This is a genomic window from Pseudomonas izuensis (assembly GCF_009861505.1).
GTDB classification, from domain to species: domain Bacteria; phylum Pseudomonadota; class Gammaproteobacteria; order Pseudomonadales; family Pseudomonadaceae; genus Aquipseudomonas; species Aquipseudomonas izuensis.
Genome location: NZ_WTFT01000002.1, coordinates 1 through 55105, shown reverse-complemented (window position 1 = coordinate 55105; position 55105 = coordinate 1). Strand labels below are relative to the sequence as shown.

Below are 55105 nucleotides of genomic sequence, written 5' to 3'. Positions count from 1 at the left end.
GCTGGCCTTTGCCGATCGGGGCGCACAGGTCGATCACACGACCGGTCAAGTCTTCGGTGGAACCGTTGCCGGCTTCCATCTTCATGCGCACGGTCGGGAACAGCGGGGTCAGGTTCTCGAAGAGAATCTTGTTCTTCGCGTTTTCCGGACGGTCGAAGTTGATCGTGTCGACCTTGAGCAGCGCGAAATAGCGCTCGCCTTCCTTTGGAGGGCGGATCTTGCCAACGATGGTGTCACCGGTGCGCAAGTTGAAGCGACGGATCTGGCTCGGCGAGACGTAGATATCGTCCGGGCCGGCGAGATAGGAAGCGTCAGCGGAGCGCAGGAAGCCGAAGCCGTCCTGGAGAATCTCCAGCACGCCATCACCGGAGATTTCCTCGCCGCTTTTCGCGTGCTTCTTGAGCAGGGAGAAAATCACGTCCTGCTTGCGCGAACGGGCCATATTTTCTATGCCCATCTGTTCGGCCAATTCGAGCAGTTCGGTAATCGGCTTTTGCTTGAGTTCAGTCAGATTCATATAGGAATGACGTAATCATTTATGGAGGGGGGAAATTAAGCTTTTGGCTTAATGAGGCCGCGCCGCGGAGAAGGCGACAGGATCGCGTACTTATTCGAAAAGGAGAGCGTCGGCGACGGCTAGCAGGGGGCACTGGAGAAACCAGCGCGGGGCCGAATGTAACACCTGAGTTTCGGAGCGTCTAGCCCTCAATAACGAAAAAGGCCCCGCAATTTGCGGGGCCTTTTTTGACAGGCTACAACGACGCTTAGATGTTGGCGTCGAGGAAAGCCGCCAGTTGCGACTTCGACAGGGCGCCGACCTTGGTCGCTTCAACGTTGCCGTTCTTGAACAGCATCAGGGTCGGGATACCGCGCACGCCATGCTTGGCCGGGGTTTCCTGGTTCTCGTCGATGTTCAGTTTGGCAACGGTCAGCTTGCCTTTGTAGGTCTCGGCAATTTCGTCCAGAACAGGAGCGATCATTTTGCAAGGGCCGCACCACTCAGCCCAGTAATCGACCAGTACAGCGCCTTCAGCCTTGAGTACGTCGGCCTCGAAGCTAGCGTCGCTAACGTGTTTGATAAGATCGCTGCTCATGGAATTCTCCAGGGTTGTAAGCAAAAAAAACGTGGCCCATCATAACGGCCCTTCCTTCGTTCAGGAAGGTGCAGATGATTGAGTCTCGCTATGGTGTTCCATGAGTTTGGGTATAGCTCATGTCGTATTCCTCAGCACCTGTGAAGCCGTCATCGCGGGCAAGCCTTGCTCCCACAGGTCATGGGGTACGCACTATGCGCGTACGACACAAATCCGTGGGAGCAAGGCTTGCCCGCGATAGGGCCAGCACCAGCACCGCAAATCCGCCCCGCGGTAAAAGATCGCAGCCTCCGGCAGCTCCTGCGCGTTGGCGCCAGCCCTTGATCGTGGCACGATGTCAGGGTTATCGACCGAGACCCCCTGACCATGCCGCAATCCCAAGCCAAGAATCTGTCCCTGATCTCCGGAATCGACCTGGGCTCCAACAGCTTTCACATGGTCGTGGCCAAGGCCCAGAACGGCGAAATCCGTATTCTCGAACGTCTCGGGGAAAAGGTTCAGCTGGCTGCCGGCATCGACGAAGAACGCCACCTCAGCGAAGAATCCATGCAGCGCGGGCTCGATTGCCTGAAGCGCTTCGCCCAACTGATCAACGGTATGCCCCCGGGTGCCGTGCGGATCGTTGGCACCAACGCCCTGCGTGAAGCCCGCAACCGTGCCGAATTCATTCGTCGCGCCGAAGAAATTCTCGGCCATCCGGTGGAGGTCATCTCCGGCCGTGAAGAAGCGCGCCTGATCTACCTCGGCGTGTCCCATACCCTCGCCGACACTCCAGGCAAGCGCCTGGTGGCCGACATTGGCGGCGGCAGTACCGAATTCATCATCGGCCAGCGTTTCGAACCGTTGCTGCGCGAAAGCCTGCAAATGGGTTGCGTGAGCTTCACCCAGCGCTATTTCAAGGACGGCAAGATCACCCCGGCCCGCTACGCCCAGGCGTATACGGCGGCCCGACTGGAGATCATGAGCATCGAACACGCGCTGCACCGCCTGACCTGGGATGAAGCCATCGGCTCCTCGGGCACCATCCGCGCCATCGGCCTGGCGCTGAAGGCGGGTGGTCACGGCACTGGCGAAGTGAACGCCGAGGGCCTGGCCTGGCTCAAGCGCAAGCTGATCAAGCTCGGCGATGTCGAGAAAATCGACTTCGAAGGCATCAAGCCTGACCGCCGGGCGATTTTCCCGGCCGGCCTGGCCATTCTCGAAGCCATCTTCGATTCCCTCGAACTGCAACGGATGGACCACTGTGAAGGTGCCCTGCGTGAAGGTGTGCTTTATGACCTGCTGGGCCGCCATCACCACGAAGACGTCCGCGAACGCACCCTCACCTCGTTGATGGAGCGCTATCACGTTGACCTGGAACAGGCGGCGCGGGTCGAGCGCAAGGCCCTGCATGCCTTCGACCAGGTGGCCAAGGACTGGGATCTGGAAGACGGCGTCTGGCGCGAATTGCTCGGCTGGGCCGCCAAGGTCCATGAAGTGGGTCTGGACATCGCCCACTATCAGTACCACAAGCATGGCGCCTACCTGATCGAACACTCGGACCTGGCCGGTTTCTCCCGCGAGGATCAACTGATGCTCGCGCTGCTGGTGCGTGGTCACCGCCGCAACATCCCCAAGGACAAGTTCGCTGAATTCGGCGATGAAGGCATCAAGCTGATTCGCCTGTGCGTGCTGCTGCGCTTCGCGATCCTGTTCCATCACATCCGCGGCACCCAGCAAATGCCTCAGGTGGAACTGAACGCCAATGGCAACAGCCTGGAAGTGGTGTTCCCGGAGCACTGGCTGGACGACAACCAGCTGACCCAGGCTGACTTCGCCATCGAGGCGGAATGGCTCACACGTGTGGATATCGTACTGAACATACGCTGACCCCCAACCCTGTGGGAGCAAGGCTTGCCCGCGATGGCAATCTCTAGCACGCCATCGCCAGCAAGCTGTGCTCCCACAGAGTGCTGCGGCGGAAACAAAAATGGCGATCCGCAGGGATCGCCATTTTTTGTTTCGAGCCTGAGCTAACGAACCGCCAGGATCGGGCTACCCAACCGCTCCAGCAATGTCGCCTGGGCACTGCGCGGGTTCTGGTTGCCGGTCGGTGTGTTGCGGATGTAACGACCGTCCGACTGCAGGCTCCAGCTGTGGGTGTTATCGGTGAGATACAACTCCAGCTCTTTCTTGACCCGCATGATCAGCTTCTTGCCTTCAACCGGGAAGCAAGTTTCGACGCGCTTGTCGAGGTTGCGCTCCATCCAGTCGGCACTGGACAGGAACATCTGTTCTTCGCCACCGTTGAGGAAGTAGAAGACCCGGGTGTGTTCCAGGAAGCGACCGATGATCGAGCGCACGTGAATGTTGTGGGAAACCCCGGCAATCCCCGGCCGCAGGCAGCACATGCCACGCACCACCAGGTCGATGCGCACGCCTGACTGGCTGGCCTTGTACAACGCACGGATGATCTTCGGATCGGTCAGCGAGTTGAACTTGGCGATGATGTGCGCCGGTTTGCCGTCGAGGGCGAACTGGGTTTCGCGGGCAATCATGTCGAGCATGCCCTTCTTCAGGGTGAACGGCGCATGCAACAGCTTCTTCATGCGCAGCGTCTTGCCCATGCCGATCAACTGGCTGAACAGCTTGCCGACGTCTTCGCACAAGGCGTCGTCGGACGTCAGCAGGCTGTAGTCGGTGTACAAGCGGGCGTTGCCGGCGTGGTAGTTGCCCGTGCCCAGGTGCGCGTAACGCACGATCTCGCCGGCCTCGCGACGCAGGATCAGCATCATCTTGGCGTGGGTCTTGAAGCCGACCACGCCGTAGATCACTACTGCGCCGGCCGCTTGCAGACGGCTGGCCAGTTGCAGGTTGGACTCCTCGTCGAACCGCGCACGCAATTCGATCACCGCAGTGACCTCCTTGCCGTTACGCGCCGCATCCACCAGCGCATCGACGATTTCCGAGTTGGCCCCGGAGCGATACAACGTCTGGCGCACCGCCAGAACGTGCGGGTCCTTGGCGGCCTGGCGCAGCAGGTCAACCACCGGAGTGAACGACTCGAACGGGTGCAGCAGCAGAATGTCCTGCTTGCTGATCACGCTGAAGATGTTCTCGCTGTTCTGCAGCAGTTTCGGGATCTGCGGCGTGAACGGCGTGTATTGCAGCTCGCGCTGGCTGTCGAGGCCGGTGATGCTGAACAGACGCGTCAGGTTCACCGGACCGTTGACCTGATACAGCTCGGTCTCGCTCAGGTTGAATTGCTTGAGCAGGTAATCGGACAGGTGTTTCGGGCAAGTGTCGGCCACTTCCAGGCGCACCGCGTCACCGTAGCGACGGGAGAACAACTCGCCGCGCAGGGCGCGGGCCAGGTCTTCGACGTCTTCGGAATCCAACGCCAGGTCGGCGTTTCGGGTCAGACGGAACTGATAGCAGCCTTTTACCTTCATGCCCTGGAACAGGTCATCGGCGTGGGCGTGGATCATCGACGACAGGAACACATAATTGTCGCCAGCGCCGCCGACTTCTTCCGGCACCTTGATGATCCGCGGCAGCAGGCGCGGTGCCGGGATGATCGCCAGACCGGAATCGCGACCGAAGGCGTCGATGCCCTCGAGTTCGACGATGAAGTTCAGGCTCTTGTTCACCAGCAGCGGGAACGGGTGCGTCGGATCGAGGCCGATCGGGGTAATGATCGGAGCGATCTCGTCGCGGAAATAACGGCGTACCCAGGTCTTGAGCTTGGCCGTCCAGTGGCGACGGCGGATAAAGCGGACCTGATGCTTTTCCAGTTCCGGCAACAGGATATCGTTGAGGATCGCGTACTGGCGGTCGACGTGTCCATGCACCAGTTCGCTGATGCGGGCCAGTGCCTGGTGCGGTTGCAAGCCATCGGCGCCAGCCTGTTCACGGGCAAAGGTGATTTGTTTCTTGAGACCGGCGACGCGAATCTCGAAGAACTCGTCCAGGTTGCTGGAGAAGATCAGCAGAAACTTCAGCCGCTCCAGCAAGGGATAGGACTCGTCCAGCGCCTGTTCCAGCACGCGGATGTTGAACTGCAGTTGCGAAAGCTCGCGATGGATGTACAGGCTGCTGTCATCCAGGCCGGGGATGGCAATCGCCGGAGCCGCCAGCGCGGGCTCGGTCACCGTCGCGGGTGGAGCGGGCTCCAGCTCCGGTGGGGTCTCGGCAATTTGCTCCACCACAGGTTGAGCGTCTTTTACGGCAACTTCAGTGAGTACTTCGGTATTCATCGAATGTTCCTGGGAGGGCTATTTCTGCTCTCGTAACAATTGAGCGGCACGAACGGCAAAGTACGTCAGGATGCCATCGGCGCCTGCACGTTTGAAAGCGGTCAGCGACTCGAGGATAACCCCTTCGCTCAACCAGCCATTCTGGATCGCTGCCATGTGCATGGCGTATTCGCCGCTGACTTGATAGACAAAAGTCGGCACTTTGAATTCTTCTTTGACCCGGCAGAGGATGTCCAGATAGGGCATGCCTGGCTTGACCATGACCATATCTGCACCTTCTGACAAGTCAGCCGCCACTTCGTGCAGGGCTTCGTTGCTGTTGGCCGGGTCCATCTGATAGGAGGCCTTGTTGGCCTTGCCCAGGTTCAGCGCCGAACCGACCGCATCGCGGAACGGCCCGTAGTAGGCACTGGCGTACTTCGCCGAGTAGGCCATGATCCGCACGTTGACGTGACCGGCCAGCTCGAGGGCTTCACGGATCGCCTGGATGCGCCCGTCCATCATGTCCGACGGCGCCACGACCTGAGCACCGGCTTCGGCATGGGAAAGGGCTTGCTTGACCAGTGCGTCGACGGTGATGTCGTTCTGCACATAGCCTTCTTCGTCGAGAATGCCGTCCTGGCCGTGGGTGGTGAACGGGTCCAGCGCGACGTCGGTGATCACACCCAGCTCCGGGAACTGCGCACGCAGGGCACGGGTGGCACGCTGGGCGATACCCTCAGGGTTCCAGGCTTCGGCGGCGTCCAGCGACTTGAGGTCCGGCGGCGTCACCGGGAACAGCGCCAGCGCTGGAATGCCCAGCTCGACCCATTTAGCCGCTTCTTCCAGCAACAGATCGATGGTCAGGCGTTCGACGCCAGGCATCGAGGCGACCGCTTCGCGACGGTTTTCACCGTCAAGCACGAACACCGGCAGGATCAGGTCATCGACGGTCAGGACGTTTTCACGGACCAGTCGGCGAGAAAAATCGTCACGACGGTTGCGGCGCAGGCGGGTTGCAGGGAACAAACGGTTGGCGGGGGTAAAGCTCACGACAGACTCCTGAGCCCGCGCAGACGGGCGAGCGTGACAGTTATAAGCGGCCATTATGACGAACAGATGACAGTTATGTGCAACCAGTGACGCGTAGCCGCATTCCATTGTCGTTGTAGGAAATGTTCACGTCGAGACACATTTGGACACTTTCCTGAATGTGTACGAAGGGTTAGGCTGCGCGTTCATTTCGCCAGCACCCAGACAATGCTCCAACAATTTCTGCATGACTTCGGCTACTTTGCCCTGTTTCTCGGCACATTCTTCGAAGGCGAAACCATTCTGGTACTCGCAGGCTTCCTCGCGTTCCGTGGATACATGGACATCAACATGGTGGTGGTCGTGGCCTTCTTCGGCAGCTATGCCGGCGATCAGCTGTGGTACTTCCTGGGACGCAAGCACGGTCGCAAGCTGCTGGCGCGCAAGCCCCGCTGGCAACTGATGGGTGACCGGGCGCTGGAACATATTCGCAAGCACCCGGACATCTGGGTCCTGAGTTTCCGCTTCGTCTACGGCCTGCGTACGGTGATGCCGGTGGCGATCGGCCTGTCAGGCTATCCACCAGGCCGTTACCTGCTGCTCAACGGGATTGGCGCGGCAATATGGGCCGCCGCGCTGGCGGCAGCGGCCTATCATTTCGGCGCGGTGCTGGAAGGCATGCTCGGCAGCATCAAGAAGTACGAGCTGTGGGTCCTCGGCGCCCTGCTCGTCCTGGGCCTGGGGTTGTGGCTGCGCCGCCGCTTCAAGAATGCGCGCCTGGCCAAGCAGGTCTACGCCGACGAGCAAGCCTTGAAGGCCGAACAGGCCAATACCGGCGAACCTAAGACGCCAGCCGAGTGAAACGGTTTCTACAGCAGTAGAGACCGATTGCGCTGAGCAGGCTGTAACTGAGCAGGCCGACCCAGCCCACCGCGCTGGCCGGCCAGAGCCCCACCACCGGCGCCAGCCACACCAGTGGCACGTTCGACGCCAGCCGCAGCAGCTCCAGCTTCAACGCCCACGGGCGATTCTCCAGGGCCACGCCCAGCACGAACAACCCCAGAGCCACTGCCCCCCAGCCCAGCACCAGAGCGGGGGTCGACAGACTCGGCTCCAGATTCATCAAGTAGCTGCCCAACGCGATGTAGACGCAGAACTGCAACACCACGTACCACACCTGACGCCCATCCAGTGGCACTTCGAATTTGCGAAACTGACTCAGGTCCGGTTTGCTCATCGGATACTTCGCCGCCACATCTGCCGGCCGCCACCCCGTGCGCATGAACCAGATCCGACACTTGTCCCAGGTGCTTTCGGCACGCCGGGCATCTGCCCATAGCTGCGCGTAAAACTGCACGTTCGCCCATATCGGATTCCAGCTCGCCAGCGGCGTGGTCACGCCGAAAATCACGGGTTCGTTGTCGTCCTCCTCCTGGAAGGAGCCGAATAGACGGTCCCAAATAATGAACACCCCGCCGTAGTTGCGATCCATGTAGAGAGCGTTCTGCGCATGGTGGGCCCGATGATTGGATGGCGTCACAAAGAACCACTCGAACCATCCGAGCTTGGGAATGTGCCGGGTGTGGACCCAGAACTGGTACAGCAGGTTCAGCGAGGCGACACTGATGAAGACCAGCAGCGGCACGCCGGCCAGGGCCATGGGCAGATAGAAGATCCAGCTCAACAGGAACCCGGTGCTGGTCTGGCGCAGGGCGGTGGAGAGGTTGTAGTCCTCGCTCTGGTGATGCACCGAATGCGCGGCCCAGAGAATGTTGCGCTCGTGGCCCATGCGGTGCAGCCAGTAGTAGCAGAAGTCGTAAAAGACGAAGGCGAACACCCAGACCCACACGCTGTCGGCCGAGAGCTCGAACCACGCCAGATGCTTGAGGGCCAATGCATAGGTGACAAACCCCACACCCTTGGTCAGCAGGCCGGTGGTGGTCGACAGCACGCCGGTGCTGATGCTGTTGATCGCGTCCGCCACCCGATAATTGTTGACCCCGCGCCAACGGTCGGCCAGCAGTTCGACGGCAATCAGCACAAAGAAAAACGGCACCGCATACAAAATGAAGTCCATGACGCGCCCTGGTCGGAATCTGTAGGACAGATCCTATGTTTAGCCGCGAATTAACCCTATGGCAACGAGTGACAAATTAGTGGACATTTAACGCCATGAATCTGGAGAAAAGCCCATGAGCAAAAAAGTTGCAGTGATCCTTTCCGGTTGTGGTGTGTACGACGGCGCCGAGATCTATGAAAGCGTGATTACGCTGCTGCGCCTGGACCAACGTGGCGCGCAGGTGCAGTGTTTCGCACCGAATATTGCGCAATTGCATGTGATCAACCACCTGACCGGCGAAGAAATGCCCGAGTCGCGCAATGTGCTGGTGGAATCGGCGCGGATCGCCCGCGGCGAGATCAAGGATATCCGCGAAGCAGACGCCGAAGATTTCGATGCGCTGATCATTCCCGGCGGTTTCGGATCGGCCAAGAACCTCTCCAACTTCGCCATCGAAGGCACTGGCTGCACCGTGCAACCGGAAGTCCTGGCCCTGACCGAGGCGTTTGCCGAGGCCGGCAAACCGGTCGGCCTGATCTGCATCTCGCCGGCCCTGGCGGCGAAGATTTATGGCCCCGGCGTGACCTGCACCATCGGCAACGACGCCGACACCGCAGCCGCCCTGAACAAGATGGGCGCCACCCACCAGGATTGTGCGGTGAGCGACATTGTCGAAGACAAGGCGCGCAAACTGGTGAGCACCCCGGCGTACATGCTGGCGCAAAGCATCAGCGAAGCGGCTTCGGGTATCAACAAACTGGTCGACCGCGTACTCGAACTGACCCACGAAAACGACGCCTGACACGGATAACCGTAGGAGCTGGCTTGCCAGCGAAGAGATCAGATCATTCAACACATGTGTCGAATCCAAGATCGCTTTCGCTGGCAAGCCAGCTCCTACAGGGTTCAGGGTTTGCGGGTCAGCCGGGTCAAAATCCGATCCAGCGCATTGGCAAACGCCTGCTTCTCGCGCTCGCCAAACGGTGCGGGGCCGCCGCTCATCTGCCCCTGCTCACGCAAATCGGTGAACAGGTTACGCACCGCCAGCCGATCGCCCATGTTCTGCGCGTCGAACTCCTTGCCCCGCGGGTCCAGCGCCGCTACGCCTTTTTTCACCAGGCGGTCCGCCAGGGGCACATCGCTGCAGATCACCAGTTCACCGGGCACTGCGTGTTCCACCAGGTAATCGTCGGCCGCGTCCGGGCCACTCGGCACCACGATCAGTTTCACCAGGGCCAGGCCCGGCTTGATCTGCGGCTGCCCGGCCACCAGCACCACTTCAAACCGGCGCTTGAGGGCGAACTTCACCACCAGATCCTTGGCCGCTCGGGGGCAGGCGTCGGCATCGATCCAGACACGCATGTACTTTTCCTCTTTTAAAAGCATCGCGGGCAAGCCTTGCTCCCACAAGGTTAACGCTAAACCTGTGGGAGCAAGGCTTGCCCGCGAATGTGAGCGAAGCGAATGCTGTTAAGCCGTAACCCGCTGCTTCTCGGCCATGCGACTACGGCTGTACAGCACAATAATCGCTATCAACGCCACAACCTGCGCACTCAGCGAATACGCATCGGCATGAATCCCCAGCCACTCGAAATCGAAGAAGGGCACCGGCCGCGTACCGAAGATTCCGGCCTCCTGCAATGCCTTCACGCCATGTCCGGCGAACACCACCGACAATGCGCACAACAGCCCGGCGTTGATGCTGAAGAACAACGCCAACGGCAATTTCGCCGATCCGCGCAGGATCACCCAGGCAAGGCCCACCAACAGCACCAGCGCCGTCGCACCGCCAGCCAGCACCGCATCGTGGCCTGCGGGGCCAGCCTGCAACCACAGGGTCTCGTAGAACAGGATCACTTCGAACAATTCACGATACACCGAGAAGAACGCCAGGATCGCAAAACCGAAACGCCCGCCACCGCCCACCAGGCTGCTCTTGATGTAATCCTGCCAGGCCGCCGCATGACGGCGGTCGTGCATCCACACACCAAGCCACAGCACCATGACGCTGGCGAACAACGCCGTCGCCCCTTCCAGCAACTCACGCTGCGAACCGCTGATATCGATCACATACGCCGCCAGCGCCCAGGTCCCGAGCCCGGCCAGCAACGCCAGCCCCCAACCGACGTTGACACTGCGCACCGCCGACTGCTGGCCGGTGTTACGCAAGAAGGCGAGGATCGCCGCCAGCACCAGAATCGCCTCCAGCCCTTCACGCAGCAGAATCAACAGGCCGGAAATGTAGCTCAGCGACCAGCTCAAACCGTCGCTGCCCAGCAAACCGGCAGAGGCCCTTAACTTGGCCTTGGCCGCCCCCAGACGCTGCTCGACCTGCTCCATCGGCAAGCCATCCTGCAACGACTGACGGTAGGCCATCAGCGACTTTTCGGTGTCTTTGCGCACATTGGCATCGACGTTATCGAGGGAGCTTTCGACCAGTTCGAAGCCTTCCAGGTACGCCGCCACCGACAAGTCATAGGCCTGTTCGCGGTCACCCGCACGGTAGGCTGCGAGGCTCTTGTCCAGGGTGGCGGCGGTGTAGTCGAGCAACTGCGCCGGGCCACGCTTGACCTGCGGTGGTTGCGCCCGTTGCGCACGGAAGGTCGCCGCCGCTTGCGGACCATCGGCTGCCTGCACTTCGGCCGGTGTCTGCCGGGCCAGATCGGCAATGTTGTAGACCTTGTCGCCGCTGGAGGTCGCCGGGGCCGCGCTGAAGCTGGCGATATAGGTGGCCAGGTCCCAACGCTGACGATCATCCAACTGATCGGCGAAGGCTGGCATGTCGGTCCCTTCAACCCCTAGACCCAGGGTGCTGTAGATCGCATAGAGGCTCAGGTGATCCAGACGCGCGCTATCACGCAGATTGGTCGGGGGCGGCGTCAGGCCGACACCCGCCGGGCCATCACCTGCCCCGGCATCACCGTGGCATACCGAACAGTGCTGCGCGTACAGCGGCGCACCACGGGTTGGGTCCGGGGTGATGATCGGGGCCTGGCTGACTTCATAGGCCACAGCCAGCTGCGCGCCGAGTTGCCGCGCCTGACGGGCGACATCCGCGCCATCCTGACGCGCAGTGATCGCATGACGCAGTGCGCTGATGCCCTGCTCCAATCCGGCCTTTTCCTGCTTGGCCGGCATGGCAGTCACCAGGCCTTGCAAGGCCTGGACGAATTCCAATTGCTCGCGATATTCGGCCTCATTGACGACCTTGCCTGCCTGCACCGCTTCCGGGTAGTCCGCACCAATGTAATCGAGTAAATGCAGGGCTTGCGGTGCGCCTTCCACCGTGTCGGCCAGCAGATTGAAACTGCATAAGGCGAACACCGGCGCTATCAGCCAGGCCAGGAATCGGGACGGGGCAATCATGAATCAATCTCAATTGGAAACAGGAAGTAACATATTGTTCCCTCCCAATTACTTTCACTCAAGCTTTGTCTGCACTGTCCAAGGGCTTGCCACCACCCGGCCAATAAAAAAGGCGACCTGAGAAGGTCGCCTTTTTTGTGCCTGACGGTTTTACGCCGCCGCTTTTCGCAGCGTCGCCATGAACGCCGCCGCGCCGATGAACAGTCCGGCAAACGTGCGGTTCATGCGTTTTTGCTGTTTGGGTGTGCGCAACAGACGCAGCACCTTGGACGCCAGCCCGGTATACCCGGCCATGACGATCAGATCGACGCAAACCATAGTCACACCGATGATCAGGTACTGGATCACCAGTGGCGCGTGCGGGTCAATGAATTGAGGCAATACCGCGAGCATGAACACCAGCGCCTTCGGGTTGCTGATATTCACCAGGAAACCACGGAACACCAGGACCATCGGTTTGCCGATCGGGCGGATGGCCGCGTCATCAGCCATGTCGCTGGGCAGCGCACGCCATTGCTTGATCGCGAGGTAGACCAGGTAAGCCACACCGAACCATTTGATCGCATAGAAAGCTGTGGCCGACGCCGTGAGAATCGCCCCTACACCGGCGCCGACAATGGCGATTTGCACCGCCAGGCCCAATTGCAGGCCCAAGGCGTTCCAGTAGCCACGCCAGAAACCGTATTGCAGACCGCTGGACATCGACGCAATGGCGCCGGCACCGGGAGACAGACTGATCACCCAGCAGGCGGCAAAAAACGCCAGCCATGTTTGAAGCTCCATTGCACACCTCGACTCAGACTCGTGACAGACGTCTAAGCTAATGCGGCTTTGGGCGGATGACTATCGATTTTTTGCAGGATGTTGCGGTTGCCGACCAGCGTTTGCAGCTTCCGAGCCCTATCGCGAGCATGCTCGCTCCTACATTGGATCGCGTTTCTCCTGGAACAGCTCGGTCAACTGTAGGAGCGAGCCCGCTCGCGATAGCGGCCTGTCAGGCGATAGATGCCTTACTTCTCAAAACCGCTCGAAGGGAAGACATCACCACCGCGCCAACGCCGCACCGAACGCTGGAAGAACAGGCTATTGGGCACTTGCACCATCGCACTGCCAGTACCCAGTTCCTCAGCCTCGATCAACGTGGTGTACAGCAGATTGATCGCCACGACCCGGCCTTTGACGCCAGGCTTGTCGGTGGTGTCCACCAATTCGACCACATCGCCAAGGCGGAACGGGCCAACGGTAAAGATCAGGATCGCGCAGAGCAGATTGGAGAGCACGCTCCACATGGCGAAAAACGCCACCGCAGCGACCGCGACAAAGCCGGACAACGCCGTCCAGAGCACCGTGGCCGACACCCCAAGACGCTCCAGTACGAAAATCAACGCGCTGCCCATGATCAGCCAGCGCAGACCGCCGCGCAGCGGCATCAGCAATTGCGGCGGAAACGGGTAGCGCTCGCCCAGTCGGGTCAGACCTTTGGCAACAAAGCGCTGGGCGATGTAACCGGCCAGCAGGATCAGCAGAATTTGCACGCCGAGCCAGATCGGCTCGACCCACATCGCCGGCAGCGGGAGCCTCAAGGCGTCCATCAGGACAGCGCCTCCAGCTCCGCCTGCATGCTCTCCAACAGTTCCAGGGCTTCCATCCAGGCTTCTTCCAGCTCCGCTTCACGCACCTTCAACTTGGCCTGTTCGGCCAGCAGATCACGCAACTCGTTCTTGCGCATTGGCTCGTAGATATCGCTGTCGCCAAGGCTGGCGTCGATCTTCGCCAGTTTCTCGTGGAGCTTGCCCAGCTCGGCTTCGAGCTTGTCGGCCTCGCGCTTGTGCGGTGCCAATTGCTGACGCAAGGCAGCGGCAGCCTGACGCTGAGCTTTCTTGTCGGTCTTGTCCGGGTTGACCGGAGTTGTGCTGACCGGGGCATTGCGCTGACGGTAGTCCACCAGCCAACGGGTGTAGTCTTCCAGATCGCCGTCGAACTCTTCGACTTTGCCGTCCGCCACCAGATAGAAGTTATCGGTGGTGCTTTTGAGCAGGTGACGGTCGTGGGAGACCACCAGTACCGCACCGCTGAATTCCTGCAGGGCCATGGTCAGCGCCAGGCGCATTTCCAGGTCCAGGTGGTTGGTCGGTTCGTCGAGCAGCAACAGGTTCGGCCGGTCCCAGGCGATCAATGCCAGCGCCAGGCGTGCCTTCTCGCCACCGGAGAAATTCAGCACCGGCTCATCGATCCGCGCACCGCGGAAGTCGAAACCGCCGAGGAAGTCTCGCAGGGTCTGCTCACGTTCGGTTGGAGCCAGGCGCTGCAAGTGCAGCAATGGGCTGGCCTTGGAATCCAGGGAGTCGAGCTGATGCTGGGCGAAGTAGCCGACGACGGTGTTCTCGCCACGGGTCAACCGGCCGGCCAGCGGTTCGAGTTCACCCGCGAGGTTCTTGATCAGGGTCGACTTGCCCGCGCCGTTAGGGCCAAGCAATCCGATCCGCGCGCCGGGGGTCAGTTGCAGCTTGACCTTCTCCAGCACAGTTTTCTCGCCGTAGCCCAGGCGGGCATCGGACAGGTCGATCAACGGGCTGGAAATTTTCTGCGATTCGCGGAAAACAAAGTCGAACGGCGAATCGACGTGGGCGGCGGTCAGCTCTTCCATCCGCTCCAGTGCCTTGATCCGGCTCTGGGCCTGACGGGCCTTGGTGGCCTGGGCCTTGAAGCGGGCGATGTAGCTTTCCATGTGCGCGCGTTGCGCCTGCTGCTTCTCGTAGGCCTGCTGTTGCTGGGCCAGGCGTTCGGCACGGGCACGCTCGAAGGCGCTGTAGCCACCACGGTACAGGGTGATCTTGCGCTGATCGACGTGGGCCACGTGATCGACCACGGCATCGAGGAAGTCGCGGTCGTGAGAGATCAGCATCAGGGTGCCGGGATAATTCTTGAGCCACTCTTCGAGCCAGATGATGGCGTCGAGGTCCAGGTGGTTGGTCGGTTCGTCGAGCAGCAACAGGTCCGAAGGGCACATCAGGGCCTGGGCCAGGTTCAGGCGCATCCGCCAGCCACCGGAGAAATCTCCGACCTGACGATCCATCTGATCGTTGGTGAACCCGAGGCCCGCCAGCAACTTGCGAGCCCGCGCGTCGGCGGTGTAACCGTCGGCACTGTCGAGTTCCGCGTGCAGGCGGGCCTGTGCGGCACCGTCATGGGCCGCTTCGGCGGCCGCCAGGTCGCGTTGCACCTGGCGCAGGCGCAGGTCGCCATCGAGCACGTAGTCGACCGCCAGGCGATCGAGCGTGTCGACCTCCTGCCGCATGTGGGCGATACGCCAGTCGGCCGGCAGGAAGCAATCGCCCGAGTCCGGGTGCAATTCACCCCGAAGCAAGGCGAACAGGCTCGATTTGCCGGCGCCGTTGGCACCGATGAGGCCGGCTTTCTGGCCGGCGTGCAGGGTCAGCTCGGCGTCTTCTAGCAGACGTTGCGGGCCACGCTGTAAAGTCAGGTTCTGAAGTCGAATCATAATGGCGGCGGAGTCTACCAGCTTCGCTCGCAACTGGCGCGAGTAGCACTATGTCCTCTGACCTGTGGAGCTTTTCCGTAGAAACCTATTGCCGTCGCGGCGTAGAACCCCTGTGCCTGCACTTGCAGTCGAAGGGGGCGAACGTGTGCCTGCTGCTGTGCGGGCTGTGGCTCGGAGTACGTGGTGTGTCCTTCGACGAACAACGGTTGAAGCGGCTTCTTGATGTAGCCGGACCTTGGGACGCTGAGGTCGTGCGACCGGTGCGCGCCCTGCGAGAACGATGGAAAGTCGCCGCTGGCGAGGATGCCGGCCTGAACAATTTGCGCGAGGAAATGAAGAAACTGGAAATGGAAGCCGAGCGACTTCTGTTATTGCAATTGGAGCGAGTGGCGCAGGATTGGCCAGAAGATGAGGCAACCGACCTATCGGCCTGGCTCGAAGGTGTAGCAGCCGACGCCGCCCACCTGAACCGCGACGCGCTGCTTGAGCTGCGCGTCGCGGCAACCGGCACTTAGGAAGCGCTGGTTGGGGTGGTGGTGGTGCTCGACGGTGCTACTGGCGTTGGCGCAGTGGTGGCTGTCGAGGTGGTTGCCGTTGGCGCAGGAGCAGCCGAAACAGATGGCGCTGGCGCTGGCGTCGCTGGCTTGGCAGCAGATGCCGGGGTCGGCTTGGCAGCAACGGCCGGTTTTTTCACGGCGGGTTTCGCTGCAGGCTTGGCAGCCGGTTTTGCAGCGACTGGTTTTGCAGCCGGTTTGGCAGCAGCAGGTTTGGCTGCCGGTTTCGCTGCGGCAGGTTTTGCGGCAGTGGCTGGCTTGGCGGCGGCAGGTTTTGCAGCAGCCGTTTTCGCAGCCGGTCTGGCCGCTGGTTTTGCAGCTGGCTTGGCAGCGGTTTTAGCCGCGACAGGTTTTGCCGCTGGCTTGGCCGCAGGTTTTGCAGCGGCAGTCCTGGCAGCAGGTTTTGCGGCTGGCTTGGCGGCAGGTTTGGCTGCCGGTTTTGCTGCTGCGGTTTTCGCCACGGCGGGTTTCGCAGCAGCAGTTCTTGCGGCCGGTTTTGCGGCAGCTGTTTTAGCAGCAGCTGGCTTGGCAGCGGCCACTCTGGCAGCCGGTTTGGCAGCGCTGGCAGCAACCGGTTTTTTCGCCGCTGGTTTTGCTGCGGCTTTCACCGGTGCTTTGGCAACCGGTTTGGCGGCAGGCTTGGCCGGTGCTTTTGCAGCAACCGGTTTGGCAGCGGCTTTCTTCGCAGGGGCCGCAGCTGGCTTGGCCGCACGCAGGGACAGTGCCTTGCCGACAGCCTCTTGTACACGACCAACGCCCTGGGCCAGTTTCAGGCTTTCTTGAGCGTCGCGCTTGAGTTGCAGAATGTAGCTGCGAGTGTCCGATTGACGCGCCTTGAGGGCATCAAGCAGGTCCTCGAGTTCCTTCGCTCCATCCTTGGCCTTGGCTTGTGCTTTGGCCTTGCCGGCCGCCGCAGCGTCCTGCAATTTGGTGCGGGTTTTGTGCAATTTTTCCTGCGCTTTTCCGCGCTGCTTTTCCAGTTTGGCGAGCAGTTTTTCAGCATCAGCCAAGGCTTCGGAACAAGCGGTTTCCAGATGCTCGAGCAAGCTGCCCGAGAGTTGTTGGAGTAAGTGCAACGGGGTATTTACAGGCTTCTTGGTGGCCGACATGGTTTACCTCCTGGCTGACGTGGGTGCGGCTCATACTAGACCTCTGCTGCTACCGCCGCTAGGGCATCTTGACAGTATCCAAAGCGTTGCGTTGCAACGGATCGAAAATGTTCTGCGCTTGAACAAAAGCAGTTCACCGTTGAACGCATTCTCACTGGCATAATCGCTCGCATCTCAGGTTGGAGAGTGCACATGTCGCGCTACTTTTTTTTATCGCTCTGCGTGATTTTTTCCGCGGCTCACGCTGCTGAAAAAACCCAGGAAAATGATGCTCACGATCTCGCTTACAGCCTGGGTGCGAGCCTCGGTGAACGCTTGCGCCAAGAGGTTCCCGACTTGCAGCTCAAAGCGCTGGTCGAAGGTTTGCAGCAAGCCTATCAAGGCAAACCTTTGGCGCTGAAAGACGAGCAGATCGAACAGATTCTGACTGAGCACGAAGCCCGGGTTGCCATGCAAACACCTGCACCGCAAAGCGAACTGGCGCTGGAAAACGAGCAGCGTTTTCTCGCCGGGGAAAAAGCCAAACCCGGCGTTCGCGAACTGGCCGATGGAATTCTGCTGACGGAGTTGGTACCGGGTAATGGCGCCAAGGCCGGACCGAACGGAAAAGTGCAGGTGCTTTACGTCGGACGCCTTCCCGACGGTACGGTGTTCGACCAGAACAACCAGCCACAATGGTTCAGTCTCGACAGTGTGATCAGCGGCTGGCGCAGTGCGCTGCAGAACATGCCGGTCGGTGCCAAATGGCGCCTGGTGATTCCATCGGCACAGGCCTACGGTGCCGACGGTGCCGGCGACCTGATCGCGCCGTTCACGCCGCTGGTATTCGAAGTCGAATTGCGCGGCGCCACCAGCTGACAGCGGAAATGAAAAACGGTGCGCCTTGGCGCACCGTTTCGGGGTCTTGCGAGAAGCGGGTTCAGGCCTGGACCGAGTCTTCTTCCTTGTGAGCGGTGTGCAGCACTTCGATCAGGCAATCTTCCAGCTCGAAGCGTTCGTGCAACAGGCCACCGAGCTCCTTGAACTTCTCTGCGACGCATTTGCCGGCATCGCACAGGTCATTGAACGCGAGCAGTTTTTCGGTGATGACGTCGATGCGCGGGTAGATGGTCTCGGCGAGCTCCAGGCCACGCTTGTCGTTGAAGGCCTTGGCCTCCCCCGTCAGCTGCTCATAGATCTCGAAGTGCCCGGCAGACACGTAGTCGACCAGCACACCGCAGAATTCCTGCAAAGGTTTGCGGTTTTCACCCAGCGCCTCGGGCTTGGCGCCGAGTGCGTCGTAGGCCCCGATCAGTTCTCGACGCTCCTGCAACCAGCGATCGATCAGCAGATGTACTCCACCCCAACGTTCCTGAGCATTCTGACAACTTTCGAGCATGGCGGTCTCTCTTCCCTTGTGGGTCATGCTGCCCTACACCCGTCGCCCTGAAAATCAGGAATCGGCCAGGCAGAGCGTCATCGAGCAACATAATTCCAATGACACGTGCGGGCAGATTATGCCCGCGCGACTGTGGCTTCAAGGTACGCAGACGATAAAGTTCATACAAGTGTTTAATCACCCGCCAGTGCCCGGCGCGACGACTCGCCGCTGAGCGGTCGCCGCATGGCGGTCCAGACAAGGCGCAACAGCTGATAAATCCCCAGCATCGTCATCGCGATGAAGAACAACAAACTCCATTCCGGAATGCTCAGGTCGAACAGTGTCCAGGCGATCTGACCACAGTCGAGGGTGCCTTTAAACATCTGCTGCACAACACCGATCCAAGACGTGCTGGCGACCAGGTCGGGCAGATTAGGGGCGCAGGTCGACAGCTGATACGCAGGATCACTTTGCAGCAGCACCTGCCGCCACGCCATGACCGCTCCCGCCAGACTACAGAACAGACCGAGCAACCAATACACGAAAGAACCCAGGCGACCAGGCCCCTGCACTGCGGCCGTCAGGCAGACAACCGTCAGCAACGCCAGGCAAGCCCGTTGCAACAGGCACAAACCGCATGGCTTGAGGCCAACGGCATACTCAAGATAGTAGGACACACCCAGGACCAGGGCGCCCGCAACGAAAACCGTGAAAAACAAGGAGCGTGTGCAGGCCGAATACATGGATTTTCCGTAACAGTAAGGACCGACAGTTACGGTAGAGGAAAGCGCGCCAGCGTTTCAAGGCAGGCCGGCAGGGACACTTCAACAGAGGTGTAGGGAATTCCCGACAGCGGTAAGAGGATTTGGTGTAGTCCTTTGTAGGACTCTGCTGAAGACGCAATCAGAAGTAAAAATCCGACATCAAAATGCGTGTGCTGCGGCATGGGGGCCGCTTCGCAGCCCCAGCGGGAGCAAGCTCCCTCGCCAATGGTCATCGTTCAGCCATTGAAGCCCGGCTCAGTCAAGCGCGAATGGGCACCGGCAATGGCGCCGCCAGCAAGCGCTCATCAAGCAAACCCAGACCTTCCTGAAACAGTTGATTGCTGCGCCCGGTGTCGCCCATTTGCGCCAACAGCCGCGCCAGCTCGGCACAGGCTTCGGGATTGCGCTGAACGCGCAGGCTGCTTTCCAGATAGTCCCGGGCCTTGCCCCACAAGCTGCTTTGTAGGCACAGGCGCCCCAACGTCAGCAACAGGCTTGGGTCGGCGGGATGGTCCTTGAGCCAGCCTTCGGCGTGTTGCAATTGACGAGCCGGATCACTGCCGCGAACCAGCCCGTAGAGACGCGCCAGGTGACTGTCATAATTGCGCTTGAGCGCTGTGCGCAAGACTTCCTCGGCTTCGACCTGCGCACCCAGCTGCCGCAGCTGCTCGGCGTAGGCAAGCACCAGTTGCGGTTCTTGACGCTGAGCCGCAGACAGTTGCTGCCAGGCACGATTGAGCGATTGCAAACCAACGGTCCCGCCCTCTTCCTGATGCGCCGCCAGCGACAGGTTCTCGCCCCAGGCACGGCGCTCCAGCTCGACCAGTTCCGCCGGCGGGAGCACCTTGTCCTTGCGCAACTCCGGCAACAGGCGAATCAGCGCCGACCAGTCGCCCCGTTGCTGATGCAGGCGCTGCAATTGGCGCAGGGTCTGTGCGTTATGAGGGTGGCGTTCGTGCATCGCTTGCAGGGTCGTCAGGGCGCCTTCGGTATCGCCACGATCGGTCTGCAATTGTGCGTGGTTCAGGGCAATCGCCAGCTCGGCCTGTGGCTGACGCTCCAACGCCCGCTCCAGCAGACTGTCGCTCTCTTCGTAATGCCCTTGCTCGTTCGCGGCGCGGGCAGCGCCGAGGTAGTAGAGCAGCGGCTGGCGCTCGGCTTCCGCAGCCCGATGCAAGTGGCGCTGCGCACTGGCCCAGCGACCCTCGGCCAGATCCAGCTGGCCGTGCTCGATCGCCACCTGTATCCGGCGACTGCGATTGCGCCGCGACCAGGGATTGACCACGCCGCCGGAAGCCGTCACCAGCTCGATCAACGCCTTGATGCCCCAGAACACCAGCCACAGCACGGCAACCAGCGCCAGCGTCGCCCACAGACTCGACTCGAAGCGGAAACTTTTATAAGCGATCAGCACGTAACCGGAATGCTCGGCAATCGCCAACCCAAGCGCAGCCGCAGCGGCTATGGCCAGGAACACGATCACATACAGGCGCTTCATGGCGTGGCCTCCTGCGCGGTGCTCGCGCCAGGCTTGGCCAGTGGCTTGATCGAGTCTTCGGCGTTGACATTGCGCCGCTCCAGATAACCCTGGACCGCACTGAGCGTCCCGGTCAGGTCCGGGGTAACCACAGTCACTGGCTGCGTGCTCAGTTCGGCCACCTGATCAAGCATCACTTTGCTCTGCGGGTTGTCCGGGTTGAAATTACCTTTGAGTACGTCACGCGCCTCGTCCAGTGCCTGGCTGTAAACCACAGCCTGACCATTGAGCGCGGCCCATTGTGCCTGCTCCAGTGCCAGGCTCAGGGCCAGACGCACCTGGCTCAGGCTCTGCCCGGCAAGCAATGGGCGGACATTTTTATCGGCATTGAAATCGATACGGATGTAACGCGAGATCTGATCCCACCATTGCGCCCAGCGACTGGCACCGTCGCCGTCGGCGGTCAGGCCGAGCAGCGATTCGCCACGTTCCTTGTATTCGGGTGCCAGCTCGGTGAGGCCAGTGACCTGTTCGCGCAGCGCCCCCAGGCGCAGGAACAGCCCGGTGCGATCCGGCTGCTCGGTGCTGCGCAACGCCACAAGGGTCTTGGCCACCTGTTCGCGCGCAGCGAAGGCGCCCGGATCATTTTGTTCGCGCAGAATTTCGTCGGCACCCTGCACCAGGGCCTGGGCGCTGCTGATGTCCTGCAAGGCAGACAGGCGCAGGCTGGCCAGACGCAGCAAGTGTTCGGCCTCGGCCAGGCGCCAGTCCTTGCGGCTGGCACCTAGGACGGTTTCCAGTCGCTGATTCAGCCGCTGCTGATCGCCTTGCAGCTGAATCACCAGACGACTGCGCTCTTCCAGCACATCGGCGCCGGGCAATTGCTCCAGTCGCGCGCTCAGGCGCTGCTCATTGAGCCTCAGGCTTTGCGCCTCGTCGCTCAACGCCTGCACCTGACTCAAGTGCTGCTGGTTGGTCGCTTGCAGGTGGCGCACCTGCCAGACGCCCCAACCGCCCACCGCCACACCGACAGCGCCCACCAGCAGCGCGACGATCGCCAGCCCATTGCCTCGGCGCTGCGCTGCAACAGGCGGCGGCATTTGATCAACAGGTGCATCGAGCGGTGCATCGAGCACAGGTCGCGCGTTATCTTTAGGCAAGGCTGTTTCGCTCACGTATCCATCCTTTGCATTAGAGAACGGGTTCGGGATGCTCCCGCAACGCCGTCAGCAAGGCCGCGGCACTGGCGCCACGACAATCCACAACAGTCAGGGCACCGGCAGCACGTGCCAGCTCGGCGACCCTGGGGCTAGGTACAAACAACGGCAACCGCGCCAATTGCGGCCAGGCATCGCCAGCCAATTGATGCAGGTGCTCAAAACCCTGTCCACTGCTGACCACCAGTGCATTCAGGCGTTCCGATTCGATTCGTCCGGGCAGTGCTGCCGGCGGGTATTGCGGCAGCTCGCGGCGGTACAACTCCAGGTACTCGACACTAGCACCTCGCTCACGCAAGCGCTCAGCCAGCAACTCGCGACCACCCTCCCCGCGCAGGATCAGCACACGCGGCTCGGGTCGGGCGATAGCCTCGCGCAAATTCGCCAGCTCAAGCAAGGCTTCGCTGTCATCGCCGTCCTCCGGAAAGCTCACGTCCAGGTCGTGATCCTCAAGAATCTGCGCTGTCGCCGCGCCAACGCTGAACCACTTCACACGCGGTGTTTGCGCGCAAAACCGGTCGAGCAGTTCGACGCCGATCCGCGCGGCGGGCTTGCTGACCACGATCACTGCGCAGTAATGATCCAGGTCGCGGATCACGTCGCGCATTGTGTCAGAGGCAGGGATTGGCATGATGTCCAAAAGCGGCAAGCTGCTGCTGAAAATCCCCTGCCCGGCCAGGAAGCCGCTCAGCGCCGCCGACTCATCCGCCGGACGCGTCAGCAGCAGGCGCCAGCCCGTCACTCGTGACCTGCCTCGCCATAGACCGCTTTGAGAATGTCGGCGGCGCCCTGGCTCAACAAGTCTTCGGCCACTCGCACCCCCAGGGCTTCGGCATCACCACGCGGAGCACGCGCCTGCGCGCTGAGCAGCAGACCGCCATTGGGATCACCCACCAGACCGCGCAGCCAGATCTGTTCGCCTTCAAGCACGGCGTAGCAGGCGATCGGCACCTGGCAGCCGCCATTCAGATGTTTGTTGAGGGCACGTTCGGCGATCACGCGGGTAGCGGTGTCCTGGTGATGCAGCGGTGCCAGCAGCGCGTGAATTTCGCTGTCGGCACTGCGGCACTCGATGCCCACTGCGCCTTGACCACCCGCCGGCAGACTGTCGTCGACACTGATGGCCGAGGTAATGCGATCTTCAAAACCCAGGCGAATCAAACCGGCGGAGGCAAGGATAATGGCGTCGTATTCGCCGGCATCGAGCTTGGCCAGGCGAGTGTTGACGTTACCGCGCAAGAAGCGGATTTCCAGGTCCGGACGACGGGTCAGCAACTGGGCCTGACGGCGCAGGCTCGACGTGCCGACGATGCTGCCTGGCGGCAATTCTTCAAGGCTGGCGTAGGTATTGGAGACAAATGCATCGCGCGGGTCTTCGCGCTCGCAGATACAGAACAGGCCGAGGCCTTCAGGGAAGTCCATCGGCACGTCTTTCATGGAGTGCACGGCGATGTCTGCTTCGTTTTCCAGCAGCGCGGTTTCCAACTCCTTGACGAACAGGCCTTTGCCGCCGATTTTCGACAGCGGTGAGTCGAGCAGCTTGTCGCCGCGACTGACCATCGGAACCAGCGTCACGAGAAGGCCCGGATGGGCCTCTTCCAGACGGGCTTTGACGTATTCGGCCTGCCACAGGGCGAGAGCACTTTTGCGGGTGGCGATGCGGATCTGGCGAGAGGACATGGATCAATCCGTACTGAATAGATACGGCGGATAATAACAGCTCAGCCAAATCCACTTTGACTTGTATCAGAAACTACTGTGCCTCCCTGGCCCCGGATGTCCGGCAATCGGGTGTGAAATTCGCCTGCGACCGGCGAATCAAAGCTGTTGCATCATTTTCCGCACGCCGGCCACATGGCGCCGACTGACGATCAACGCATCGCCGTTCAGGCCTTTGAGGAACAGCTGAAAATGTCCCAGAGGCGTTCGCTGCAAGCGCTCGATGCGCTCACGAGCAACCAGTGCGTTGCGGTGGATGCGCACGAAACGGTCACCGAATTCGTCTTCAAGGGCTTTGAGCGGTTCGTCGAGCAGCACCTCGCCGGTTTCGTGGCGCAAGGTCACGTATTTGTGATCGGCGATGAAGTAAACCACCTGATCCAGCGGAATCAGCTCGATTCCCTTACGGGTGCGTGCGCTGATATGGCTGCGGGGGCCACTGCCACTTTCGGCGGCCGGACGGGTCAGGGCCGAGAGTTGGACACGATTGGGACGTTCGGCTTTTTTTAACGCGTCATGTAAATGTTCAGTTCTCACCGGTTTCACCAGATAGCCTACGGCGCTGGCCTGTAAGGCTTCCACGGCAAATTCATCGGGCCCCGTGCAAAACACCACGGCGGGCGGGGTTTCGCGCTCGCACAATCGCGCGGCCACTTGCAGGCCATCGAGGCCTGGCATGCGGATATCGAGCAGAACGATATCCGGCTTGTGGCTGTCGATCAGTGCCAGCGCCTCTTCGCCGTTCGTGGCGCTGGGCTCCAGGACACTGTATCCCTCGAGTTCGCCAACCATTCGGCTCAGGCGCTCGCGGGCAAGGGGGTCGTCATCAACGATCAGGACATTCATATTGCGCTGGATTCCTGCGTGAGTCTCGCACAAGGATAGCGTAGACAGGTGAAGTGACGTCCGTCACCGCGATCCACGCTAAGACTAGCCCGAGCGTCAAAAAGTGCCGCTCGTCCGGCGGTAAAAATTTTATCCGACGGGCAATTGGCGGCCCAGGCCCGCATTGGCGACACATCGCCACAGGGTTTGCTGATACGCAATATGAACACCCCTCTTCTTATAGTCAGCATCTGCACCGAGAAGTGCGCTAGTCCTACTGTCCAACTGTAGACGGTTGCCGAGCCGATATTGCTCAAATGAAAAATATCGTTGCGCAAGCAGTGAAAACTGTAGGAGCGAGCCTGCTCGCGATGGACGCTAACGAAAACGAGGGCTTCCTGGATACACGCGTCGCCCTCAGGTTCATCGCGAGCAGGCTCGCGCCTACAGGTCCGATGAAAACCAGTCGACCAGTGTCAGCGACAGGATTGGCAACCCTGTTATTATCCGCGGCAGTTTTCAACGCCATCTTTCTTCAGCCGATACGAGCGAATTCATGAGCACTGACAAGACCAATCAGTCCTGGGGCGGCCGCTTCAGTGAACCCGTCGACGCCTTCGTCGCCCGCTTCACCGCCTCCGTCACCTTCGACCAGCGCCTGTATCGCCACGACATCATGGGCTCGATCGCCCACGCCACCATGCTGGCCAAGGTCGGCGTGCTGACGGATGCCGAGCGCGACAGCATCATCGATGGCCTGAAGACCATCCAGGGTGAAATCGAGGCCGGTCAGTTCGACTGGCGCGTGGACCTCGAAGACGTGCACATGAACATCGAGGCACGCCTGACCGACCGCATCGGCGTGACCGGTAAAAAGCTGCACACCGGCCGCAGTCGTAACGATCAGGTCGCCACCGATATCCGCCTGTGGCTGCGTGACGAAATCGACCTGATCCTGAGCGAAATCACCCGCCTGCAAAAAGGCTTGCTGGAACAGGCCGAGCGCGAAGCGGGCAGCATCATGCCCGGCTTCACCCACCTGCAAACCGCGCAACCGGTGACCTTCGGGCACCACATGCTGGCCTGGTTCGAAATGCTCAGCCGCGACTACGAGCGCCTGGTCGACTGCCGCAAACGCACCAACCGCATGCCACTGGGCAGCGCCGCACTGGCCGGCACCACCTACCCGATCGACCGCGAATACACCGCGCAACTGTTGGGCTTCGACGCGGTCGGTGGCAACTCCCTGGACAACGTGTCCGATCGCGACTTCGCCATCGAGTTCTGCTCGGCTGCCAGCATCGCGATGATGCACCTGTCGCGCTTCTCTGAAGAGCTGGTGCTGTGGACCAGCGCGCAGTTCCAGTTCATCGATCTGCCGGACCGTTTCTGCACCGGCAGCTCGATCATGCCGCAAAAGAAAAACCCGGACGTGCCGGAGCTGGTGCGTGGCAAGACCGGTCGGGTTTTCGGCGCGCTGATGGGCCTGCTGACCCTGATGAAAGGCCAGCCTCTGGCCTATAACAAGGACAACCAGGAAGACAAGGAACCGCTGTTCGACGCCGCCGACACCCTGCGCGACTCGTTGCGAGCCTTTGCCGACATGATCCCGGCGATCAAGCCCAAGCACGCCATGATGCGCGAAGCAGCCCTGCGCGGCTTCTCCACTGCCACCGACCTGGCCGACTACCTGGTACGTCGTGGCCTGCCATTCCGGGATTGCCACGAAATCGTGGGTCATGCCGTGAAGTACGGCGTGGAAAGCGGCAAGGACCTGGCGGAAATGAGCCTGGAAGAACTGCGCAAGTTCAGCGACCAGATCGATCAGGACGTGTTCGCCGTGCTGACACTGGAAGGTTCGGTCAATGCCCGTAACCACATCGGCGGAACTGCGCCGGCACAGGTGAAGGCTGCCGTGGTGCGTGGTCAGGCGCTGCTCGCCAGTCGCTAAAAGCATCGCGGGCAAGCCTTGCTCCCACAGGTCGCGTCGATTTCGAAATCAATGCTGACCTGTGGGAGCAAGGCTTGCCCGCGATGGCATTCGCAAGAACGCTACAAAACTATTTCTTGGAAGCTATCATCGCCATAAACGCAGGCATCGCCGCTTCCTTGTCCGCCGCAATCCGCTGCACGTTCGGATTGTCCCCCAGACGCTCCAGCAGCGCCTTGGCTTCTGGCAGTTCAGCCAGCAAATCAATATCAAACAGCTTTTTCGCCACCCCACAGGCCAGCGGCACGCTGTACAGGAAGTACACATCCGCCACGCTCAGGCTGTCGCCCGCCACGTAAGGGCTGAATTTGCCGTGTCGACCCAGGGATGCAACGCCCAGCAGCAATTCGGCCTTGGTCTTTTCCTTGATCGCATCCGGCAACGTCATGCCGAAAAACGCTTCGGGATAGCAGGCGCGCGAAGGCAGTTCGATATACAGCTCGATCTCCTTGGCCAGTGCCAGCACCTGCGCCCGCTCAAAAGGATCGCTCGGCAACAGCGGTGTGCCTTTCTGGCTTTGCTCGATGTATTCGAGGATCACAGCGGTTTCATTGATGAAACCCTGTTCGACACCCAGCACCGGCACCTTGCCACGCGGGCTGATAGCCAGTGCCTCGGGGGTCTGGCCACCGTAAAACGGTACTTCTTCGAAGGACAATCCCTTTTCCAGCAGCGCCAGCTTGACCATGTTGTAGTAGTTGCTGACGGAAAATCCATAAAGCTTGAGCATCACATAGCCTCCAGGCCGTGCAGGGGTTGGCAGTGCCTGTTATAGAACGTCGAGGGCATTCTCGCCAGCAGCATCACAGCCCTGAATGCGGGTAAACTGGCCACCTTTCCTAGAGGAGCCTGCCATGAGCGAGCCAACCCCCGACACCCGCCAAGACGACATCGACGAAGAAGAATTCGCCGAGAACACGCTGATCGAAGCCATCGAAAACCAGATTGAAAGCGATAATCCGCCGGCAGCCAAGGCGACGTTCAACAAGCTGACACTGGTGGGTTACGAGCGGGAGGAAATCCTCAACCTGATGGCCCACGTTTTAGCGGTAGAAATCGACGCTATCCTCGAAGAAGACCGCGCGTTCAATACCGAATGGTACGAAGCGGCGCTGCGTGCATTGCCTGAATTGCCACCCGAAAAGAAATAACCCCTCCCTTCCCCCTGTAGGAGCGAGCCTGCTCGCGAAGAACCTGAGAGCACTGCGGGCTGTCAGGCCTCCAGCGTCATCGTTGACGACCATCGCGAGCGAGCTCGCTCCTACAGAGAGAAAAAAGGCTGCTGCGAGCACTGGACATGCCGCACCGGCGGGTTCACCTTAGGGGCGCTGTCGTCCAATTCCTAGAAAGTCTGGAGTCCTTATGTCGCTTACCCCTGAGTTGGTTGCCGAACTGGAAATCCTCGCACTCTTCAACCTGGACAGTTCCCAGGAAGGTTTGAAAATTCATCAGACCGCTGCCCCAAAAGCCATTGCCGCTGCCCAACGCCTTTACGAAAAAGAACTGATCGACCAGCCCGATGGTGGTTATCTGACCAGCCTGGGACGTGACGCCGCGCAAAGTGTGCAGACCGTGCTCACCATTCTGAAAGCTGAAGAAACAGCCTGAATTCCACCATATCGCCCACGGAAACCCCTGCCACGGGATTTCCGCGGGCACTCAGTGCCGCCTGAGTCGCCATGCGATACAAATCTGACGTCAAAAAAACAAAATCGGCTTAAATGTCCCGGGATCGAGGCGCTAAACTTCCCTCACCCGAGAGCCCCACGTCCGAGCCCTGCGAGCCGGTTTGAGCTGACATGACCCGCACCCATGAAATCCGCCCCGACCTGGACGAGGGAATCGACCGAAAGGTTCTGAGCCAACTGCGCGCACGCTTCCTGAAGCTCAATGAGGGCCGCATGAGGCGGGCCATGGAAGGTTTGTCGACCCGCCAGCAAGGGGTGCTCAACCTCCTGCCGCTGTTTTTCCACGTTAATCACCCGCTGTTGCCCGGCTACGTTTCCGGCAGTACACCGGCCGGGCTGTCGAATTTCGAACCCGAGGCCAACGTTCTTGCCGAAGCCCAACGCCTGACCCGCTCGTTCTCCTATAAACCACGCCACGGCAGCAACCCGCCACGCCCGATTCACGGCCTGTTCCTGATGGGCAGCCTCGGCACCCTGGCCCAGGCCGAGCAGAGCGACATGGACGTGTGGGTTTGCCACAGTTCGGACCTGGGCGAGAACGAACTCGCCGAACTGCGCAAGAAATGTCAGTTGCTTGAAGCCTGGGCTGCCAGCCAGGGCGCCGAGGCGCACTTCTTCCTGATCGACCCGGCCCGTTTTGCGCGGGGTGAACGCGACAATCAACTCAGCTCCGAAAATTGCGGCACCACCCAGCACTTTCTGTTGCTGGACGAGTTCTATCGCACGGCGATCTGGCTGGCCGGACGCACGCCGATCTGGTGGCTGGTGCCGGTCTATGAAGAAGCGAGTTACGACCGCTACATCCACACACTGCTGTCAAAGCGGTTCATCCGCGCCGACGAAACCCTCGACCTGGGGCATCTGGCGTTCATTCCGCCTGGCGAATTCATCGGCGCCGGGCTGTGGCAATTGTTCAAGGGCATCGAGTCACCATACAAATCGGTGCTCAAGTTGCTGCTGACCGAGGTTTACGCCAGCGAACATCCCAGGGTCCAGTGCCTGAGCCTGCGCTTCAAACAGGCGGTGTTCGCCAATCGGCTCGACCTCGATGAACTGGACCCCTACGTCGTGGTTTACCGGCGCATCGAGGAATACCTCATCACCCGTAATGAGCCAGATCGACTGGAACTGGTGCGGCGCGCGCTGTACCTGAAGGTCAATCGCAAGCTCACCGGTAACACCGGGCGCACCCAAAGCTGGCAACGCTCGCTGCTCGAGCGCCTGGCCCACGAATGGCATTGGGACCAGCGCCAGTTGGCCCTGCTCGACAGCCGCAGCCAGTGGAAGGTCCGCCAGGTCGGCTCCGAGCGCCGCGCCCTGGTCAACGAGCTCAATTACAGTTACCGCTTTCTGACCCAGTTTGCCCAGCACGAACAGACCGTCAGCCTGATCAACAAACGCGACCTCAGCGTGCTGGGCCGACGCCTGTATGCGGCCTTCGAGCGCAAGGCGGACAAGGTCGAGTTCATCAACCCGGGCATCGCCCCGGACCTGGCCGAAGACACCCTGACGCTGGTGCACATGGAGAACAGAAAGGAAGCGGGGCAATCTCAATGGGGTCTGTACAACGGCAGCCTGACCGCCCTTGAGTGGGAGCATTTCGCCCCGATCAAACGCAGCCGCCAGTTGCTCGAATTGCTCACCTGGTGCCACCGCAACGGCGTGATCGACAGCAGCACCCGACTGGCCTTGCATCCTGGCACCAGCGACCTGAGCGAATTCGAACTGTTCAACCTGCTCGGCAGCCTGCAACAGAGCATTCCCCTGCCCCTGCCCACGGTCGCCGAAGAACGCTTGCTGCGGGCCAGCGTGCCCAGCGAAGTGCTGATTCTGGTGAACGTCGGCGTCGACCCGCTCAAGCATCACCGCGACCTGAACATTCTGATGACCACCGAGCGCACCGACTCCCTGAGTTACGCAGGCGTACGGGAAAATCTGGTGCTGACCCTGGATCAGGTCACGCTCAATAGCTGGAACGAAGTGCTGGTCAGTCGCTTCGACGGCCCCCATGCCTTGCTCGACTGCCTGCGCGATTACCTCAACAACCTGCCGGACGGCACGTGGCAACCCCGATTGCGTGTGCGTTGCTTCTGCCACAACCGCGCCCAGTTCATCGCCCAGCGCGTTGAAGACATCCTCGAGATCGCGCAGACCCTGCTGCTGAGCAAACTCAACCACCGCTACCTGATTCAGGTCCAGCAGCATTATCACGTGCTGGAGCTGGTGCCCGGCCAGGTCAGGCACATCGCCCTCTCCACACTGCCAGCGCTTTACGATTACCTGGGCGAAGAACTGACCCGGTACAGCCCACTGCACCTGGACCCGATGGCACTGGAGGACAACGACCTCGCGCTGCTTCTGCCAATGGGCCAGCCAGGTTGCATTCAGGTGTTCTACCGAATCAACGAAGACCAGGCCGACCTGTACGTACTGGATGAATTCAATGCCTTGTGGCAACAGCGTTTGCCGTGGCATGACGAGCAAAGCCTGTTGGTGCCGCTGCAACGATTCCTGCAATCGATCCAGTACCGGCGCGACGCCTTGCAGCCGATGGACCCGGCTCAACCCCGGAGCCTGGACACTTTTTATTACCAACTCTTGCCTTCAGGTTCAGGCCGGGGACGCCGGGTCGAAGCCCGCCCGGCACCGCAAACCCCGGTCAATAAACCCTTCTATGATGTACAGGCGATCGTCGGCAAAGCTGCACCGGGCAAGGTGCAGGTCACGTTGTACTGCAATCAGCGGGAATTTTCAGAACTCGAGCATGGCGACCAACTGTTCAGCGTGGTCGCCCGGGAAATCGTCGAGCAGCGCCGCGAGACCAAACGCTACCGCTGCTACATCACCGATCTGGACCTGTCGGGCCTGCTCGGTGATGGTCAGGGTTCAAGCAATCTGTACCTGCGTTACAAGGCCGACCTGGAGCACGCATTGAACAAGGCGCTCGGGCAGGTGTGAGGCGGGGTCAAACGTTGAAATCGCCACCATTGGCCGGCTGCGACTCGACTTCCAGCAATGTCAGTTTCAGGGTCTTGCCGCCCGGTGCCGGCCAGTCGATGTGCTGGCCAACCTTCAAGCCGAGCAATGCACTGCCCACCGGCGCCAGGATGGAAATCTTGCCTTCGTCGGCATTGGCATCCTTCGGGTAAACCAGGGTCAGGTGATAGTCCTTGCCGCTGATCTCTTCACGGCAGTGAACGCGGGAATTCATGGTCACGACATCGGCGGGCACTTCATCGTGGCCGACCACCGTATCAGCGCGATCCAGCTCGGTTTGTAGCGCGATAACACCTGGCAGGGTTTCATCCAGGCTGTCGATCAGACGCTCCAGACGTTGAACGTCCAGACGGGTAAGGGTGATGGAAGGTGCGGTCATGATCAGGGCAGACTCCTTTCTTCTGCACGAAAAAAGCAAAACCCCGCCAGAAACAGGCGGGGTTTTCACAAGCCTCGATGGGTTGAGGCGTATCTGGACACTATCACAGCTCAAAAAATATACAAGCCGCCACCGGGCGGCGTGCAATCCCTGTAGGAGCCGGCTTGCCGGCGATGGGATCTTAACGGTGCAGTGAACTTCAGGCCGCCTTCGCTGGCAAGCCAGCTCCTACAGGTGCTGGCGCTGCAAAGCCTGCGCACAAATCACCCGGCGGCGCTCATCGTCGGCCGAGCGCCATTCGCGAATGTCTTCGACATGGCGGAAACATCCGAGACAGACCTTCTGCTCATCCAGCCGACAAACGCCGCTGCACGGAGAAGGCACCGCCGGACTGACATTGCTGTACAGCGGCTTGGGCGGACGAACGGGCGCAGGCTGGGTCACGATCTCACAGGCCTTCGAAATCGAATTCGACACCGGCCTGCTGCTTGACGATGCGCTCAAGCATTTCGCCCAGCTGCTCTTCGCTCTTGTCGCACATCCAGCGCTCGCTCTCTTCGTCGTAATCGAAGTGGAAACCACCGGACACCGCGGCCAGCCACAACTGCCGCAACGGTTCCTGACGACTGAAGATCAACTGAGTGCCGTTTTCGAACTTGACGGTCAGCACACCGGCCGAGCTTTCCAGATCGATATCCAGGTCGCTGTCGTCAAAGATGTCCTCCAGGGTTTGCTGGGTGGCATCGACCAGATCGTGGAAACGGGCTTCGGACAAACTCATTACGGCAACCTCAAAAAGTGTCTGATCAGGCTCAAGCGCCGCAAGATACGGGCGAGCTCCGGTGATTGCAAAGAATAACGCCCGGCTACCCCAATCTGTGGGAGCGAGCCTGCTCGCGATGAGGTCGTCACATTCAACATTATGGTCGACTGACACACCGCTATCGCGAGCAGGCTCACTCCCACAGGGATTGCCTGGCAACGACGACTATCTCGCAAGGCCCGCCGGACGGGCGGTCCGTTGCATAGGCAAGCTGCCGGGTGGCCGGTATACTCCGGCGCAATTAATGCATTTTCAAGGATTTCGCCATGAAGCGCCTGATCTCTTCCCTTGCCGCGCTCCTCGCGGTTGCCTGTCTTGTGTCGGCCTGTGGTCAAAAAGGCCCGTTGTACCTGCCCGACGAAGACCAGGATCCTGCAGAACAGGCGCAGTCCTCGCAAAAGCAGCCTGCTTCCAAGGCACACAAGCACGACGTCTACCAATAAGGGAACCTCATGGACGCTTTTAACTACCGTGACGGTGAACTGTTCGCGGAAGGTGTTGCCCTGTCTGCCATCGCCGATCGCTTTGGTACACCGACCTACGTTTACTCCCGTGCCCACATCGAAGCCCAGTACCTGGCGTACGCCGATGCGCTGGCCGGCATGCCGCACCTGGTCTGCTTCGCGGTCAAGGCCAACTCCAACCTGGGTGTGCTGAATGTCCTGGCGCGCCTGGGCGCCGGTTTCGACATCGTGTCCCGTGGCGAGCTGGAACGCGTATTGGCCGCTGGTGGCAGCGCCGACAAGATCGTGTTCTCCGGCGTCGGCAAGACCCGTGACGACATGCGTCGCGCCCTGGAAGTCGGTGTGCACTGCTTCAACGTCGAGTCCACTGACGAGCTGGAACGCCTGCAAGTGGTTGCCGCCGAGCTGGGTGTTCGCGCGCCGATCTCGCTGCGCGTGAACCCGGACGTCGATGCCGGCACTCACCCGTACATTTCCACCGGTCTCAAAGAGAACAAGTTCGGCATCGCCATCGCCGACGCCGAAGACGTGTATGTGCGTGCCGCGCAGCTGCCGAACCTGGAAGTGGTCGGCGTCGATTGCCATATCGGTTCGCAACTGACCACCCTGCCACCCTTCATCGATGCACTCGACCGCCTGCTGGGCCTGGTCGATCGCCTCGGCGATTGCGGCATCTACCTGCGTCACATCGACCTCGGTGGCGGTTTGGGCGTGCGTTATCGCGATGAAGAACCGCCATTGGCCGGCGACTACATCAAGGCCGTGCGCGAGCGTCTCGACGGTCGCGACCTGGCACTGGTATTCGAACCGGGCCGCTTCATCGTGGCCAACGCCGGCGTGCTGCTGACTCAAGTCGAGTACCTCAAGCACACCGAACACAAAGATTTCGCCATCGTCGACGCGGCCATGAACGACCTGATCCGCCCGGCGCTGTATCAAGCCTGGATGGACGTCACCGCCGTACGCCCGCGCAGCACCGCTGCCCGCGCCTACGACATCGTCGGCCCGATCTGCGAGACCGGCGACTTCCTGGCCAAGGAGCGTGAACTGGCCCTGGAAGAAGGCGACCTGCTGGCCGTGCATTCGGCCGGTGCCTACGGGTTTGTCATGAGCTCCAACTACAACACCCGCGGCCGTGCCGCCGAAGTGTTGGTGGACGGTGATCAGGCATTTGAAGTGCGTCGCCGTGAAACGGTAGCCGAGTTGTATGCTGGCGAAAGCCTGCTGCCGGAGTAATACCATGCTGCTGCGTTTTACCAAGATGCACGGCCTGGGCAATGATTTCATGGTTCTCGACCTGGTCAGCCAGCACGCGCACATTCTGCCCAAGCACGCCAAATTGTGGGGTGATCGGCATACCGGCATCGGTTTCGATCAGTTGCTGATCGTCGAGGCGCCGAGCAATCCGGACGTGGATTTCCGTTATCGGATCTTCAATTCCGACGGTTCCGAAGTGGAACAGTGCGGTAACGGTGCGCGTTGTTTCGCCCGTTTCGTGCTCGATAAACGCCTGACCGCAAAACGGCAGATCCGCGTCGAAACCAAAAGCGGCATCATCGAACTGGATGTGCGCAACGACGGGCAGATCGGCGTGAACATGGGCGCACCGCGCCTGGTGCCGGCCGATATTCCGTTCCAGGCAGCGGAGCAGGCCCTGAGTTATCAGGTCGACGTCGACGGTACTTCGGTCGAATTGGCTGCCGTGTCCATGGGCAACCCCCATGCCGTGCTACGAGTCAGCGACATCAACAATGCACCGGTGCATGAACTGGGGCCGAAAATCGAACATCACTCGCGCTTCCCGGCGCGGGTCAACGTCGGTTTTCTCCAGGTCATCGACCGGGGCCGCGCACAGTTGCGCGTCTGGGAGCGCGGAGCCGGGGAAACCCAGGCCTGTGGTACCGGCGCCTGTGCCGCCGCAGTGGCCGCGATCAGCCAGGGGTGGATGGATTCGCCACTATTGATCGACCTGCCTGGCGGGCGCCTGTCCATTGAATGGGCAGGCCCAGGCCAACCGGTCATGATGACCGGCCCGGCAGTACGCGTATACGAAGGACAAGTGCGTCTTTGAGTGAGCCGAAGCCATGACCGATAAGCCTCAGGTACCCGCCCGACAGCCCGACGAATCAGCGTCCGAAAGCCTGGAGGCGGCGGCGATTGCCGCGTACCTGGAGGCTCATCCGGATTTCTTCGTCGAGCACCAGGAACTGCTGCCGGCCTTGCGTATTCCCCACCGACGCGGCGACACCGTGTCGCTGGTCGAACGGCAGATGACCATCCTGCGCGACCGCAATATCGAGTTGCGCCACCGTCTCTCGCACCTGATGGACGTGGCCCGCGACAACGACCGTCTCTTCGACAAGACCCGCCGCCTGATCCTCGCGCTGATGGATGCCAACACCCTGGAAGACGTGGTGATGTGCGTCGAAGACAGCCTGCGCCAGGACTTCCAGGTGCCCTTCGTCAGCCTCATCCTGCTCGGCGACAACGCCATGCCGGTCGGCCGCTGGGTCACCCATGCCGAAGCGCAAGTGGCCATTGGCGGCTTGCTGCTGGAAAACAAAAGCATCAGCGGCAGCCTGCGCGAGCACGAACTGGACTTCCTGTTCGGTGAGGAACAGCGCAAGCAGATTGGCTCCACCGCCGTGGTCGCCATCACTCACCAGGGGATACATGGCATCCTGGCCATCGCCAGCCGTGATCCGCAGCACTACAAAAGTTCGGTGGGCACACTGTTCCTGAGCTACATCGCCGAAGTCATGGGCCGCGTGCTGCCACGGCTCAACAGCTCCCTGCGCTCGGTACGCTGATCATGGAACGGCAACTGGACGCTTACTGCGAACACTTGCGCAGTGAGCGACAGGTGTCGCCGCACACGCTGTCGGCCTACCGCCGCGACCTCGACAAAGTGCTGGCCTGGTGCGTCAAACAGAACATCGGCACCTGGGCCGCGCTGGACATTCAGCGCCTGCGCAGCCTGATCGCCCGCCTGCACGCCCAGGGCCAATCCTCCCGCAGCCTGGCGCGGCTGCTGTCGGCGGTGCGCGGGCTCTATCACTATCTGAACCGCGAAGGCCTCTGCAACCACGATCCGGCCAACGGCCTGGCGCCGCCCAAAGGTGAACGCCGCCTGCCGAAAACCCTCGACACCGACCGCGCGCTGCAACTGCTTGAAGGCGGGGTCGAAGACGACTTTCTCGCGCGCCGGGATCAGGCGATTCTTGAGTTGTTCTACTCCTCCGGGTTGCGGCTGTCGGAGCTGACCGGGCTGAATCTCGATCAGCTTGATTTGGCGGACGGCATGGTCCAGGTACACGGCAAGGGCAGCAAGACGCGCCTGTTGCCAGTGGGCAAGAAGGCTCGCGAAGCGCTGGAGCTGTGGCTACCCCTGCGAGCACTCGCCAACCCGGCGGACGATGCGGTGTTTGTCAGCCAGCAAGGGCGGCGTCTGGGGCCTCGGGCGATTCAGTTACGGGTCAAAGCGGCTGGCGAACGCGAACTGGGGCAAAACCTGCATCCACACATGTTGCGGCATTCCTTTGCCAGCCATTTGCTGGAGTCTTCCCAGGACCTGCGAGCGGTACAGGAACTGCTCGGGCACTCCGACATCAAGACCACGCAGATCTATACCCACCTGGACTTCCAGCACCTGGCCACCGTCTACGACAGCGCCCATCCACGGGCCAAACGCATTAAAGGCGATGATTCATGACGATCCAATTGATCACCTTCGACCTCGACGACACCCTGTGGGACACCGCCCCGGTGATCGCCAGTGCCGAAGCCGTATTGCGTGAGTGGCTGACCGAGCATGCGCCCAACCTGGGCGCCGTTCCTGTGGACCATTTGTGGGCCATCCGAGAACGCATCCTGGGCAGCGAGCCAGGCCTCAAGTACCGCATCAGCGCCTTGCGTCGGCGCGTGTTGTTCCATGCCCTGGAAGAAGCCGGTTATACCCACGAACAAGCCTCGGACCTGGCTGACCAGAGCTTCGAAGTGTTCCTGCATGCCAGGCATCAGCTGGAAATTTTCCCGGAGGTGCAACCGACTCTGGAAGTTCTGGCCAACCACTACGCCCTCGGGGTGGTCACCAACGGCAATGCCGATGTGCGGCGGCTGGGGCTGGCGGACTACTTCAAGTTTGCGCTGTGCGCCGAAGACATCGGCATCGCCAAACCCGATGCACGACTGTTCCATGAGGCATTGCAACGCGGAGGTGCAACCCCCGAGACGGCGGTGCATATCGGTGATCATCCGGGCGACGACATTGCCGGCGCTCAACAGGCAGGGCTGCGGGCGGTCTGGTTCAACCCGTCGGGCAAAGCCTGGGAGGCCGATCACCTGCCGGATGCCGAGATTCGCAGCCTGACCGAATTGCCGGCGTTGTTGGCCCTGTGGAACTCCCAGCAATAACGCTGCCCCCTGTAGGAGCAAAGCTTGCTCGCGATGGCGGAACATTCAAAATACATGTCGACTGACACACCGTCATCGCGAGCAAGCTTTGCTCCTACAGGTGTTGTGTCAAGCCTGAGGGTTTTGTTTCAGGCATGAAAAAGCCCGCAGCGACGGCGGGCTTTTTCTTTTCCGTAGATGTCCACAGCACTCCACAAGACCTAGTGAATCCTGGGCTTAAAGGGTATTATCCTGTCCACAGCATCCCACCCATATCTACCTGATCCCACGGAAATGTGTGGGGCTGCGTGTGGGGTTGGATCAGTCGACGAGGAAATAGAATGAGCCGATTGAACCCCAAGCAAGTCGAACACCTGAGTGAGCCAGGCCGGTATCTGGACAGCGATGGGCTTTACCTTGTAATCAGCCCCACCGGTAGCAAGTCCTGGCTGTTGCGATTTCAGCTCAGCGGCAAACGTCGTGACATGGGATTGGGACCGTTTCCTACCGTCAAGCTTAAGGCAGCACGACTGGCCGCTACAGAGGCTCGTTCGCTGATCATGCAGGGCCGCGACCCACTGGACGAGCGCAACGCAGAGCAACAGCGGCAAAAAGAACAGCGGTTGGCGGATAAAGCAAAATCTGTCACGTTCAAGTCGCTGGCGTCCGACTACCACCGATCACACTGTCAGCACGTGACCGATGGCTGGCGCAAAGGTTGGCTTTCCAAATTGGAGCGCTATGTCTATCCAGTCATAGGGGAGCTGCCGCCCGGAAAGGTTCAAACCGAGCATGTATTGCGTGTTTTGCAGCCGATCTGGAGCGAGAAGCCCCGGACAGCGAGCGAGGTTAGGAGCCAAATAGAAAGCATACTGGACTCCGCCAAGGCGCTAAGTCTTCGATCTGGCGAGAACCCCGCACGCTGGCGCGGCCACCTGGATAACCTGTTAAGTCGGGCAGACAAAAAACGAGCTACGCAATCGACCAACCATCCAGCCATGCCCTGGCGTGATCTGCCAGCGTTTATGGAAAGGTTGGCCTCCGCCAATGACCGTGACTCTCAAGCGCTGCAACTGGTGATCCTGACTGCCTCGCGTGCTGGCATGGTTCGCCTGGCGACGTGGGACGAATTCGATCTAGATTCCGCTATCTGGAATTTGCCAGCCGAGCGCATGAAAACTCGGCAGGCGTTCTCCATCCCATTGCCACAGCAGGCGGTTGAACTGCTACGAGCAATCCCGCGCACTGTTGGCAGCCCTTATCTGTTTCCCGGCACTGGGAAATCTGGCGTGATGGGCCGTGTTGCATTCTTGTCACTACTGCGGGCGATGGATCTACCAGACATAACAACACACGGGTTCCGGGCCACCTTTCGCACCTGGGCGAGTGAGTGCACGCACTATCCGCGAGAAGTCTGCGAACTGGCGCTAGCCCATGATGAGCGCGACAAAATCGAGGCTGCTTACAGCCGTAGCAACCTTCTGGAGAAACGCCGCGAGCTGATGCAGGCCTGGGCAAAGTTCGCCACCACTCCGCCATCGGCCAATGTAATTCACGGCGCGTTTGGGCGAGTCGAAGCATGAGTCGTCAATACAGGGGCGACTTGGCCAAACCTATCAAATTGGCACCGCTTCCACTGCTGTATACGTCCGAACAGCGTGAGGCCTGGAGTAAGGCGCATATAGCCGAGTTAGAGCGACGAATGGACCTGCTAATGGATGAGCATGGTGTTAAGTCTCATGACATCTGCCCGCTGGCTCGGAGTCTCGCACTTGACCTGCCGGGCTTCCAGTTGGCCGGCCCCACGCGCCGTGGCAGGAATAAGCACTGGGATCAGCACACTCGTACTTTGTTGGTGCTGAGTATCGAAGAACTCCAAGCGCAGGAGTTTTCGATTACGGGGGCGTGCGAGCGCTTGGCCGCCATGGAACCATGGAAGTCAAAGGTGACTCACTCGAATGGCGCCCGACGATTGAGGGATGAATTTACTCGCCTGGACGAACTCGAACGGAGTTTACTTCCAATATTCCGTGACCAACGGAACCTAATGATTGCGTCGGGCGAGATTACTGATGAGCCCGGCGCATTTGCGCGTAAATACCTGACCGTTAATTACACGCAAGACGAACCCCAAAGCGAGCAATAGTATTGGAATCCATGGCGCCCACTGACGCAGGCGCTCTTAATTCGCGAGGAGCGAACATGGACTCCACATCCCCCGACTGCCCCCCTGTTTGTTTACTACGCCTGCGCGACGTTATGGATCGTGTCGGGCTACGCTCGAGCGCGATTTACCAATCCGTGCAAAGGGGAACTTTCCCAAAGCCCATCAGGCTAGGGAATAGTGTTTCTGTGGCTTGGCTTGACCAAGAGGTTGACGCATGGCTCAGGGCACGACTCAAGTCCCGCCGACCCAATCCCATCCCACGCAAGCGCCGTATGAAGGGAAACGATGTAGAGGGCCAGGTCAAATGACTGACAATCTGCGGGTCATGCGTATCGAGGAGGTCATGAAGCGGACTGGTCTGGCCCGCGCTTCGGTCTACAAGTACGCCCTGAACCAAACCTTTCCACAACAGATTCAGCTTGGGCGTGGCGGGGCCGTGGGATGGCTTGAGCATGAAGTTAATGCTTGGGTACAAGAGCAAATCGACAAGAGCCGGAACAAATCAGTCAGCGCATAAAAAAGCCGGACGTGAGGGGCATCCGGCTGCGCTGATCACTCCCGCCAAGCAGTGGTAAGCACGCTGATTGTCGCACTCGGTCTGACCTTCGACAAACTATTCGGGGGCGATCCTCATGAGTATCAAAAATGAGCATCAGGAGCATTGCTTGCCGCTCGCTGGCGAGCTGTTTCCTGACAGCAAGATTCATCGATTCCACGCTCCCGGTGATAAACCAGGACGCGATAGTGGCTGGTACTGGCTCCACCCTACAGGTGAAGGCTTTTGCACTTCGTGGAACCCACACAGCACAGTCATCTGGCACGGCTCCAGCCATCGTATCGGGAGGGGTTGAGCAATGGCGCGTTCGCGCAACATCAAGCCCGGCTTCTTCAAGAATGAGCTTTTGGCCGAACTCCCCGCCTTTGACCGCCTGCTTTTCGCCGGCCTGTGGTGCCTTGCCGACCGAGAGGGGCGCATCGAGGATCGTCCGAAGCGGATCAAGATGGAGCTATTTCCCTGTGATGATTACCAAGTAGAGCAGGGGCTTGCCGCTCTGGAGCAGGCTGGGTTTATCGAGCGATTTACCGTCGCCGGCTGGACGGTTATTGAAGTTTTGAACTTCACCAAACACCAGAGACCACACAGTACTGAAAAGGACAGCGCGCTGCCGGACAGGCATGGTGAATTAACTATCCATGAACGAAAAAAGAACGGTTGCATCACGGGGGAGACACGCAAGGTCCACGTTCACCCACCGTCAGAAAACGTAAATTCACCGTTAGATAACGCCCTGATTCACTGATTCACCGATTCCTGATTCCTGATTCCTGATTCCTGATTCCTGATTTAGCCCTCGCCCCCGCTTTTGCTTCTGTTCTGCCTGATGATCGAAAGATCATTGACTTTGATCTTTAGCCCGAGTGGGGCCCCGCTTGCGGGGTCGAGGGCTTGGGGGGTGTGCATGACAGCTGGCTATGAATGGGCTACGACGGTGGTTGGCGACCTTCTGGATGGATTTAACGGTGACCCTGTGGCAGCGGTGGTCGGCTTGATGGCACTCGGTTACGGCCAGCCGGTGCCGGTACTGCTGCAAGCTCAATGGCCCGATTTCGACTTACAGTCCGGTGTCTGGCGGGTCGGCGTCGAGGCTCTACCGCTGACCGCGCCTTTCGTGGTGCTGCTGAAGCGCTATCGGCGCTGCTGTGCTGGTCGGGGTGGTGGCTTGTTCGTGGGGAGTAGGGACGGATCGCTGGGCAAGGCTGAGGCTAACGCCAGGGTGCACGAGCTGCTGCGTGAGTTCTTCAACCTGAGTGACCTATGCGCAATGGCCATTTGCGCGTGTCCGGACCTGGGCGCGGCCGAATTGAGAGCGCAGCGCCTACGTGAGTATGCCGATCTGGGCGCAACGGCTGAGCAGCTAGAGGCGCTGGAGCGTGAGATTAACGGTCGCCTGCGCCGCCTGGTGAAGGCTTGGCACGGTGATGTGCTGTGTGTCGCGGCAGCGATGTCGACGCGGGGTTTTACGCACTGATTGAGACCGGAAGGCGTCCTTACTGCCAGGTCGAAGCCGACGTCGAAGGTGTCTTCACTGCCAGGTGAAAGCCGACGTCGAAGGTGTCTTCACCGCCAGGTCGAAACCGACGTCGAAGGTGTCTTCACCGCCAGGCCGAAGCCGACGTCGAAGGTGTCTTCACCGCCAGGTCGAAGCCGACGTCGAAGGTGTCTTCACCGCCAGGTCGAGGCCGACGTCGAAGGTGTCTTCACCGCCAGGTCGAAGCCTACGCCCAAGCAGGCTTCAGCGTCTTCACCGGCAGGCCGAAGGTGATCGGGTAGGAGTGAACGTGCGGCGCGGCCCTGATCGGGCTGACTGCCAGGTTGGTCAGTCGAGTGGCGAGGTATGCGATGGGTGAGACGCGATACATCGAGTTCAGTGATCCAGCGATTAGAGCCGAAGCAAAAGATGAATACGTGCGTGACCTGCGCGACCAGCGCTACCCGGACTTGAGGTTTCGTTTTCTCAAGGATCGACGACGCGGCGCGTGGTACACGGTGCACGATGGTAAGTGGCAGAAAGCGGCTGATTGGCCTTGCTGCGGCTGCAAGGAGATGGATGCGCGGATGTCGTCGCTGATGTTACTGCGTGCTGGCGGTGTTCACCCTGACGCCAGGCTGCGCGCTCTGTATACGGTGGGTGACGTGGTGTCGTGGTATCTGGAGCGGCATTTGAACACGGCCACGGTATCGAAGGCGCGCAAGGCCAGTTGCCGGTCGCTTGCCAAGAATTGGCTTCTCCCAAGGCTGGTGGGTATGCCGGTGGATCAGTTGAACACGGCCACACTTGATCAGCTATTGATTCAACCGATGCAAGCGTTGGTAGCCCCGGCCACGGTGTGCAATGCCTATCGGGTATTGAACGCGGCGTTTCGCACATCCAAGCGTCTGGGACTGCTGAACGTCAATCCTCTGGCTGACGTCAGGTTCACCGATTTCAGGTTGGGCCGCATAAGGCCGAAGGGGGCACGGTTGTTTCCGCGTGACGTTGGTCGGGTGATGGATCTATTGGCACAGCGCCTGCTGAAGTCGCCAGGGCCTTGTCTGTTGGCGCTGCTGATGCTCTGTCACGGTACGCGGATCGGCGAAACGCGGCAGGCGCGCTGGGACCAATTTGACTTGGATACCGGCTGGTGGGTGATTCCGGCTGAGCTGACCAAGACGCGAACGCGGCTTGAGCTGCCGCTGACACCAACTGTAGTGGCTGTGCTGCGTTGGTACAGGGATCAGCTATCCAGCAAGCCGAGCGTGTATCTTTTTCCAGGTGGTCACGGTCACGCGCTGACGGGACCGGGGGCATCGTTGGCGATTGCCAGTCTGAGCGCCGGTGCCTGGTCAAGCCACGACCTGCGTAAGCTGGCACGGGCTGGATGGCAGCATCTGAACGTCAATTATGTCATTGCCGAGCAGTTGCTGAACCATGCGATGCCGGGGCTGACCGAAACCTATGTGCAGGGTGACCTGTCGTCATTGAAACGGCAGGCGCTGGAAGACTGGCACGGTGTCGGTGCGGGTGGTGTGGATGGGCTGGATTTATCGCGGCGCTTCGGCTTTATAGTAAATCCGCTCTAATTTTCCTGATCCTACTAAGGCGCGTGCTAGATGGTCTACGCGCCTGTAGCTGCGTTTGCCCGGTAAAAGTGCTTTTTTTTGTGGGTAAAGCGGGGGCGTTGAAAAAAAGAATAGCTGCGAGATGTTTTCGAGTTAAGGCGTGAATGCTGAGTTTAGAGGGGTTGCGTGGCGTTGGCTGGGTTTGGCTTATTAGTCTGAGGTGTTCGAATGTCAAATCCACTGTGACGCGCTCTAGTGCGTGCCTTTGCGGGCTGCGCGTGAGTCTCGAGGGTCTCGGATAGGTAACAGTCGGCATGAGCAGGGAGCATTGAAAAAATTTACCAGCTCGCATAACACTCAATAAATCAGTGGGTTGCAAAGGGGTTAGAGGGAAAGTCCGGGGAGAGGCGCCTGCAAATTTCTTGCACCACAGCTCTCGGCATGGGATGTCTTCTTCGATCAAGTCCTTGCCTACAGACTTGGCTGCTGTGTGTCCGATGCGCAGCTTGTAGACATCCACATACGTTGAAGTATCTTCACCTTGGGAGCCCGACAGGGAACATGACCAAGTAGGCCTGACAGGTGGGTTGGCTGGCACTTGGTGGAGGGATAATCCAAACGAGCTTGGAGATTGCCTAGAAAACCCAGGGCGATTCATCCTTAAGCTTTCTACCTCTAGACGCGCGCTCAATCTCACTACTCGCCTTCAACTTCGCACGTGAGGAGAAACTCGCGACCGCTTGTCAAATCAAACAGCTCTGCTATACAGTTCTTGTCAAAGGATTTGTCAAATGGTGTAGAATCCCGGCCCTCGTTGGGGACGGTAGAAGGAGATGATCATGACTGAGCGTGATGGGGTTTTAGCAGGAGCACCACTAATCTACGCACTCAGCGTGGTGAGATTTGCTCCCATTCTCAAGCTACCCAAACTTATTCCCGAAATTCATCAAACCATTCGTCAAAGCCTTCCGGGCTTTTTCCAGATGGTCAAAGGTGTGCAGCCAGGGGTCATGCATGGCACTGAGCCGAACTCTTGGGCGTTTTTAGATCGGGACGCTACGTATGCCTGCGTTTTGGGTAATGATCATCTGATCCTACAGAGTACGAGCTACCTTCATTTCGACAACCACCTCAAGCTTTTTCGGCAGTGCCTAGAGGCATTGGTGGAGCAAGTCGGTGGACTCGATATCACCGGCATCGGGATGCGCTACGTTGATAAAGTCGAGCCATTAGCAGGTGAGACTCTAGCCGATTACCTTCCCGAGGCTATGTTACCTATGAGAAGTGATGGGTTAGTTGAGGCTGGAAGGGCTCCTCAAGCTCTTTTAGGGATTTCCACCACTACCTACCATCTAGATCCGGAATTTCTGCATATTAGATGTTGGCGACAAACTGGTATGTGGATACCGGAAGACTTGGCAGAGCCTGCGATGGTTTTTGAAATTGCTAAACAAGCCAAAACCTCCACCAAGCCTGGCATGCCGATGCACAACGCTTTCGTCCCTGTTAGCGAGAACGGGGCGCTTCTAGACATCGATGCATACTGGCCAATGTCGCTAACTGAGCGGCTTACAACTGATGAAATCTGCAAAAAGCTCGATGGTCTGCATAAGACTGCTAATTTTGCATTCAGGGCGGTAGCCAAAGAACATGCTTTTTCGGTTTGGGGGAAAGCCAGATGACAGCATCAATGACAGGTCTGTGGGTCGACCAACGTGGCACTGCGATTAGCCCTTCGGTGACGTGGGAAAGCCCCGAAATTGCTCCGCGTGTCGCCACTAGCACAGTCAGCCCCTTGCTGGCCCTGACTTTTGTGGCTCTGCTTGCGGTGACGGGTTCTACCACCACGTTCAATGGTGTCGAGCACTACCCACTCCTGATTGGCTCCGTCGGCACAAGCTTCCACAACGTAATTCCAGGTGCGTGGACTCAGGTCGATACAGCCCACTCAGCCATAACGGATGAGGTTGCACCTTATGTTATTGAGGAGCTGAGAAGCGAATACAAATTGTCCGATAGCACCATCGCTGAGATGTTCAATGTATCTCGCCAGACGGTGTACAATTGGCGAACAGGGAAGACTGCAACTGGTCTTCCAGATCGGCTTGGGGCTTTAACAGAGGCTCTCCGGCAAGTTAGACCTGAAGACATTCCGTATCTACAGCGCGTGCTTTTTTACCCCACCGCAGATGGCCGCTTGATCCAGGACGCGCTTTCAGATGAGGCTTGGGATCGAGACGGTGCTTCTGGTGTTATTGGAGTAGTTGCTGAACTGGCCGCCAAGGCGCAGCAGCTGCGAGAGAGGGACCTCAAGACCATCGCCAGGTTGGATAGACCGGGTGGTTCTCATTCGGTTTGATTTATGGCTGACACACCTGAGTTCAAGATTGTTAGCGCTATTAGCGCTGCTGGCTGGCTGCAAGGAGATATCATCTCAGGTGAGGCGTTGATCGAGCACATCCCTGCTGGTGTGCTGGAGTCTCAATTTGACGGTAAGGCACCCACATTCTGGGTACTTGCATCCCACTCTTGTACGGTGCATGCGCGAACCTTTGACGATGCGCCGCTCGTTGAGTGGATTGCCGTCAAGGTAAAGAAAAAGCCATTTGCCAAGCACTTGAATGCAATCAACCCTCGGGTTTTGCAGCTACAGGTTGCAGAAAGACAGATCCTTGAGCTGAAAATCCACCGCAGAGTGTGGACCAGCAGAGCGGTACTACCAACTCTTCCCCGTAATTCGGACATCACGTTGAGCGACGAGCTTCGTGGGATATTTTCCTACTGGCTCGCCCATGCCTATAACCGGATCGCTATGCCTGACGAACTGGTGAACCGCTTGAAAGCGGAGCATGACGAAGACGGGATGAAAGGCGTTGCCTTGCTGGTGGACGGTTTTCTTGAAAAAAATAACCATATGCTGGCAAGCGCTTGGGTCTCCTTCTACCCCACTTGGGAAATAAAGGACCCAGCAGAGCCCTACGAAGTCTTGTTCCGTTTTTTAACAAAGCGAGAATATAGCCGCCAATACGAAGAGTTGAACGCCGAACTAAACCAATTACTCGGTGTGGCAAGGGAGTTGAGCCAAGGCTTAGTCTTTGGAGGCGCCGAGGTAACAGTACTCCAGGACTTCACGATGCTGGATGCTGAGGAGTACGTGCGTTACAACCTATACGATTGGCTCAGTGTGGGTGATTCGGATGAGGACGCAGAAGGCGATGACAGCTCCGATCAATAGTCGAGCTGCTTTAGCACATCAAGTATTCGGCGTGCGGCTGAAGCACTCCCGATAGAAGCTGCAGGTAAGGGTCGAGGTAGCCCTCGCTGTGCCGATAATTGCAGACATTGCCGACTGCGAAATTGAACTTCACTTGACCACCATTTTGCATCCGACCTGACCAGTCATTTGCATTCGATCAGACCCAGATTACATCGGAATTGACCAGCACGCTTCCTAACCACGACCGGTAGAAAACGACCCGAAGCAGACATTCATGGTTTGCAAAGACTTCAACAAAGGCTATCAGTTTTTAGTGTTCACTCCGGCGTCATAAGCACTGCAAGCGTCATGTTTATAAACTCTTCGTTTCTGCTAATGGCTGCTAGCGCTCCGCGTACGTTGCTGGAGACCTCGGTTGCCCCCTGTTTCTCTGCCCAGAGTGTCAGCTCCATTATGGCCGCCTCTAGGGCCAACTGATTTTGATTGAGCTTGAACAGCAGGGAAGGGAGTAGGTCTTCATTGGACATCTCGATTCCTCCGTGGAAAAGATCAGCTTAGCCTCTTTATGTCTTGACGTTATTCGCGCTCCAACTGCCGGGCATCCGAAGTCACTGCTTCCATGATTGAAACCAACTCCTCCAGAAGCTCCGCGTAATGACGCGTCATGTAGGCAGCAATGTTTTCATTTCGAAGGATCCGCATGAGATATCCTTTGGCTACGACCAGAACCAACATCGTCTCACCCAGAGTGTCTTCTACCTGCTTGTAGTCGTGATGCAGGTTTTCCAGTTCTCGCTCCATGCGGGCGATGTCTACTGCACTCACGTCAGAAGTCGACTTCTTCTTCGGTTCTACCAACATCTCTGGCCGGGAGGCGGCCAACACCATGCGTGCGTAATTCCTAGTGAAGCAGTTTGCCGAAATCATCATCTCCACCGTTTCGATTTGGCGGATCGGCTTCATCATTCGTAGGGATCGAAAGACATCTTGCGAAACCATTCGCACCTTAAGCATTTCTGCCGCCTCAGGCGCTATTCCTTTGAGTAGGTTTTCACGCTCGTGGACACGATCCACGTTGATTCCAAGCACCTTGGCAATTCGTTCCGCTTCAATCCCCCGCTTCATGGCGGAGATAATCATTTTGTGTTCTTGAATCGGAGTCAGCCGGTTGATTTGTCGGTTGTAGGTAAAGCCTTCGTCATCGGTCGAAACCAGGCACAGTGCTTCTTTTGCCCCCAAGGCCTTGAGCGCCTCAAGACGAAGATGCCCATCCAATAGCATGTACGAAGCAATCCCATCTTCGATAAGCGGCTTGGGATGGACAACCAGCGGCTCGACGACACCAAGTTCCTTCACTGAACTCAAAATGCTGGCATATTTTTTACTACCAACCATCAAATGCGAGACTTGGCGTGACGGCAGGATGCGCTCCAAGGGAACCGCAATGACGCGCTGTTCGAAGGCTTGTTTTACTTGGCTCGTCATTGCACATCCCCTGTTATTCGATCTGCCAACGGTTTGGGCATGTCAGGTATTTCTTCGTTACGAAGAAGGGTGCTGAAGTACTCATCAGCCAGCAGCTTTCGCATGGCAGTTACGATGATTAGAAGCCGCTGCTCATTGATGTCCGATTTTTTGATCATCACCTTTTGGCGCCGAACCTCCTTCTGGTACGCATTGAGCAGTTTCTGAGGTGTGGTTTTCTCTTTCGTCGCTGGAACACTTTTGTAGTTCTTGCCAAACGTTTTTCGTCTATCAATCAGTCGGCGTACCTTCATCAACTGCTCGCCTCTGAGCAACCCGCTTTCGTAGGCGTCTATCATGGCCTGCTGGACGTCGCTGTCTTTAGAACGAGCGATATCAATCGCCAGTTTTATGGATAGCCATCCCTTCTCGACAGCCGCGATCAGCCGCTCCTCTCCTTGCCGAAGCAAGGTCAAAATTCCTTGTATGTAACCTGAGTCCAGGCAAGTTTTATTCGCGATCTGAAGGCACGTATATCCGCGATCGGAAAGGATCTGGATTGCAGTCAAAAGCTCACGATTGGAATGTTTTCTCCGTGCAAGATTCTCTACCAGGCCGATAAGGTAACGGTCGGCCTCCGTGGCGCTGACCACGATACAAGGAATGGTTTTCTCACCTAGAGCTTGAAATGCTTCGAATCGACCTTGGCCACACACGATCTCGTAGGGCTCGGTACCGGTCGTGGTTGGTGCGACTGTAATCGGACGTTTGAGACCTAACGCGGAGATGTTTTCTACCAGTTTGGCGAACACCCGCTTGTTGCGCATACGGGGATTAAGCACCCTAATATCGGTGAGAGGGATGAGGCTTATCATCGACTCTTCTGCCACATGCATTGGTGCTCTATGTGGAGGTAGGATCGCGGTCGTCATGCCACCCTCCTGTATTCAACGCGGCGAGACAGCTCCGAGAGGATATCCAGGGTGTCGAACCGGTAGATTTCAAGATCGGCCTGATTGCTCTCCGCTAGGCGCAACTTAGGAGATTGCATGTCGATGGTGGGAAGGATGTAGTAATCCAGTGCAGCATCTTCGAGCTCTTGCATTCGAACAGCCACAGTGATGTCAGGATTCAATCCCAGATCAAAGCGGATGTTCCAGCGCTTATGGCCAGCCACAGTTGTCAGACAGCGACACAGCACAAGTGATATGGACAGTTCCTGGTTAACCATCATCAGGTCAGTCTGTGGGTCTACCGAGACGTGGCCACCGACCTCCGCGATTTTCGTAATCGTCTGCTGCAAAAGCTTGGGGTGCATCTCGCGTAGTCGTTTGTTGGCTTCGATGTAGTAATAGTCTCTCGCGGGTGTGTACCCAACCAGCGAGTAACACCGGAGCAAACTCCCGAATCGGCTTTGATATGCGCTGCTCGAGGGACATCCCTCCGCTTCGTCGATGACCAGCCCCGATAGAAAGCCACGACGTTCATAAATGCTCTTCAACACGCTAAGCATCTCGTCATCGGGCATGCGATAGGAACGTGTCAGGATGATCGACTGAGCGGCCTGAAAAAGGATCGTGCTTACGATAGGTCGGAATGCTGCATTGGCCCGTATCCACTCTTCTGGCGGGTTCTGAGTCCGTGTTTGCTTCAGCTTGAAGGAGTTGTGATTCCAAACGTTGTTTCCGACGTATTTTTCGTTAATCAACACTTGGTGCACGGTGCCCCGAGACCACAATCGTTTACGATCTGTCAGCACTCCTTGAGCGTTCAACCATTCGGCAATTTCACGCTCACTCCTGCCTTCCTCGACAAACAGTCGATAGATATTCAGCACCATTTCGACTTCACCTGGAGGGCCGGGCACCAGTATCACTCGGTCGGTTTGAATGCTTTTATGCTCGCCAATTCTTAGCTCATTTTTCGGCGAGCCGGTGCTGTCGACCAACTGCCTTCTGAGCCCAAACCCAGCCACGCCTCCTTGGCGATATCCCAGCTCAATGAGTCGGGATTGCCCTGCGAAAACTTTTACCGACAATTCCCTACTGTACTCACCGGCCATCATCCGTTTTACGCTTTTAACGATGTTGGAGACAGGCGATCCGTCATTGGTAAATTGCTCGGCACAGTATTGAACTGAAACTCCCGCCTGCCGGCACCGCACCTCGTAACTGGCGCTGACATCGGGATCCTGGAAGCGACCCCAGCGGCTAACGTCATAAACGAGGACAGTCGAGTATTCAGCTCGGCCACTTTCCACATCGAAGAACAGCTGCTTGAGTGCTTCACGGCCTTCGAGGCGTAGGCCGCTCTTACCTAAATCCGTGTAGACCTTCACGATTTCCAATGTGTGAGTGGCGGCATAAATGCGGATAACGTCGAGCTGATTCTCAGTGGAATATTGCTGGTGCTCAGTGGACATGCGGACATACGCGGCTGCCGGGGTCGTGTTGGACTCATTACCAGCTCCACATGCATCAGTGAGCCTTTGCATCGACAACGTCCTCGCCCTACCAATTTCGGGTTGGGCTAACGCCAAGCGTGACCAATCACTTTGTTTTTCGGATCGCTCTAAAGAAGGTAGAAGATCGGGGAGGGAAAAATGTTCACGAAAACGGGTAATTCTTTTCTGGCCCAAAAACAGTACGCAGCTGCCATCGCCCACGCGCTTCACAACGAGCTTGGCGAAACGCATCAGGCGACGAAAACGTTAATGCGTTGGACGAATGCCAACGAAAGAACGGTCAAGAATTGGATGGCAGGAAGCAACGGCCCGCGTGGTGAACACTTAGTGGCCCTGGTGAAGCATTCTGACTTTGCACTGGCCGCGTTTCTGGGTATGGCAGGAAGACCGCTTGCGTTGAATGCAGCAGAGCTGCCATTGCTAAGACAGAAGCTTCAGATGGCAATCGAGGTAATCGATTCGTGCCTACCGCTTAGGCAATGATTTCTTCAATTAGGCCATTAGTGGATCGAAGTCTTGTACTTTGTACTCTTCTATCATCAGTACCTGTCGCTAATAGCGATGTCTATTACTGTATAGTAAGGGGTTGAGCCAAGCTGGTCAGCGAGAGGCCGCTTATGGCCGTTTTCTGCCTGTTGCGGAGGGCCGTTACCGACCCGAAGCAGCCAAAAGGAATACGAAATCAAGATCGATTCAGTCTGCCGCACCTTCCAGCATGACATCAGCAGATAAGTTTTTCTGTTTCAGCTGCTTGTTAATCAACTTCAGTGGTTCGCGCATTGCCTGCTCGAGCCGAGTCATGTGCTGAATCATCCACTGGATCATCTCGGGCCAGTTCGATTTGTCGTATCCATCAACTTCTTTAGTGTACTGGATACGACAGGCTTTTTTGTTGGGCATGGGCAGCCAAACAAGACTATGTCCAAACGCCACTTCAATCCCATCTCTCTGCGCTTCCAAGCGCTCGAAAACAAAGCTGTTCGCAGCGGCCTGACTGTTTTGCAGGCTCAGACCGACCCGTACTTCGTTTTTGCCGAAGATAAGCTGATATGGCATACCGCTCAAACCTGAACCGGCGTTGAGCCAGTGATCCTTCGTTGGGCTGATGTTGTTATATACGGAGCAATTACTCTGACTGAAGGCTTCTAGCGCCCGCTCCCAAAAGTCCTGCCGCAGGGTGTGACGATGCTTCTGCTCACTGTCGGCATTTTTTTCTTCATCCTCCTTGGCCACCATTCCGATCATGAAATCGGAAGACTCCGGCGTAGGGATAATCTGCTCACAGTTGAGGAACAGTTCGTCACCAGACTGATAGGGCGTCACTTTGAAACACTGGCAGGCGATTCCAAATTGACTGAGCCACAGTACCGTATTCGTAATTTCTTTGCGGTAACGAGCAGCGACTAAGATCAACCGTTGTGTCTTTATCCGGTTGATCTGTGCGGCTTCCAATCCATCGATCTCTAGAAACTCGATCAGATTATCAACAGCACTGCCCGCTGGCTGGCCATGTTCTTGTGCTTTTTGATTTAAGTAGCGTTGGTAAATGTCGATCACCTGAGCCTTGCTCAGATTGGCGCAGTAGCTAGCGTATTTTAGTGCCTGCCAAATAACGTCACGCCCAGAGTCGTCGAGTTTGTTCTCGATGATTACTAGGTTTCCCTCCTTGTCGAGGGCTAAAAGGTCGAGGCGTTCGCGGGTATCATCGAAACCATCAAACTCCTTCTGAATGATCAGCAGTTCCTCCCCATCGCCCTGAGCCAGCGCCTGTGGGCAGTTTTCCAGCCACTCTTGCAAATGCCTGCGTTCGGTGAAGCCCAGCTCTCCAAAGCGCTTGATTTCCAACGGTGCGATACGGTTCTGGATCGGATTGATCTTAAACATGAGCCACTTCCTGTAACTCGGCCTCTATGTCTTGCAAGCGTACCTCGCCAGAGATCATTTTTTGCCGAGTAGGTGCTACGGAGTTGAGTGAGGTTTTGTATGTCGCATTCGTTTTTGACCAAACACTCAAGGACCTGGTCCCGCTTGGGAGTTTAGTGGCCCACTACCCCCAGGGCACTCTAAAGCGTTTGAAAAAATTGCTTCACGCGGGCAAAAAGTGTGGGGTTGCGCGTGGGGCTGGAGACCAAGCATATTTTAGAGCAGCTTATTTAGCGGCCTTCAGAACGAAAAAGCCCGCAGCGACGGCGGGCTTTTTCAGCAAGCGGGTAACAGGCTCAGATAGGCCGGCTGCCGTACTTGTTGTCAGGCTTCTTGGGCGGATCGGCGACCACGTTGGCCTCCACTTCCTGCACTTTGCCGCCACGAGCCAGGAACTCTTCCATGGCCTTGGCCAGGGCGTCACGTTCCTTGTTCTTGGCTTCGACACTCGGCAGCTCATCGACCGATACCGCTGCCTTGGCTTTGCCTTTGGCGGTCGGAACGGGCGCATCACCACCATCGTCTTCAGCGACGTCTTCCGCCGCTGCTTCCAGACCTTCTTCGGTTTCGTCGTCGTCGCCTACTTCGAGGTCGTCGTTTTCCAGATCATCGTCGCTCATGTTCTACCTCATGACTTGCGAAAAGCAGATTAGTTATAGCCCAGCTTTGCCCTCTGTCGAAGGCTGCCGGAAAAAAATCAACAGCCGCTGGTGACCAGCGGTTATGCCCCTTCACCGTGCACGGTGGCGAGGACTTTACGAGCACCGCCATGATCACGGTGCTCGCCCAGGTAAACGCCTTGCCAGGTCCCTAACGCCAGTCGGCCCGCCGAAATCGGCAAACTGAGCTGACAGCCAAGTACGCTGGCCTTGAAGTGCGCCGGGAGGTCGTCCAGGCCTTCGTCGTTATGCTCATAGCCATCTGTTCCTTGTGGGATCAGACGATTGAAAAATCGTTCGAAGTCGCGACGTACCGCCGGATCGGCGTTCTCGTTGATGCTCAACGACGCCGAGGTATGCTGTAGCCACAAATGCAACAGACCGACCCGACATGCCTTGAGTTCAGGCAGGCCGGCGAGTAACTCGTCCGTTACCAGATGAAAGCCCCGGGGCCTCGCCCGCAAGGTAATCAGAGTCTGTTGCCACATACAGTTCTCCGCACGTTCGGGGCGCATTCTAGCGCGCTCTGGGAAAAAACAAAGGCCCTAATAATCCTTCCATCATGTAAGCCTTCGGCGGCACAAATACACGCGTCGTAATCGCTCACAAAGCTGAAAGAAAAAACCTTTCAGCCGCACCCCTAATGATAAATCGCGGACAAAAAAATGCCCGGCAAGCCGGGCAAGTTTTTACATGCGCGTGCTTACAAGTTGTAGCCGCGTTCGTTATGAAGTGCCAGATCGATGCCGACCGATTCTTCTTCTTCGGTGATGCGCAAGCCCATGACAGCATCCAGGACCTTGAGGATGATGAAGGTGGCGATCGCGGTGTAGATCACCGTGACGCCGACGCCCTTGCACTGAATCCAGACCTGCGCGGCAATGTCGGTCACAGTGCCGAAGCCACCCAGGGACGGTGCCGCGAACACACCGGTCAGGATCGCGCCGAGGATACCGCCGATACCGTGTACGCCGAATGCATCCAGGGAGTCGTCATAGCCGAGCTTGCGTTTCAGGGTGGTGGCACAGAAGAAGCACACAACGCCTGCTGCCAGGCCGATGATCAGCGAACCCATCGGGCCCACGGTGCCAGCGGCTGGAGTGATTGCCACCAGACCGGCAACCACACCCGAAGCGATACCCAATGCACTTGGTTTGCCGTGGGTGATCCACTCGGCAAACATCCAGCCCAGTGCAGCGGCAGCGGTTGCGATCTGGGTCACCAGCATTGCCATACCGGCCGTACCGTTGGCCGCAGCAGCGGAACCGGCGTTGAAGCCGAACCAGCCGACCCACAACATCGCTGCGCCCATCAGGGTGTAACCGAGGTTATGCGGTGCCATCGGGGTGGTCGGGAAGCCTTTGCGCTTGCCCAGTACCAGGCAGGCAACCAGGCCAGCCACACCGGCGTTGATGTGAACCACGGTGCCGCCCGCGAAGTCGAGCACGCCCCAGTCGCCCAACAGCGAACCCGGGCCGCTCCAGACCATGTGCGCGATTGGCGCGTAAACCAGGGTGAACCAGACGCCCATGAAGATCAGCATCGCGGAGAACTTCATCCGCTCGGCGAACGCACCGACGATCAACGCCGGGGTGATGATCGCAAAGGTCATCTGATAGGTAACGAACACGGCTTCAGGGAACAGTGCCGCCGGGCCAGTAACGCTGGCAGGCGTGATACCCGCGAGGAAGGCCTTGGCAAAGCTGCCGACGAAGGAGTTGAGGTTGACGACGTTGGCTTCCATCCCCGTGGTATCGAACGCCATGCTGTAGCCATAAATGAACCACAGGATGGTGATCAGACCGGTAATGGCGAAGCACTGCATCATCACGGAAAGAATGTTTTTGGACCGAACCATGCCGCCGTAAAACAGCGCCAGGCCAGGAATAGTCATGAACAGCACAAGGGCAGTTGAGGTCAGCATCCAGGCGGTATCACCGGAATTGAGGACTGGAGGCGCCACCGGATCTGCCGCCAAAGCCAGGCCGGGCATTACGAGGGACAACAGGGCTCCTAGCCCTGCGAATTTACGCAGAGTCATTTTGTTTTCTCCTGGGGCGTTGGGTTTGTGGCGGCTTAGATGGCGTCGGTATCGGTTTCGCCGGTACGGATGCGAATCGCCTGTTCCAGATTGACCACGAAGATCTTGCCGTCACCGATCTTGCCGGTGTTGGCGGCCTTGGTTATCGCCTCGATAACCCGGTCAAGATCCTTGTCGTCAATGGCGACATCAATCTTCACCTTTGGCAGGAAATCGACCACGTACTCCGCGCCGCGATACAGCTCGGTATGACCCTTCTGCCGACCGAAGCCTTTGACTTCAGTGACGGTAATGCCCTGCACGCCGATCTCGGACAACGACTCGCGCACGTCGTCCAACTTGAACGGCTTGATGATGGCAGTGACTAGCTTCATGAAAACTCTCTCCCGAATTGGTGGACTTGCCCCAGGAAAACAAACCCGTCTCAAGTCTAAGCGCAGTGCCTGGCTTTGTAACGCATCGTCGGCCCTACCCTTGTCTCTTATTAACATCTGGCGCTTCCGGAGGATTCGTCGGGTGATGGTTCGGGGGGGTGGTGGTTGTT

Annotated in this window: 57 protein-coding genes and 2 pseudogenes (1 of these 59 cut by a window edge); 26 read left to right on the top strand and 33 right to left on the bottom strand. The window is 58.8% G+C overall.

Annotation, left to right across the window (positions count from 1 at the left end; all coding sequences use genetic code 11):
* Positions 1-517: the start of a transcription termination factor Rho gene (rho, locus tag GPL81_RS00435; RefSeq protein ID WP_003206716.1), read on the bottom strand. 743 nt of this gene lie to the left of the window's left edge; the window shows 517 of its 1260 coding nt (coding positions 1-517); it begins with the start codon at positions 515-517; its stop codon lies beyond the left edge, outside the window.
* Positions 518-764: 247 nt separating this feature from the next.
* Positions 765-1094 carry a thioredoxin TrxA gene (gene trxA / locus GPL81_RS00430; RefSeq protein ID WP_003206727.1) on the bottom strand — a complete coding sequence of 110 codons (330 nt, stop codon included), beginning with the start codon at positions 1092-1094 and terminating at the stop codon, positions 765-767.
* Between the two features lie 366 nt (positions 1095-1460).
* On the opposite strand from trxA, the gene ppx reads away from it, so the two are divergent.
* On the top strand, positions 1461-2963 hold the full coding sequence (gene ppx / locus GPL81_RS00425; RefSeq protein ID WP_160104776.1) for an exopolyphosphatase: 1503 nt from the start codon (positions 1461-1463) through the stop codon (positions 2961-2963).
* Between the two features lie 143 nt (positions 2964-3106).
* Here the strand turns inward: ppx and ppk1 are convergent, their stop codons facing one another.
* Positions 3107-5329, bottom strand: coding sequence for a polyphosphate kinase 1 (ppk1, locus tag GPL81_RS00420; RefSeq protein ID WP_096514288.1), 2223 nt, complete (start codon positions 5327-5329; stop codon positions 3107-3109).
* Between the two features lie 18 nt (positions 5330-5347).
* Positions 5348-6361 (bottom strand): porphobilinogen synthase, encoded by a 1014-nt coding sequence (gene hemB, locus GPL81_RS00415; protein WP_160104775.1) that lies wholly within the window; start codon positions 6359-6361, stop codon positions 5348-5350.
* Between the two features lie 207 nt (positions 6362-6568).
* On the opposite strand from hemB, the gene GPL81_RS00410 reads away from it, so the two are divergent.
* The gene (locus GPL81_RS00410) at positions 6569-7201 is read left to right on the top strand and encodes a DedA family protein (RefSeq protein WP_160104774.1); all 633 of its coding nucleotides are present in this window, start codon (positions 6569-6571) and stop codon (positions 7199-7201) included.
* Here the strand turns inward: GPL81_RS00410 and GPL81_RS00405 are convergent.
* A complete protein-coding gene (locus GPL81_RS00405) occupies positions 7182-8417 on the bottom strand; it encodes a sterol desaturase family protein (protein WP_160104773.1) in 1236 nt (411 codons plus the stop codon). The genes GPL81_RS00410 and GPL81_RS00405 overlap by 20 nt on opposite strands.
* 115 nt (positions 8418-8532) lie before the next feature.
* On the opposite strand from GPL81_RS00405, the gene elbB reads away from it, so the two are divergent.
* Positions 8533-9201, top strand: a complete 669-nt coding sequence (gene elbB / locus GPL81_RS00400; protein ID WP_160104772.1) for an isoprenoid biosynthesis glyoxalase ElbB — start codon at positions 8533-8535, stop codon at positions 9199-9201.
* A 104-nt stretch (positions 9202-9305) separates the two neighbouring features.
* On the opposite strand, the gene GPL81_RS00395 is transcribed toward elbB, so the two are convergent.
* The 5 genes from GPL81_RS00395 to GPL81_RS00375 all read right to left on the bottom strand — a co-directional run bounded on the left by GPL81_RS00395 (position 9306) and on the right by GPL81_RS00375 (position 15267).
* Positions 9306-9761 (bottom strand): YaiI/YqxD family protein, encoded by a 456-nt coding sequence (locus tag GPL81_RS00395; protein WP_096514283.1) that lies wholly within the window; start codon positions 9759-9761, stop codon positions 9306-9308.
* Positions 9762-9869: 108 nt separating this feature from the next.
* Entirely contained in the window at positions 9870-11765 is a 1896-nt protein-coding gene (locus GPL81_RS00390; RefSeq protein ID WP_160104771.1) for a cytochrome c/FTR1 family iron permease, read from the bottom strand.
* A 150-nt stretch (positions 11766-11915) separates the two neighbouring features.
* Positions 11916-12548, bottom strand: a complete 633-nt coding sequence (locus GPL81_RS00385) for a LysE family transporter (protein ID WP_160104770.1) — start codon at positions 12546-12548, stop codon at positions 11916-11918.
* 227 nt (positions 12549-12775) lie between these two features.
* Entirely contained in the window at positions 12776-13357 is a 582-nt protein-coding gene (locus GPL81_RS00380) for a mechanosensitive ion channel family protein (RefSeq protein WP_160104769.1), read from the bottom strand.
* Complete coding sequence (locus tag GPL81_RS00375) at positions 13357-15267, bottom strand: ATP-binding cassette domain-containing protein (RefSeq protein WP_160104768.1); 1911 nt, start codon at positions 15265-15267, stop codon at positions 13357-13359. Before GPL81_RS00375 ends, GPL81_RS00380 begins: the two co-directional genes overlap by 1 nt.
* 50 nt (positions 15268-15317) lie before the next feature.
* Between GPL81_RS00375 and GPL81_RS00370 the strand changes: the two genes are divergently transcribed.
* On the top strand, positions 15318-15782 hold the full coding sequence (locus GPL81_RS00370; RefSeq protein ID WP_160104767.1) for a TIGR02444 family protein: 465 nt from the start codon (positions 15318-15320) through the stop codon (positions 15780-15782).
* Here GPL81_RS00370 and GPL81_RS00365 read toward each other — a convergent pair.
* Entirely contained in the window at positions 15779-16930 is a 1152-nt protein-coding gene (locus GPL81_RS00365; RefSeq protein ID WP_160104766.1) for an AlgP family protein, read from the bottom strand. The two genes, GPL81_RS00370 and GPL81_RS00365, sit on opposite strands and share 4 nt — an antisense overlap.
* A gap of 192 nt (positions 16931-17122) precedes the next feature.
* On the opposite strand from GPL81_RS00365, the gene GPL81_RS00360 reads away from it, so the two are divergent.
* Complete coding sequence (locus tag GPL81_RS00360; protein WP_160104765.1) at positions 17123-17788, top strand: FKBP-type peptidyl-prolyl cis-trans isomerase; 666 nt, start codon at positions 17123-17125, stop codon at positions 17786-17788.
* Positions 17789-17849: 61 nt separating this feature from the next.
* On the opposite strand, the gene rsd is transcribed toward GPL81_RS00360, so the two are convergent.
* From rsd to GPL81_RS31770, 8 genes and pseudogenes are all read right to left on the bottom strand, one after another.
* Positions 17850-18308 (bottom strand): sigma D regulator, encoded by a 459-nt coding sequence (rsd, locus tag GPL81_RS00355; protein ID WP_096514275.1) that lies wholly within the window; start codon positions 18306-18308, stop codon positions 17850-17852.
* Between the two features lie 173 nt (positions 18309-18481).
* The gene (locus tag GPL81_RS00350; RefSeq protein ID WP_160104764.1) at positions 18482-19033 is read right to left on the bottom strand and encodes a disulfide bond formation protein B; all 552 of its coding nucleotides are present in this window, start codon (positions 19031-19033) and stop codon (positions 18482-18484) included.
* Between the two features lie 280 nt (positions 19034-19313).
* Positions 19314-20552, bottom strand: a complete 1239-nt coding sequence (locus GPL81_RS00345; protein WP_160104763.1) for a heme biosynthesis protein HemY — start codon at positions 20550-20552, stop codon at positions 19314-19316.
* Positions 20549-21706: a uroporphyrinogen-III C-methyltransferase gene (locus GPL81_RS00340; RefSeq protein ID WP_160104762.1), complete on the bottom strand. Its 1158-nt coding sequence runs from the start codon at positions 21704-21706 to the stop codon at positions 20549-20551. The genes GPL81_RS00345 and GPL81_RS00340 overlap by 4 nt, the downstream gene beginning before the upstream one ends.
* A gap of 16 nt (positions 21707-21722) precedes the next feature.
* Positions 21723-22490, bottom strand: coding sequence for a uroporphyrinogen-III synthase (locus GPL81_RS00335; protein ID WP_160104761.1), 768 nt, complete (start codon positions 22488-22490; stop codon positions 21723-21725).
* Positions 22487-23428 carry a hydroxymethylbilane synthase gene (gene hemC / locus GPL81_RS00330; protein ID WP_160104760.1) on the bottom strand — a complete coding sequence of 314 codons (942 nt, stop codon included), beginning with the start codon at positions 23426-23428 and terminating at the stop codon, positions 22487-22489. Before hemC ends, GPL81_RS00335 begins: the two co-directional genes overlap by 4 nt.
* A 138-nt stretch (positions 23429-23566) precedes the next feature.
* On the bottom strand, positions 23567-24313 hold the full coding sequence (locus tag GPL81_RS00325; RefSeq protein ID WP_096514269.1) for a LytR/AlgR family response regulator transcription factor: 747 nt from the start codon (positions 24311-24313) through the stop codon (positions 23567-23569).
* Positions 24310-24631, bottom strand: a pseudogene (locus tag GPL81_RS31770) (sensor histidine kinase); the annotation flags it as partial. The gene GPL81_RS00325 and the pseudogene GPL81_RS31770, both read right to left, overlap by 4 nt.
* A 217-nt stretch (positions 24632-24848) precedes the next feature.
* Between GPL81_RS31770 and argH the strand changes: the two are divergent.
* Complete coding sequence (gene argH / locus GPL81_RS00320) at positions 24849-26243, top strand: argininosuccinate lyase (protein ID WP_160104759.1); 1395 nt, start codon at positions 24849-24851, stop codon at positions 26241-26243.
* Positions 26244-26352: 109 nt separating this feature from the next.
* Here argH and GPL81_RS00315 read toward each other — a convergent pair whose 3' ends face one another.
* Positions 26353-27012, bottom strand: coding sequence for a glutathione S-transferase family protein (locus tag GPL81_RS00315; RefSeq protein ID WP_160104758.1), 660 nt, complete (start codon positions 27010-27012; stop codon positions 26353-26355).
* Positions 27013-27136: 124 nt separating this feature from the next.
* On the opposite strand from GPL81_RS00315, the gene GPL81_RS00310 reads away from it, so the two are divergent.
* Positions 27137-27433 carry a hypothetical protein gene (locus tag GPL81_RS00310; protein WP_096514265.1) on the top strand — a complete coding sequence of 99 codons (297 nt, stop codon included), beginning with the start codon at positions 27137-27139 and terminating at the stop codon, positions 27431-27433.
* Positions 27434-27448: 15 nt separating this feature from the next.
* Here GPL81_RS00310 and GPL81_RS31305 read toward each other — a convergent pair.
* Positions 27449-27526, bottom strand: a pseudogene (locus tag GPL81_RS31305) (outer membrane lipoprotein carrier protein LolA); the annotation flags it as partial.
* A gap of 118 nt (positions 27527-27644) precedes the next feature.
* Between GPL81_RS31305 and GPL81_RS00305 the strand changes: the two are divergent.
* Together GPL81_RS00305 and GPL81_RS00300 are read left to right on the top strand one after the other, a co-directional pair.
* Positions 27645-27890 (top strand): TIGR02647 family protein, encoded by a 246-nt coding sequence (locus GPL81_RS00305; protein ID WP_095196231.1) that lies wholly within the window; start codon positions 27645-27647, stop codon positions 27888-27890.
* A 191-nt stretch (positions 27891-28081) separates the two neighbouring features.
* Positions 28082-30928: a class I adenylate cyclase gene (locus GPL81_RS00300; RefSeq protein ID WP_160104757.1), complete on the top strand. Its 2847-nt coding sequence runs from the start codon at positions 28082-28084 to the stop codon at positions 30926-30928.
* 7 nt (positions 30929-30935) lie between these two features.
* Here the strand turns inward: GPL81_RS00300 and rnk are convergent, their stop codons facing one another.
* The 3 genes from rnk to cyaY form a co-directional block, all read right to left on the bottom strand.
* Positions 30936-31346 carry a nucleoside diphosphate kinase regulator gene (rnk, locus tag GPL81_RS00295; RefSeq protein ID WP_096514263.1) on the bottom strand — a complete coding sequence of 137 codons (411 nt, stop codon included), beginning with the start codon at positions 31344-31346 and terminating at the stop codon, positions 30936-30938.
* Positions 31347-31574: 228 nt separating this feature from the next.
* Positions 31575-31790: a DUF1289 domain-containing protein gene (locus GPL81_RS00290; protein WP_096515624.1), complete on the bottom strand. Its 216-nt coding sequence runs from the start codon at positions 31788-31790 to the stop codon at positions 31575-31577.
* A 4-nt stretch (positions 31791-31794) separates the two neighbouring features.
* Positions 31795-32127, bottom strand: a complete 333-nt coding sequence (gene cyaY / locus GPL81_RS00285; protein WP_085716237.1) for an iron donor protein CyaY — start codon at positions 32125-32127, stop codon at positions 31795-31797.
* A gap of 308 nt (positions 32128-32435) precedes the next feature.
* On the opposite strand from cyaY, the gene lptM reads away from it, so the two are divergent.
* The 16 genes from lptM to GPL81_RS00205 all read left to right on the top strand — a co-directional run bounded on the left by lptM (position 32436) and on the right by GPL81_RS00205 (position 46028).
* Positions 32436-32612, top strand: a complete 177-nt coding sequence (gene lptM, locus GPL81_RS00280; protein WP_096514261.1) for an LPS translocon maturation chaperone LptM — start codon at positions 32436-32438, stop codon at positions 32610-32612.
* 9 nt (positions 32613-32621) lie between these two features.
* Positions 32622-33869, top strand: a complete 1248-nt coding sequence (gene lysA, locus GPL81_RS00275; protein WP_096514260.1) for a diaminopimelate decarboxylase — start codon at positions 32622-32624, stop codon at positions 33867-33869.
* Positions 33870-33873: 4 nt separating this feature from the next.
* Positions 33874-34704 carry a diaminopimelate epimerase gene (gene dapF, locus GPL81_RS00270; RefSeq protein WP_121104268.1) on the top strand — a complete coding sequence of 277 codons (831 nt, stop codon included), beginning with the start codon at positions 33874-33876 and terminating at the stop codon, positions 34702-34704.
* A gap of 13 nt (positions 34705-34717) precedes the next feature.
* Entirely contained in the window at positions 34718-35443 is a 726-nt protein-coding gene (locus tag GPL81_RS00265; protein WP_160104756.1) for a DUF484 family protein, read from the top strand.
* Positions 35444-35445: 2 nt separating this feature from the next.
* On the top strand, positions 35446-36345 hold the full coding sequence (gene xerC, locus GPL81_RS00260) for a tyrosine recombinase XerC (RefSeq protein ID WP_160104755.1): 900 nt from the start codon (positions 35446-35448) through the stop codon (positions 36343-36345).
* Positions 36342-37046, top strand: a complete 705-nt coding sequence (locus tag GPL81_RS00255; RefSeq protein ID WP_096514256.1) for an HAD family hydrolase — start codon at positions 36342-36344, stop codon at positions 37044-37046. The genes xerC and GPL81_RS00255 overlap by 4 nt, the downstream gene beginning before the upstream one ends.
* Positions 37047-37366: 320 nt before the next feature.
* Positions 37367-38608, top strand: a complete 1242-nt coding sequence (locus GPL81_RS00250) for a tyrosine-type recombinase/integrase (protein ID WP_160104754.1) — start codon at positions 37367-37369, stop codon at positions 38606-38608.
* Entirely contained in the window at positions 38605-39171 is a 567-nt protein-coding gene (locus GPL81_RS00245; protein WP_160104753.1) for a hypothetical protein, read from the top strand. The genes GPL81_RS00250 and GPL81_RS00245 overlap by 4 nt, the downstream gene beginning before the upstream one ends.
* 11 nt (positions 39172-39182) lie before the next feature.
* Positions 39183-39500, top strand: a complete 318-nt coding sequence (locus tag GPL81_RS00240; RefSeq protein WP_343038514.1) for a helix-turn-helix transcriptional regulator — start codon at positions 39183-39185, stop codon at positions 39498-39500.
* Positions 39497-39709, top strand: a complete 213-nt coding sequence (locus tag GPL81_RS00235) for a helix-turn-helix transcriptional regulator (protein WP_160104751.1) — start codon at positions 39497-39499, stop codon at positions 39707-39709. The genes GPL81_RS00240 and GPL81_RS00235 overlap by 4 nt, the downstream gene beginning before the upstream one ends.
* 337 nt (positions 39710-40046) lie before the next feature.
* Positions 40047-40493 carry a hypothetical protein gene (locus tag GPL81_RS00230; RefSeq protein ID WP_178122548.1) on the top strand — a complete coding sequence of 149 codons (447 nt, stop codon included), beginning with the start codon at positions 40047-40049 and terminating at the stop codon, positions 40491-40493.
* Between the two features lie 159 nt (positions 40494-40652).
* Complete coding sequence (locus GPL81_RS00225; protein ID WP_160104750.1) at positions 40653-41222, top strand: hypothetical protein; 570 nt, start codon at positions 40653-40655, stop codon at positions 41220-41222.
* Positions 41223-41593: 371 nt separating this feature from the next.
* A complete protein-coding gene (locus GPL81_RS00220; protein ID WP_160104749.1) occupies positions 41594-42814 on the top strand; it encodes a tyrosine-type recombinase/integrase in 1221 nt (406 codons plus the stop codon).
* A gap of 818 nt (positions 42815-43632) precedes the next feature.
* Complete coding sequence (locus GPL81_RS00215; RefSeq protein WP_160104748.1) at positions 43633-44475, top strand: TIGR04255 family protein; 843 nt, start codon at positions 43633-43635, stop codon at positions 44473-44475.
* Positions 44472-45152, top strand: coding sequence for a helix-turn-helix transcriptional regulator (locus tag GPL81_RS00210; protein WP_246218860.1), 681 nt, complete (start codon positions 44472-44474; stop codon positions 45150-45152). The genes GPL81_RS00215 and GPL81_RS00210 overlap by 4 nt, the downstream gene beginning before the upstream one ends.
* Before the next feature lie 3 nt (positions 45153-45155).
* A complete protein-coding gene (locus GPL81_RS00205) occupies positions 45156-46028 on the top strand; it encodes a hypothetical protein (protein ID WP_160104747.1) in 873 nt (290 codons plus the stop codon).
* Between the two features lie 299 nt (positions 46029-46327).
* Here GPL81_RS00205 and GPL81_RS00200 read toward each other — a convergent pair whose 3' ends face one another.
* From GPL81_RS00200 to GPL81_RS00185, 4 genes are read right to left on the bottom strand one after another with little or no spacing between them, the layout of a single operon-like run.
* Entirely contained in the window at positions 46328-46537 is a 210-nt protein-coding gene (locus tag GPL81_RS00200; RefSeq protein WP_160104746.1) for a hypothetical protein, read from the bottom strand.
* 49 nt (positions 46538-46586) lie between these two features.
* Entirely contained in the window at positions 46587-47495 is a 909-nt protein-coding gene (locus tag GPL81_RS00195; RefSeq protein ID WP_160104745.1) for a plasmid partitioning protein RepB C-terminal domain-containing protein, read from the bottom strand.
* A complete protein-coding gene (locus GPL81_RS00190; protein ID WP_246218859.1) occupies positions 47492-48406 on the bottom strand; it encodes a ParB/RepB/Spo0J family partition protein in 915 nt (304 codons plus the stop codon). Before GPL81_RS00190 ends, GPL81_RS00195 begins: the two co-directional genes overlap by 4 nt.
* Complete coding sequence (locus tag GPL81_RS00185) at positions 48403-49968, bottom strand: recombinase family protein (RefSeq protein ID WP_160104744.1); 1566 nt, start codon at positions 49966-49968, stop codon at positions 48403-48405. The genes GPL81_RS00190 and GPL81_RS00185 overlap by 4 nt, the downstream gene beginning before the upstream one ends.
* Before the next feature lie 108 nt (positions 49969-50076).
* On the opposite strand from GPL81_RS00185, the gene GPL81_RS00180 reads away from it, so the two are divergent.
* The gene (locus GPL81_RS00180; RefSeq protein WP_160104743.1) at positions 50077-50421 is read left to right on the top strand and encodes a hypothetical protein; all 345 of its coding nucleotides are present in this window, start codon (positions 50077-50079) and stop codon (positions 50419-50421) included.
* Between the two features lie 210 nt (positions 50422-50631).
* Here the strand turns inward: GPL81_RS00180 and GPL81_RS00175 are convergent, their stop codons facing one another.
* From GPL81_RS00175 to glnK, 5 genes are all read right to left on the bottom strand, one after another.
* Entirely contained in the window at positions 50632-51822 is a 1191-nt protein-coding gene (locus tag GPL81_RS00175; RefSeq protein WP_160104742.1) for a DUF4268 domain-containing protein, read from the bottom strand.
* Positions 51823-52157: 335 nt separating this feature from the next.
* Positions 52158-52481: a transcriptional regulator SutA gene (sutA, locus tag GPL81_RS00170; RefSeq protein WP_007980816.1), complete on the bottom strand. Its 324-nt coding sequence runs from the start codon at positions 52479-52481 to the stop codon at positions 52158-52160.
* A gap of 101 nt (positions 52482-52582) precedes the next feature.
* The gene (locus GPL81_RS00165; protein ID WP_160104741.1) at positions 52583-53008 is read right to left on the bottom strand and encodes a secondary thiamine-phosphate synthase enzyme YjbQ; all 426 of its coding nucleotides are present in this window, start codon (positions 53006-53008) and stop codon (positions 52583-52585) included.
* Between the two features lie 215 nt (positions 53009-53223).
* Positions 53224-54561 (bottom strand): ammonium transporter, encoded by a 1338-nt coding sequence (locus tag GPL81_RS00160; RefSeq protein WP_160104740.1) that lies wholly within the window; start codon positions 54559-54561, stop codon positions 53224-53226.
* 35 nt (positions 54562-54596) lie between these two features.
* Complete coding sequence (gene glnK / locus GPL81_RS00155) at positions 54597-54935, bottom strand: P-II family nitrogen regulator (protein WP_002555808.1); 339 nt, start codon at positions 54933-54935, stop codon at positions 54597-54599.
* Positions 54936-55105 lie beyond the last annotated feature (170 nt).

What these genes read in the sequence shown, in the direction of transcription:
- trxA (WP_003206727.1), bottom strand. Translation starts at nt 1,094, where the DNA reads ATGAGCAGCGATCTTATCAAACACGTTAGCGACGCTAGCTTCGAGGCC.
- ppx (WP_160104776.1), top strand. Translation starts at nt 1,461, where the DNA reads ATGCCGCAATCCCAAGCCAAGAATCTGTCCCTGATCTCCGGAATCGAC.
- ppk1 (WP_096514288.1), bottom strand. Translation starts at nt 5,329, where the DNA reads ATGAATACCGAAGTACTCACTGAAGTTGCCGTAAAAGACGCTCAACCT.
- GPL81_RS00410 (WP_160104774.1), top strand. Translation starts at nt 6,569, where the DNA reads ATGCTCCAACAATTTCTGCATGACTTCGGCTACTTTGCCCTGTTTCTC.
- GPL81_RS00405 (WP_160104773.1), bottom strand. Translation starts at nt 8,417, where the DNA reads ATGGACTTCATTTTGTATGCGGTGCCGTTTTTCTTTGTGCTGATTGCC.
- elbB (WP_160104772.1), top strand. Translation starts at nt 8,533, where the DNA reads ATGAGCAAAAAAGTTGCAGTGATCCTTTCCGGTTGTGGTGTGTACGAC.
- GPL81_RS00395 (WP_096514283.1), bottom strand. Translation starts at nt 9,761, where the DNA reads ATGCGTGTCTGGATCGATGCCGACGCCTGCCCCCGAGCGGCCAAGGAT.
- GPL81_RS00390 (WP_160104771.1), bottom strand. Translation starts at nt 11,765, where the DNA reads ATGATTGCCCCGTCCCGATTCCTGGCCTGGCTGATAGCGCCGGTGTTC.
- GPL81_RS00385 (WP_160104770.1), bottom strand. Translation starts at nt 12,548, where the DNA reads ATGGAGCTTCAAACATGGCTGGCGTTTTTTGCCGCCTGCTGGGTGATC.
- GPL81_RS00380 (WP_160104769.1), bottom strand. Translation starts at nt 13,357, where the DNA reads ATGGACGCCTTGAGGCTCCCGCTGCCGGCGATGTGGGTCGAGCCGATC.
- GPL81_RS00375 (WP_160104768.1), bottom strand. Translation starts at nt 15,267, where the DNA reads ATGATTCGACTTCAGAACCTGACTTTACAGCGTGGCCCGCAACGTCTG.
- GPL81_RS00370 (WP_160104767.1), top strand. Translation starts at nt 15,318, where the DNA reads ATGTCCTCTGACCTGTGGAGCTTTTCCGTAGAAACCTATTGCCGTCGC.
- GPL81_RS00365 (WP_160104766.1), bottom strand. Translation starts at nt 16,930, where the DNA reads ATGTCGGCCACCAAGAAGCCTGTAAATACCCCGTTGCACTTACTCCAA.
- GPL81_RS00360 (WP_160104765.1), top strand. Translation starts at nt 17,123, where the DNA reads ATGTCGCGCTACTTTTTTTTATCGCTCTGCGTGATTTTTTCCGCGGCT.
- rsd (WP_096514275.1), bottom strand. Translation starts at nt 18,308, where the DNA reads ATGCTCGAAAGTTGTCAGAATGCTCAGGAACGTTGGGGTGGAGTACAT.
- GPL81_RS00350 (WP_160104764.1), bottom strand. Translation starts at nt 19,033, where the DNA reads ATGTATTCGGCCTGCACACGCTCCTTGTTTTTCACGGTTTTCGTTGCG.
- GPL81_RS00345 (WP_160104763.1), bottom strand. Translation starts at nt 20,552, where the DNA reads ATGAAGCGCCTGTATGTGATCGTGTTCCTGGCCATAGCCGCTGCGGCT.
- hemC (WP_160104760.1), bottom strand. Translation starts at nt 23,428, where the DNA reads ATGTCCTCTCGCCAGATCCGCATCGCCACCCGCAAAAGTGCTCTCGCC.
- GPL81_RS00325 (WP_096514269.1), bottom strand. Translation starts at nt 24,313, where the DNA reads ATGAATGTCCTGATCGTTGATGACGACCCCCTTGCCCGCGAGCGCCTG.
- argH (WP_160104759.1), top strand. Translation starts at nt 24,849, where the DNA reads ATGAGCACTGACAAGACCAATCAGTCCTGGGGCGGCCGCTTCAGTGAA.
- GPL81_RS00315 (WP_160104758.1), bottom strand. Translation starts at nt 27,012, where the DNA reads ATGCTCAAGCTTTATGGATTTTCCGTCAGCAACTACTACAACATGGTC.
- GPL81_RS00310 (WP_096514265.1), top strand. Translation starts at nt 27,137, where the DNA reads ATGAGCGAGCCAACCCCCGACACCCGCCAAGACGACATCGACGAAGAA.
- GPL81_RS00305 (WP_095196231.1), top strand. Translation starts at nt 27,645, where the DNA reads ATGTCGCTTACCCCTGAGTTGGTTGCCGAACTGGAAATCCTCGCACTC.
- GPL81_RS00300 (WP_160104757.1), top strand. Translation starts at nt 28,082, where the DNA reads ATGACCCGCACCCATGAAATCCGCCCCGACCTGGACGAGGGAATCGAC.
- rnk (WP_096514263.1), bottom strand. Translation starts at nt 31,346, where the DNA reads ATGACCGCACCTTCCATCACCCTTACCCGTCTGGACGTTCAACGTCTG.
- cyaY (WP_085716237.1), bottom strand. Translation starts at nt 32,127, where the DNA reads ATGAGTTTGTCCGAAGCCCGTTTCCACGATCTGGTCGATGCCACCCAG.
- lptM (WP_096514261.1), top strand. Translation starts at nt 32,436, where the DNA reads ATGAAGCGCCTGATCTCTTCCCTTGCCGCGCTCCTCGCGGTTGCCTGT.
- lysA (WP_096514260.1), top strand. Translation starts at nt 32,622, where the DNA reads ATGGACGCTTTTAACTACCGTGACGGTGAACTGTTCGCGGAAGGTGTT.
- dapF (WP_121104268.1), top strand. Translation starts at nt 33,874, where the DNA reads ATGCTGCTGCGTTTTACCAAGATGCACGGCCTGGGCAATGATTTCATG.
- GPL81_RS00265 (WP_160104756.1), top strand. Translation starts at nt 34,718, where the DNA reads ATGACCGATAAGCCTCAGGTACCCGCCCGACAGCCCGACGAATCAGCG.
- xerC (WP_160104755.1), top strand. Translation starts at nt 35,446, where the DNA reads ATGGAACGGCAACTGGACGCTTACTGCGAACACTTGCGCAGTGAGCGA.
- GPL81_RS00255 (WP_096514256.1), top strand. Translation starts at nt 36,342, where the DNA reads ATGACGATCCAATTGATCACCTTCGACCTCGACGACACCCTGTGGGAC.
- GPL81_RS00250 (WP_160104754.1), top strand. Translation starts at nt 37,367, where the DNA reads ATGAGCCGATTGAACCCCAAGCAAGTCGAACACCTGAGTGAGCCAGGC.
- GPL81_RS00245 (WP_160104753.1), top strand. Translation starts at nt 38,605, where the DNA reads ATGAGTCGTCAATACAGGGGCGACTTGGCCAAACCTATCAAATTGGCA.
- GPL81_RS00240 (WP_343038514.1), top strand. Translation starts at nt 39,183, where the DNA reads ATGGCGCCCACTGACGCAGGCGCTCTTAATTCGCGAGGAGCGAACATG.
- GPL81_RS00235 (WP_160104751.1), top strand. Translation starts at nt 39,497, where the DNA reads ATGACTGACAATCTGCGGGTCATGCGTATCGAGGAGGTCATGAAGCGG.
- GPL81_RS00230 (WP_178122548.1), top strand. Translation starts at nt 40,047, where the DNA reads ATGGCGCGTTCGCGCAACATCAAGCCCGGCTTCTTCAAGAATGAGCTT.
- GPL81_RS00225 (WP_160104750.1), top strand. Translation starts at nt 40,653, where the DNA reads ATGACAGCTGGCTATGAATGGGCTACGACGGTGGTTGGCGACCTTCTG.
- GPL81_RS00220 (WP_160104749.1), top strand. Translation starts at nt 41,594, where the DNA reads ATGGGTGAGACGCGATACATCGAGTTCAGTGATCCAGCGATTAGAGCC.
- GPL81_RS00215 (WP_160104748.1), top strand. Translation starts at nt 43,633, where the DNA reads ATGACTGAGCGTGATGGGGTTTTAGCAGGAGCACCACTAATCTACGCA.
- GPL81_RS00210 (WP_246218860.1), top strand. Translation starts at nt 44,472, where the DNA reads ATGACAGCATCAATGACAGGTCTGTGGGTCGACCAACGTGGCACTGCG.
- GPL81_RS00205 (WP_160104747.1), top strand. Translation starts at nt 45,156, where the DNA reads ATGGCTGACACACCTGAGTTCAAGATTGTTAGCGCTATTAGCGCTGCT.
- GPL81_RS00200 (WP_160104746.1), bottom strand. Translation starts at nt 46,537, where the DNA reads ATGTCCAATGAAGACCTACTCCCTTCCCTGCTGTTCAAGCTCAATCAA.
- GPL81_RS00195 (WP_160104745.1), bottom strand. Translation starts at nt 47,495, where the DNA reads ATGACGAGCCAAGTAAAACAAGCCTTCGAACAGCGCGTCATTGCGGTT.
- GPL81_RS00190 (WP_246218859.1), bottom strand. Translation starts at nt 48,406, where the DNA reads ATGACGACCGCGATCCTACCTCCACATAGAGCACCAATGCATGTGGCA.
- GPL81_RS00185 (WP_160104744.1), bottom strand. Translation starts at nt 49,968, where the DNA reads ATGCAAAGGCTCACTGATGCATGTGGAGCTGGTAATGAGTCCAACACG.
- GPL81_RS00180 (WP_160104743.1), top strand. Translation starts at nt 50,077, where the DNA reads ATGTTCACGAAAACGGGTAATTCTTTTCTGGCCCAAAAACAGTACGCA.
- GPL81_RS00175 (WP_160104742.1), bottom strand. Translation starts at nt 51,822, where the DNA reads ATGTTTAAGATCAATCCGATCCAGAACCGTATCGCACCGTTGGAAATC.
- sutA (WP_007980816.1), bottom strand. Translation starts at nt 52,481, where the DNA reads ATGAGCGACGATGATCTGGAAAACGACGACCTCGAAGTAGGCGACGAC.
- GPL81_RS00165 (WP_160104741.1), bottom strand. Translation starts at nt 53,008, where the DNA reads ATGTGGCAACAGACTCTGATTACCTTGCGGGCGAGGCCCCGGGGCTTT.
- GPL81_RS00160 (WP_160104740.1), bottom strand. Translation starts at nt 54,561, where the DNA reads ATGACTCTGCGTAAATTCGCAGGGCTAGGAGCCCTGTTGTCCCTCGTA.
- glnK (WP_002555808.1), bottom strand. Translation starts at nt 54,935, where the DNA reads ATGAAGCTAGTCACTGCCATCATCAAGCCGTTCAAGTTGGACGACGTG.